Annotated in this window: 52 protein-coding genes, 1 tRNA gene and 2 pseudogenes (2 of these 55 running past the window's edge); 26 read left to right on the forward strand and 29 right to left on the reverse strand. The window is 62.3% G+C overall.

Translation table 11 applies throughout. The features are described 5' to 3' along the window. The 4 genes from ABRP64_RS01905 to purD form a co-directional block, all read right to left on the reverse strand. A protein-coding gene (locus tag ABRP64_RS01905; RefSeq protein ID WP_349865203.1) for a S9 family peptidase crosses the window boundary here: on the reverse strand, positions 1-187 show its start. Its footprint begins 1937 nt before the window's first position; 187 of the gene's 2124 nt are visible here — the first part of the coding sequence; it begins with the start codon at positions 185-187; its stop codon lies off the left edge, out of view. 63 nt (positions 188-250) lie between these two features. Continuing rightward, on the reverse strand, positions 251-1141 hold the full coding sequence (locus ABRP64_RS01910; protein ID WP_349865205.1) for a phosphoribosylaminoimidazolesuccinocarboxamide synthase: 891 nt from the start codon (positions 1139-1141) through the stop codon (positions 251-253). 73 nt (positions 1142-1214) lie between these two features. Next, the gene (gene purB / locus ABRP64_RS01915) at positions 1215-2654 is read right to left on the reverse strand and encodes an adenylosuccinate lyase (protein WP_284770393.1); all 1440 of its coding nucleotides are present in this window, start codon (positions 2652-2654) and stop codon (positions 1215-1217) included. A gap of 33 nt (positions 2655-2687) precedes the next feature. Next, complete coding sequence (gene purD / locus ABRP64_RS01920) at positions 2688-3962, reverse strand: phosphoribosylamine--glycine ligase (RefSeq protein ID WP_349865207.1); 1275 nt, start codon at positions 3960-3962, stop codon at positions 2688-2690. A gap of 34 nt (positions 3963-3996) precedes the next feature. Between purD and ABRP64_RS01925 the strand changes: the two genes are divergently transcribed. Further along, entirely contained in the window at positions 3997-4425 is a 429-nt protein-coding gene (locus ABRP64_RS01925; RefSeq protein WP_284770355.1) for an HIT family protein, read from the forward strand. On the opposite strand, the gene ABRP64_RS01930 is transcribed toward ABRP64_RS01925, so the two are convergent. The 3 genes from ABRP64_RS01930 to ABRP64_RS01940 form a co-directional block, all read right to left on the reverse strand. Next, entirely contained in the window at positions 4422-5936 is a 1515-nt protein-coding gene (locus tag ABRP64_RS01930) for a sensor histidine kinase (RefSeq protein WP_349838477.1), read from the reverse strand. The two genes, ABRP64_RS01925 and ABRP64_RS01930, sit on opposite strands and share 4 nt — an antisense overlap. 14 nt (positions 5937-5950) lie before the next feature. Next, positions 5951-6655: a response regulator transcription factor gene (locus ABRP64_RS01935; RefSeq protein WP_005279568.1), complete on the reverse strand. Its 705-nt coding sequence runs from the start codon at positions 6653-6655 to the stop codon at positions 5951-5953. A 212-nt stretch (positions 6656-6867) separates the two neighbouring features. After that, on the reverse strand, positions 6868-8613 hold the full coding sequence (locus ABRP64_RS01940) for a pyruvate dehydrogenase (RefSeq protein ID WP_284850201.1): 1746 nt from the start codon (positions 8611-8613) through the stop codon (positions 6868-6870). A gap of 160 nt (positions 8614-8773) precedes the next feature. Here ABRP64_RS01940 and ABRP64_RS01945 point away from each other — a divergent pair, with 160 nt between their 5' ends. Then, a complete protein-coding gene (locus tag ABRP64_RS01945; RefSeq protein ID WP_284785182.1) occupies positions 8774-10288 on the forward strand; it encodes an MFS transporter in 1515 nt (504 codons plus the stop codon). A gap of 544 nt (positions 10289-10832) precedes the next feature. Here ABRP64_RS01945 and ABRP64_RS01950 read toward each other — a convergent pair. Further along, complete coding sequence (locus tag ABRP64_RS01950; RefSeq protein ID WP_349865209.1) at positions 10833-11468, reverse strand: DUF3800 domain-containing protein; 636 nt, start codon at positions 11466-11468, stop codon at positions 10833-10835. 89 nt (positions 11469-11557) lie between these two features. Further along, a tRNA-Thr gene (locus ABRP64_RS01955) sits at positions 11558-11630 on the reverse strand. Between the two features lie 152 nt (positions 11631-11782). On the opposite strand from ABRP64_RS01955, the gene thrE reads away from it, so the two are divergent. The 5 genes from thrE (at position 11783) to otsB (ending at position 16704) form a co-directional block, all read left to right on the forward strand. Beyond that, entirely contained in the window at positions 11783-13513 is a 1731-nt protein-coding gene (gene thrE / locus ABRP64_RS01960; protein ID WP_284782676.1) for a threonine/serine exporter ThrE, read from the forward strand. A 62-nt stretch (positions 13514-13575) separates the two neighbouring features. Continuing rightward, positions 13576-13932: a hypothetical protein gene (locus ABRP64_RS01965; RefSeq protein ID WP_284770350.1), complete on the forward strand. Its 357-nt coding sequence runs from the start codon at positions 13576-13578 to the stop codon at positions 13930-13932. A gap of 14 nt (positions 13933-13946) precedes the next feature. Further along, positions 13947-15416: an alpha,alpha-trehalose-phosphate synthase (UDP-forming) gene (locus ABRP64_RS01970; protein WP_284796537.1), complete on the forward strand. Its 1470-nt coding sequence runs from the start codon at positions 13947-13949 to the stop codon at positions 15414-15416. Continuing rightward, on the forward strand, positions 15416-15934 hold the full coding sequence (locus ABRP64_RS01975) for an META domain-containing protein (RefSeq protein ID WP_349865212.1): 519 nt from the start codon (positions 15416-15418) through the stop codon (positions 15932-15934). The genes ABRP64_RS01970 and ABRP64_RS01975 overlap by 1 nt, the downstream gene beginning before the upstream one ends. 11 nt (positions 15935-15945) lie before the next feature. Continuing rightward, complete coding sequence (gene otsB, locus ABRP64_RS01980) at positions 15946-16704, forward strand: trehalose-phosphatase (RefSeq protein WP_284782670.1); 759 nt, start codon at positions 15946-15948, stop codon at positions 16702-16704. On the opposite strand, the gene ABRP64_RS01985 is transcribed toward otsB, so the two are convergent. Further along, positions 16676-17821 carry a LacI family DNA-binding transcriptional regulator gene (locus ABRP64_RS01985; RefSeq protein WP_284782668.1) on the reverse strand — a complete coding sequence of 382 codons (1146 nt, stop codon included), beginning with the start codon at positions 17819-17821 and terminating at the stop codon, positions 16676-16678. The two genes, otsB and ABRP64_RS01985, sit on opposite strands and share 29 nt — an antisense overlap. A 39-nt stretch (positions 17822-17860) precedes the next feature. Here ABRP64_RS01985 and ABRP64_RS01990 point away from each other — a divergent pair, with 39 nt between their 5' ends. The 6 genes from ABRP64_RS01990 (at position 17861) to ABRP64_RS02015 (ending at position 22579) form a co-directional block, all read left to right on the forward strand. Next, positions 17861-18871, forward strand: coding sequence for a metal ABC transporter solute-binding protein, Zn/Mn family (locus ABRP64_RS01990; protein WP_502880501.1), 1011 nt, complete (start codon positions 17861-17863; stop codon positions 18869-18871). After that, positions 18871-19572 (forward strand): metal ABC transporter ATP-binding protein, encoded by a 702-nt coding sequence (locus ABRP64_RS01995; RefSeq protein ID WP_284770344.1) that lies wholly within the window; start codon positions 18871-18873, stop codon positions 19570-19572. Before ABRP64_RS01990 ends, ABRP64_RS01995 begins: the two co-directional genes overlap by 1 nt. After that, complete coding sequence (locus ABRP64_RS02000; RefSeq protein WP_284624692.1) at positions 19565-20464, forward strand: metal ABC transporter permease; 900 nt, start codon at positions 19565-19567, stop codon at positions 20462-20464. Before ABRP64_RS01995 ends, ABRP64_RS02000 begins: the two co-directional genes overlap by 8 nt. Positions 20465-20475: 11 nt before the next feature. Further along, entirely contained in the window at positions 20476-21306 is an 831-nt protein-coding gene (locus tag ABRP64_RS02005) for a CE1 family esterase (protein WP_284782663.1), read from the forward strand. A 68-nt stretch (positions 21307-21374) separates the two neighbouring features. Continuing rightward, the gene (locus tag ABRP64_RS02010; RefSeq protein ID WP_349865218.1) at positions 21375-21647 is read left to right on the forward strand and encodes a hypothetical protein; all 273 of its coding nucleotides are present in this window, start codon (positions 21375-21377) and stop codon (positions 21645-21647) included. Then, positions 21614-22579: an HNH endonuclease signature motif containing protein gene (locus ABRP64_RS02015; protein ID WP_349865220.1), complete on the forward strand. Its 966-nt coding sequence runs from the start codon at positions 21614-21616 to the stop codon at positions 22577-22579. The genes ABRP64_RS02010 and ABRP64_RS02015 overlap by 34 nt, the downstream gene beginning before the upstream one ends. Positions 22580-22748: 169 nt before the next feature. Here ABRP64_RS02015 and rlmB read toward each other — a convergent pair whose 3' ends face one another. The 5 genes from rlmB to ABRP64_RS02040 are packed head-to-tail and all read right to left on the reverse strand — an operon-like array spanning position 22749 to position 27008. Continuing rightward, on the reverse strand, positions 22749-23699 hold the full coding sequence (rlmB, locus tag ABRP64_RS02020) for a 23S rRNA (guanosine(2251)-2'-O)-methyltransferase RlmB (RefSeq protein ID WP_023023899.1): 951 nt from the start codon (positions 23697-23699) through the stop codon (positions 22749-22751). A 60-nt stretch (positions 23700-23759) separates the two neighbouring features. Further along, complete coding sequence (locus tag ABRP64_RS02025; RefSeq protein WP_349865222.1) at positions 23760-25214, reverse strand: cysteine--tRNA ligase; 1455 nt, start codon at positions 25212-25214, stop codon at positions 23760-23762. 31 nt (positions 25215-25245) lie between these two features. After that, positions 25246-25734, reverse strand: coding sequence for a 2-C-methyl-D-erythritol 2,4-cyclodiphosphate synthase (gene ispF, locus ABRP64_RS02030; RefSeq protein WP_126319785.1), 489 nt, complete (start codon positions 25732-25734; stop codon positions 25246-25248). Beyond that, positions 25727-26452: a 2-C-methyl-D-erythritol 4-phosphate cytidylyltransferase gene (gene ispD, locus ABRP64_RS02035; protein WP_284782658.1), complete on the reverse strand. Its 726-nt coding sequence runs from the start codon at positions 26450-26452 to the stop codon at positions 25727-25729. Before ispD ends, ispF begins: the two co-directional genes overlap by 8 nt. Then, positions 26424-27008 carry a CarD family transcriptional regulator gene (locus tag ABRP64_RS02040; protein ID WP_005279544.1) on the reverse strand — a complete coding sequence of 195 codons (585 nt, stop codon included), beginning with the start codon at positions 27006-27008 and terminating at the stop codon, positions 26424-26426. The genes ispD and ABRP64_RS02040 overlap by 29 nt, the downstream gene beginning before the upstream one ends. A gap of 192 nt (positions 27009-27200) precedes the next feature. On the opposite strand from ABRP64_RS02040, the gene ABRP64_RS02045 reads away from it, so the two are divergent. Together ABRP64_RS02045 and radA are read left to right on the forward strand one after the other, a co-directional pair. Continuing rightward, positions 27201-27800, forward strand: a complete 600-nt coding sequence (locus ABRP64_RS02045; RefSeq protein ID WP_284770339.1) for a hypothetical protein — start codon at positions 27201-27203, stop codon at positions 27798-27800. A gap of 84 nt (positions 27801-27884) precedes the next feature. Further along, complete coding sequence (gene radA / locus ABRP64_RS02050) at positions 27885-29249, forward strand: DNA repair protein RadA (RefSeq protein WP_284782656.1); 1365 nt, start codon at positions 27885-27887, stop codon at positions 29247-29249. A 132-nt stretch (positions 29250-29381) separates the two neighbouring features. Here the strand turns inward: radA and ABRP64_RS02055 are convergent, their stop codons facing one another. Together ABRP64_RS02055 and ABRP64_RS02060 are read right to left on the reverse strand one after the other, a co-directional pair. Beyond that, entirely contained in the window at positions 29382-30101 is a 720-nt protein-coding gene (locus tag ABRP64_RS02055; RefSeq protein ID WP_284782655.1) for a hypothetical protein, read from the reverse strand. Between the two features lie 10 nt (positions 30102-30111). Continuing rightward, on the reverse strand, positions 30112-30771 hold the full coding sequence (locus ABRP64_RS02060) for a carbonic anhydrase (RefSeq protein WP_284770336.1): 660 nt from the start codon (positions 30769-30771) through the stop codon (positions 30112-30114). Between the two features lie 35 nt (positions 30772-30806). Between ABRP64_RS02060 and ABRP64_RS02065 the strand changes: the two genes are divergently transcribed. Then, a complete protein-coding gene (locus ABRP64_RS02065) occupies positions 30807-31661 on the forward strand; it encodes an HhH-GPD family protein (RefSeq protein WP_296089072.1) in 855 nt (284 codons plus the stop codon). 72 nt (positions 31662-31733) lie between these two features. On the opposite strand, the gene ABRP64_RS02070 is transcribed toward ABRP64_RS02065, so the two are convergent. Together ABRP64_RS02070 and ABRP64_RS02075 are read right to left on the reverse strand one after the other, a co-directional pair. After that, complete coding sequence (locus ABRP64_RS02070) at positions 31734-31904, reverse strand: DUF4236 domain-containing protein (RefSeq protein ID WP_081443674.1); 171 nt, start codon at positions 31902-31904, stop codon at positions 31734-31736. A gap of 131 nt (positions 31905-32035) precedes the next feature. Further along, the gene (locus tag ABRP64_RS02075; RefSeq protein ID WP_284852292.1) at positions 32036-34870 is read right to left on the reverse strand and encodes an ATP-dependent Clp protease ATP-binding subunit; all 2835 of its coding nucleotides are present in this window, start codon (positions 34868-34870) and stop codon (positions 32036-32038) included. Between the two features lie 216 nt (positions 34871-35086). Between ABRP64_RS02075 and ABRP64_RS02080 the strand changes: the two genes are divergently transcribed. Next, positions 35087-36412, forward strand: a complete 1326-nt coding sequence (locus ABRP64_RS02080; protein WP_349865225.1) for a serine/threonine protein kinase — start codon at positions 35087-35089, stop codon at positions 36410-36412. 82 nt (positions 36413-36494) lie between these two features. Here the strand turns inward: ABRP64_RS02080 and ABRP64_RS02085 are convergent, their stop codons facing one another. Then, positions 36495-37916, reverse strand: coding sequence for an MDR family MFS transporter (locus ABRP64_RS02085; protein WP_349865227.1), 1422 nt, complete (start codon positions 37914-37916; stop codon positions 36495-36497). A gap of 97 nt (positions 37917-38013) precedes the next feature. On the opposite strand from ABRP64_RS02085, the gene ABRP64_RS02090 reads away from it, so the two are divergent. From ABRP64_RS02090 to crtI, 3 genes are read left to right on the forward strand one after another with little or no spacing between them, the layout of a single operon-like run. Next, complete coding sequence (locus tag ABRP64_RS02090) at positions 38014-39450, forward strand: GuaB1 family IMP dehydrogenase-related protein (protein ID WP_284782646.1); 1437 nt, start codon at positions 38014-38016, stop codon at positions 39448-39450. Between the two features lie 30 nt (positions 39451-39480). Further along, positions 39481-40347 carry a phytoene/squalene synthase family protein gene (locus ABRP64_RS02095; protein ID WP_349865229.1) on the forward strand — a complete coding sequence of 289 codons (867 nt, stop codon included), beginning with the start codon at positions 39481-39483 and terminating at the stop codon, positions 40345-40347. A 55-nt stretch (positions 40348-40402) separates the two neighbouring features. Next, a complete protein-coding gene (crtI, locus tag ABRP64_RS02100) occupies positions 40403-41986 on the forward strand; it encodes a phytoene desaturase family protein (RefSeq protein WP_349865231.1) in 1584 nt (527 codons plus the stop codon). A gap of 387 nt (positions 41987-42373) precedes the next feature. Here crtI and lysS read toward each other — a convergent pair whose 3' ends face one another. Beyond that, positions 42374-43951: a lysine--tRNA ligase gene (gene lysS, locus ABRP64_RS02105; protein WP_349865233.1), complete on the reverse strand. Its 1578-nt coding sequence runs from the start codon at positions 43949-43951 to the stop codon at positions 42374-42376. A gap of 190 nt (positions 43952-44141) precedes the next feature. On the opposite strand from lysS, the gene ABRP64_RS02110 reads away from it, so the two are divergent. The 6 genes and pseudogenes from ABRP64_RS02110 to ABRP64_RS02135 all read left to right on the forward strand — a co-directional run bounded on the left by ABRP64_RS02110 (position 44142) and on the right by ABRP64_RS02135 (position 52069). Beyond that, entirely contained in the window at positions 44142-46244 is a 2103-nt protein-coding gene (locus ABRP64_RS02110) for a PhoX family protein (RefSeq protein WP_284770327.1), read from the forward strand. A gap of 227 nt (positions 46245-46471) precedes the next feature. Next, positions 46472-48183 (forward strand): annotated as a pseudogene (locus ABRP64_RS02115) (carbon starvation CstA family protein). Continuing rightward, positions 48167-48424, forward strand: a complete 258-nt coding sequence (locus ABRP64_RS02120) for a cory-CC-star protein (protein ID WP_284782640.1) — start codon at positions 48167-48169, stop codon at positions 48422-48424. Before ABRP64_RS02115 ends, ABRP64_RS02120 begins: the two are co-directional and overlap by 17 nt. After that, positions 48415-49356, forward strand: a complete 942-nt coding sequence (locus ABRP64_RS02125; protein ID WP_349865235.1) for an ArsA family ATPase — start codon at positions 48415-48417, stop codon at positions 49354-49356. Before ABRP64_RS02120 ends, ABRP64_RS02125 begins: the two co-directional genes overlap by 10 nt. Positions 49357-49434: 78 nt before the next feature. Continuing rightward, positions 49435-50754 carry a C1 family peptidase gene (locus tag ABRP64_RS02130; RefSeq protein ID WP_349865237.1) on the forward strand — a complete coding sequence of 440 codons (1320 nt, stop codon included), beginning with the start codon at positions 49435-49437 and terminating at the stop codon, positions 50752-50754. 13 nt (positions 50755-50767) lie between these two features. After that, entirely contained in the window at positions 50768-52069 is a 1302-nt protein-coding gene (locus ABRP64_RS02135) for a C1 family peptidase (RefSeq protein WP_349865239.1), read from the forward strand. A 95-nt stretch (positions 52070-52164) separates the two neighbouring features. Here the strand turns inward: ABRP64_RS02135 and ABRP64_RS02140 are convergent, their stop codons facing one another. The 8 genes and pseudogenes from ABRP64_RS02140 to folP form a co-directional block, all read right to left on the reverse strand. Continuing rightward, complete coding sequence (locus tag ABRP64_RS02140; protein WP_349865241.1) at positions 52165-52776, reverse strand: GNAT family N-acetyltransferase; 612 nt, start codon at positions 52774-52776, stop codon at positions 52165-52167. Next, positions 52776-53681, reverse strand: a complete 906-nt coding sequence (locus ABRP64_RS02145) for a pantoate--beta-alanine ligase (protein WP_349865243.1) — start codon at positions 53679-53681, stop codon at positions 52776-52778. The genes ABRP64_RS02140 and ABRP64_RS02145 overlap by 1 nt, the downstream gene beginning before the upstream one ends. Further along, on the reverse strand, positions 53678-54352 hold the full coding sequence (locus tag ABRP64_RS02150; protein ID WP_349865245.1) for a Rossmann-fold NAD(P)-binding domain-containing protein: 675 nt from the start codon (positions 54350-54352) through the stop codon (positions 53678-53680). The genes ABRP64_RS02145 and ABRP64_RS02150 overlap by 4 nt, the downstream gene beginning before the upstream one ends. Beyond that, on the reverse strand, positions 54353-55438 hold the full coding sequence (locus ABRP64_RS02155) for a DUF6779 domain-containing protein (RefSeq protein WP_349865247.1): 1086 nt from the start codon (positions 55436-55438) through the stop codon (positions 54353-54355). A gap of 5 nt (positions 55439-55443) precedes the next feature. Then, positions 55444-55917: a DUF3180 domain-containing protein gene (locus ABRP64_RS02160; protein ID WP_284770318.1), complete on the reverse strand. Its 474-nt coding sequence runs from the start codon at positions 55915-55917 to the stop codon at positions 55444-55446. Next, on the reverse strand, positions 55914-56399 hold the full coding sequence (gene folK / locus ABRP64_RS02165; protein WP_349865249.1) for a 2-amino-4-hydroxy-6-hydroxymethyldihydropteridine diphosphokinase: 486 nt from the start codon (positions 56397-56399) through the stop codon (positions 55914-55916). The genes ABRP64_RS02160 and folK overlap by 4 nt, the downstream gene beginning before the upstream one ends. 83 nt (positions 56400-56482) lie before the next feature. Continuing rightward, positions 56483-56857 (reverse strand): annotated as a pseudogene (folB, locus tag ABRP64_RS02170) (dihydroneopterin aldolase); the annotation flags it as partial. Positions 56858-56859: 2 nt separating this feature from the next. Next, positions 56860-57671 carry the 3' portion of a dihydropteroate synthase gene (gene folP / locus ABRP64_RS02175; RefSeq protein WP_349865251.1) on the reverse strand. 148 nt of this gene lie beyond the right edge of the window, so the window shows 812 of its 960 coding nt (coding positions 149-960); the start codon falls outside the window, past its right edge; the stop codon is at positions 56860-56862.

The raw sequence follows: 57671 nt of genomic DNA on the forward strand, positions 1-57671 counted from the left end.
CCGTCATCGCATCCAAGTGCCCGGTATGCGCCTCGGTGTAATCATTTTCGGCGTTGAGGTAATCCAGGGTTTCCTGCGATTGCTTATCGCGCATCCACTCGTAATTATCCACGAATTCGCGGCCGTGAAATTCGCGTTTTACGGGGTGGACTGGGGCTACCGGTGCGGTCGTCTTTTCATCGCTCATGCCCTACTACTGTACGCGTCACCGCCGGTTCCCTAGCGGCGGGCAACAGCCGCAGGCAACCAGCTAACGCGGCGCAAGGAAGTCCGCGAAGCGCTCACCCGATAGCTTTTCGTAGGCCTCGATATAGCGCAGACGGGTGGCGGAAACGACGTCATCGGGAAGCGCGGGCGGGGTGGTCTCAGAGGACTTATCCCAGCCGGAGGCATCAGAAGTCAGCCAATCGCGCACGTACTGCTTATCAAAGGAGGGCTGTACCTCGCCTTCCACGTAAGAATCTGCGGGCCAGTAGCGGGAGGAATCGGGGGTGAGGACTTCATCGGCAAGCACGAGCGTGCCATCTGCATCGAGGCCGAACTCGAATTTGGTATCGGCCAAGATAATGCCCTTCTCCTCCGCCAATTGGGCGGCCTTCGCATAAATGCGCAAGGTAGCCGCGCGCAGTTCCTCGGCGCACTCGCGGCCGAGCTTGTCTGCCACGTGTTCGAAAGACACATTCTCATCGTGATCGCCCTGCTCAGCCTTGGTGGCCGGAGTGAAAATGGGTTCGGGCAGGCGGGAGGCCTCCACCAAGCCGACGGGCAGCTCGATGCCGCACACGGCGCCGTCTGCCTGGTATTCCTTTAAGCCGGAGCCGGTGAGGAAACCGCGCGCCACGCACTCGAAGGGCAGCATGTCTAGCTTCTTGACCACCATGGCGCGACCCAAGCACTCTTCCGGAATGCGCTCATCATCGAGCGGTCCGGCGAGGTGGTTGGGATAATCGATGGCATCAAAGAAGAACTTCGAGGTGGCCGTGAGAACCCGGCCCTTGTCCGGGATGGCCGGTTCCAAGGCAAAGTCGTAGGCGGAGATGCGGTCAGAGACCACCATCAGCAGGGTGGTGTCATCCACATCGTAAATATCGCGGACCTTGCCGGAGGCTACATGGGTATAAGAAGAAAGCTCAGGACGCATGGTCCTCATCATAACGCGCGGGTGTGCGCGGGCGTGCGAGGGCGTGCGAGGGCATGTAAGCCCGCGCACAACGCTAAAGAATCTCGCCCGGCGTATAGGCAGCGGCCTTGGGGTGCTCACCCACGAGGGCCTTGATGCGGTGCAGGACCTGAGAGACCTGGGATTCAGCGGCGCCGATGAAGGCGTGCTTATCCTCGAGGACCCTTTCGAGCTCGACCTCGTCCATGGGCAGGCGGTCATCTGCGGCAAGGCGCTGGACCAGGTCTTGGTTGCCACCGTTTTCGCGCATATTCAGCGCCACGGCCACGGCGTTTTCCTTGATGACCTCGTGGGCGGTCTCGCGGCCCACCCCGGCGCGCACCGCGGCCATGAGGATGCGGGTGGTGGCGAGGAAGGGCAGGTAGCGCTCCAGCTCGCGGTCAATCATGGCCGGGAAGGCACCGAATTCATCGAGCACGGTGAGGAAGGTTTCGAATTGGCCGTCGATGGCAAAGAAGGCATCGGGAAGCGCCACGCGTCGCACCACCGAGCAGGAGACATCGCCCTCGTTCCACTGGCTGCCGGCGAGGTCTGCGGCCATGGTGAGGTAGCCGCGCAGGATGACCTGCAGGCCGGTCACGCGTTCGCAGGAGCGGGCGTTCATCTTGTGCGGCATGGCGGACGAGCCGACCTGGCCTTCCTTGAAGCCCTCGGTGACGGTCTCGTTGCCGGCCATCAGGCGGATGGTGGTGGCCAGCGATGCCGGGGCGGTTCCCAGGGAGACGAGGCAGGAGATGGCATCGAAATCCAGCGAGCGCGGGTACACCTGGCCCACGGAGTTGAAGATGCGGCGAAAGCCCAGGTAATCCGCAATATTGGTCTCTAGGGAGGCGAGCTTATCTTCGGAACCGCCCATGAGATCGAGCATGTCCTGCGAGGTACCCATGGGGCCCTTGATGCCGCGCAGCGGGTAGTGCGAAAGCAGGTCTTCCACGCGTTCGATGGCCAGCAGCATTTCATCGCCGGCGGTGGCAAAGCGCTTGCCCAGCGTGGTGGCCTGTGCGGCCACGTTGTGTGAGCGCCCAGCCATGACTAGGGATTGGTACTCGGCGGCGTGACGGCCGATGCGCGAGACCACGGCGATGGCCTTATCCCGGATAATTTCCAGCGAGGTGTGGATCTGCAACTGCTCCACGTTCTCGGTGAGATCGCGGCTGGTCATGCCCTTGTGGATGTGCTCGTAGCCGGCCAGCGCATTGAATTCTTCGATGCGGGCCTTCACATCGTGGCGGGTGACGCGCTCGCGCTCAGCAATGGATTCGAGGTTTACGTCCTCGATAACGGCCTCATACGCGCTAATGGCCTTGGCGGGGATGTCCACGCCCAGGTTCTTCTGGGCGTGCATCACGGCGATCCATAGCTTGCGCTCGAGGATGATTTTATGCTCCGCGCTCCAAATATTGGCAAGCTCCGCAGAAGCATAACGGGAGGACAGGACGTTGGGGATATTCTTCTTCTCAGCCACGTGGCTTATTATTCCATGCCTGCCCTCCCCCGTGGCTACTTGCTAGATAGAAATTTCCCCGGCTGCTGCGCGCTTGCCGATGTCCCTCCGGACAAACCCGCCCGCAAACTCAATGCCCTGGGCGGTGGCGTAGGCATTCTCGCGCGCGGCGTCTAGCGTTTCGCCCTTGCCCAGCACGTTGAGCACGCGGCCACCATTGCTCTGGAATACTCCATTGGAGCGTTTCGTTCCGGCGTGCAGCACGCGCTCTGAATCCTCGAGGCCTTCGCCCGTGATGGCATCGCCCTTGCGGGGCGAGGCGGGGTATCCCTCGGCCGCCATGACCACGGTGATGGCATAGCCATCTTCCCACTGAAGGGGCTCGAGTTCTGCCAGCGTGCCTGTGGCGGTGGCGTTGAGTGCTTGTGCCAGCGGGGACTTTAGGAGTGAGAGCACCGCTTGGGTTTCTGGGTCACCAAAGCGGCAGTTAAATTCCACCACCGCTGGGCCTTCTTCGCCCCAGGCCAGTCCGGCATAGAGCAGGCCGGAATACGGGGTGCCGCGGCGCACCATTTCCTTGGCAACCGGGGTGCATACCTCGTCCACGATGCACTGCACGTCGTCCTTGCCAAGCCACGGCAGCGGTGTGTACGCGCCCATGCCGCCGGTATTGGGGCCCTCGTCATTGTCGTAGGCGCGCTTGTGATCCTGGGCGGGCAAAAGCGGCACGACGGTCTCGCCATCGACAAGGCAGAATAGCGATACCTCGGGCCCGTCCAGGAAAGTTTCCAGCAGCACGGGGTTGCCGGCGCCTAAGACCGCATCCACGTGGGCGCGGGCAGCGGCGCGCTCGCCGGTGACCACGACGCCCTTGCCGCCTGCCAGGCCATCGTCCTTAACCACGAACTGCGGGCCAAAATTATCCAGCGCGGCCTCAATATCGGTATCGCTAGCGCCTGGGCGCAGCTGCTCCGCGCGGGCCGTCTTGACCCCAGCGGCTTCCATGACTTCCTTGGCAAAGGCCTTGGAGCCTTCAATTTGGGCCGCGTCCTTATTCGGCCCGAACACGGCGATGCCTGCTGCGCGCAGTGCATCCGCCACGCCGGCGACCAGCGGCACCTCGGGGCCGATGACCACGAGCTCGGCGGCGATCTCACGGGCCAGTTCCACCATGCGTTCTGGATCATCTACCTGGGAGTATTCCGGGTGCAGGGTAGCCAGCGGTTCCATGGCCGCGCTGCCGGGCGCGACGTGGATCTCCGCAGCCTGTGGATCAGCGTGCAGTCCTTTTACGAGGGCGTGTTCACGGCCGCCCGAACCAATTACGAGAATGCGCATGCCCACCATCATAGCTGGGGGTAGCCTGGCAGCTATGGCTTCTGTATTTAGCAAAATCATCACTGGTGACCTACCCGCCCGCTTTGTCTACCGCGATAAGAGCTGCGTGGCATTTTTATCCATCGAGCCACTGCGCTACGGCCACACTTTGGTCGTTCCCGTCGAGGAAGTAGATAAGTGGACCGACCTGGATCCCCAGACCTGGACGCACCTGAACGAGGTGGCCCTAGAAATCGGTGAGGCCATCAAGAACGCGTACGATACCCCGCGCACCGGCTACGTCATCGCCGGCTTCGATGTGCCGCACACCCACATCCACCTCTTCCCCACCGAGAAGATGGAAGAGTACGACTTTGCCAAGGCTTATGCCGCCGAGGACACCGATGATGCCGCCATGGATGAGGCGGCGGCGCGCATCCGCCAGCACTTGGGCACCAACGAGGACGGCTACCGCGAGGATTAATCCTCCGGTTCCTCCAGCGCGGGCAGGCGCACCGTAAAGGTGGTGCCGTGGCCGAGCGTGGAATCCACGCTGATGCTGCCGCCGTGCTGTTCCACCAAGGAATGCACGATGGCAAGACCCAAGCCGGATCCGCCGGTATCGCGCGTGCGCGAGGAATCCGCGCGGTAGAAGCGCTCGAAGATGTGGGCGGCATCCTCAGAGGACATTCCCTTGCCGTCATCGATGACATCCACGAGGATGTCCTTGTTGTCGCGGCGCAACTGTAGGGTGACCGTGGCATCCTCGCCGCCGTGACGCAGGCCATTGGAAATAAGGTTGAGCAGCACCTGGTGGAGGCGGTCTGCATCGCCATTGACCACGGGAATGGACTGCGCCTTATTGACCACCTTGACCTCGCGCTCGGGGAAGGCTGCGCGCGCAGACGAACCCACAGAGAGGGAAAGCTCCAAAAGGTCCACCGGCCGCAGATCCAAGCGCGTTCCTTCCGCGCGGGTCAGCGCCAGCAGGTCTTCTACCAGCAGCGACATGCGTTTCGATTCCTTATCGATCTTGGAAAAGACCAGATCCACATCGTTTGTCGCCCCAGAGCGGTAGAGCTCCGTGTAGCCGCGCAGGCTGGTCAGCGGGGTGCGCAGCTCGTGGGAGGCATCGCCGACAAAGCGGCGCATCTGTTCCTCTTTTTCCTGCGCGGTAACCACCGAGCGCTGCAGGTGGCCCAGCATAATGTTAAGCGCGGCAGCCAATTGGCCGACCTCCGTGTGCAGCGGCCACTCGGGCACGCGCTTATCCAGGTCACCGGCCGCGATTTCCGATGCCGTCGATTCCACCACCCGCAGCGGCCGCAACGCCCTGCGGATAAACCAGAAGCCGACGCCGGCCATGGCCGCCAAGGCGATCGCCGCAATGGATACCTGCACCATCGCTAGGCCGTGCAGGATCTCCTTTTCATGGGTCATGTCCTTGGCAATGACGGTGATAATGCCATTTGAATCCGCAAAGGCCAGCGCGCGCCACTTGGTGTTATTTTCAATCGAGCCCACCGTCGTGGGGAACCCGCCCAAGGGAACGCCCTCTACATCCGGGGTCGTAGACGTGGGCCCCGAATAGCGAATCGTGCCATCCGGAAGGTAATTGAGCACCACGTATTCCGTGGGCGGGCGCTTGGTGTGATCACCTAAAAAGAAGTCATTGCCCACATCGCGGGCCCAGGAAGACGACGCAGAGCGCAGTTCGCTGTCGACGTTGTTATAGAGCACGTTGCGCATGATCGAGTTCACGGCAAAGGACGAACCCGTCAACCCGAGGCCGGAGATAACCACGAGGAGAACCACCAGCCAGGTGCGCAGGGGCATCGCCTGCGGAATCTGCTTGATGTAGTCGCGCTTGGAGCGCTTCTTTTTCTTTCCCTGCCCCTGCTGCGGTAACTGATCCAGCTGCTCATGCCACTTCTTGGGCGGCTGCTGCGACTGCGCGGGCCTGCCCGAAGCGGGGTTCTCCTGTGAATCTGCCATTACGAAACGTCAGTTTAGGACCGCGGGGTGCGCAGCACATAGCCAACACCGCGCACGGTGTGAATAAGCTGCGTATCGCCGGTATCGATCTTGCGGCGCAGGTAAGAAATATAGGATTCCACGACGTTTCCATCGCCGCCGAAGTCGTAGTGCCAGACGTTATCCAGGATCTTGGACTTAGAGAGCACCACTTCCTTGTTTTGCATGAGGTAGCGCAGGAGGTTGAACTCCGTGGGAGACAGCTCGATGAGCTCACCGCCCTTGGTGACCTCGTGGGTATCGTCATTCAAGGTCAGATCGGCATAGCTCATGGTGGCGTCATTAGAAGACTCCTCGGCGGCACCGCCGCGGCGCATGATCACGCGCAGGCGGGTAATGACCTCTTCGAGGCTAAAGGGCTTGGTGACGTAATCGTCTGCACCGATGGTCAGGCCGTGGATGCGCTGATCCACGCCGTCCTTGGCGGTCAGGTACAGCACTGGGCCGTCTAGGCCTTCCTGGCGCAGCTTGCCCAAGAGCTCGAAGCCGTCCATGCCCGGCATCATGACGTCCAAAATATAGGCATCCGGGTTTACCTCGCGCGCCACGCGCAGCGCCTCGTTACCTGAGTTAGCGCTGTAGACCTCAAAATTTTGGAACTTCAACGATACCGTCAGTAGTTCCACGATATTCGGCTCGTCATCAACGACGAGGACTTTGGCAAGTTTATTGTCTTCCATGCGTCCTGTAGCTCCTATTACTTCCTGTTATCTGCACACCTGCGTGCGTGCAAGCTTCAGTAAGCCATCATGGCAAACCCAGTTTCTAGCCTACTGATAAGTTTCTGGATGAAACCTGTGAAAGCAAAAAGCCACGCTCCCCCTCCCCACCCGGAACGAGATCCGGGGTAGGAAAAGAAAGCGTGGCTAGCAAGCCATAAGTAAGTTACGGCTTAAAAGTCCTGCGGGCGCGGGATATTGCGCAGGTTGGACTTGGCCATGGACAGCATGGAGCCCACGCCGCCGCCGAAGACGGTGCGGGTAGCTGCCTTGGAGAAGCCCAGGAGCTGATCGAAGGTCAGCGTCGGTGGCAGGGAAAGGGCGTTGGGGTCAGTGACGACATCGATAAGCGCAGGGCCGTTATAAGCCAAGGCCTTCTTGATCTGCTTAGGAGCCTGCTTCGGATCCTCGATGCGGAAGGTCTTGATGCCAGCGGCTTCTGCGATCTTGGAAAAGTCCACGGACTCGTGGTCGGTCTCGTGCTCCGGGATGCCGCCCACCAGCATCTCCAGCTTGACCATGCCCAGCGAGGAGTTATTGAACACGAACATCTTGACCGGCAGCTGGTGCAGCTTAACCGTCAGCAGCTCGCCCATGAGCATGGACAATCCGCCGTCGCCAGAGAAGGTGATGACCTGGCGGCCCGGGTTGGCCTGCTGCGCGCCGATGGCCTGCGGCAGGGCGTTTGCCATGGTGCCGTGGCGGAAGGAGCCGATCTGCTCGCGCTTGCCATTCGGGGTGATGTAGCGCGCGCCCCAGACGTTGCACATGCCGGTATCGACGGTGAAGATGGCGTCATCGTCGGCCTCTTGGTCAATGAGGTCCGCGATGTACTCAGGGTGGATCGGGGTGTGCTTTTCCACGTTGGAGGTATATGCCTCGACGACGTGCTCCAGCTTGTCGTAGTGCTTCTTGAGCATCTTGTCCAAGAAGGAGCGGTCCTTCTTCTCCTCCACGTGCGGCAAGATGTTGTCGATGGTGGCGGCAACGTCACCGGTCACGGGGTAGGAGATCTTGGTGCGGCGGCCGATGTGGGAACCGTTGATATCCACCTGCGCCACGTTGCCCTTAGGCAAGAAGTCGTTATATGGGAAGTCCGTGCCAAGGAGGATCAGCAGGTCCGCCTCGTGGGTGGCCTCGTGCGCGGCGCCGTAACCCAGTAGGCCGGACATGCCCACGTCAAACGGGTTATCGTACTGGATGTACATCTTGCCGCCGAGCGCGTGGCCAATGGGTGCCTTAACCTTTTCCGCCAGCTGCAGCACCTGCTCACGGGCATTTTTCGCACCGGCGCCCACGAAGAAAGCGACGGACTCGGCCTCATTGATGGCCTGGGTCAGCGCTGCGGCCTCAGCCGGGTCCGGGTAGACCACGGGGCGGCCGGTGGAGATCTTGGATTCTACGAAGGTGTCATCGTCCACCTCTTCGGTAGAAACGTCGCCAGGGATAACCAGCACGGACACGCCATTGCCGGCCATGGTGGACTGGATGGCGTGGTGGAGTACTACCCCGCCCTGGTCACCGGACATGACCATTTCGCAGTAGCCAGAGCACTCCTGGAAGATCTGCTCCGGGTGGGTTTCCTGGAAGAAGTGGGAGCCAATCTGGCGGGAAGGAATGTGCGATGCCAGGGCCAGCACCTTGGCGCCATTGCGGTTGGCGTCATAAAGGCCCTGGATGAGGTGAGTATTGCCCGGACCACAGGAGGCCGCACACACGGCCAGCTTGCCGGTGGTCAGCGAGTCTGCCTCTGCGGCAAAGGCCGCGGCTTCCTCATTGCGCACGTGGATCCATTCAATGGAGGAGCGGCGCACCGCGTCCACGATCGGGTTGAGGGAGTCTCCCACGAGGCCATAAATGTGCTCGACGCCCTGCTTTTCTAGCGTCTCAACAAGTTGTTCTGCGTAATTGCGTGCCATTTAAACATCATCCTTAACTCTTTAACTGTTCTAGTACCACTGTGCTACTAAACATGCAGGAAAGTCCAGCAATTCCTACATACTCACACCACCGGCCTATCTGTGAGGAAGGCAATACTAACCTGAAATATCACACACTGATTCGCTACGGTTTCTAGCGATGAGCATCGAGTCACCTGATACCGCCACGAAGCCCCCGCACCGCGCGGCAGCGGCGCCCTCCACCCCGGCGCAGCGGTGGTCCTTCTTTGCCGTGGTGTCCTTGGGGCTGCTCATGGTGGGCCTGGATAATTCCATCCTTTATACGGCACTGCCGCAGCTAACGCAGCAGCTGTATGCCACAGACATGCAGCAATTGTGGATCATCAACGCCTATACGCTGGTCTTATCGGGTTTGCTCCTAGGCACCGGCACGTTGGGGGATCGCGTTGGCCACCGCCTGATGTTCCTTATTGGCCTGGCCACCTTTGGCACAGCCTCCCTCCTTGCGGCTTATTCACCCAATGCCTGGCTGCTCATCGCCGGCCGCGCCCTATTGGGCCTAGGCGCTGCCATCATGCTGCCTTCCACCCTGGCGCTTATCCGCCTGACCTTCCCCAACGAAGTAGAGCGCAATAAAGCCATTGGCATCTGGAGTTCCGTCGCCGTCGTGGGCGCTGCCGCCGGGCCCACCGTGGGCGGATTCCTCTTAGAGCATTTCTGGTGGGGCTCGGTCTTTTTGATCAACGTGCCCATCGTGGCCCTCGCCATTATCCTTACCTTCCTCCTTGGCCCGCCCAACCTGCCGAATCCGCATAAGCACTGGGATTTCCTGTCCTCGTTCTATGCGCTTATTACCCTGTCCAGCCTGGTCCTGGCCATTAAAACTGCGGCGGCCACCAAAATCAATGTCATGCTGCTGGTCTGCTCCATTGCCGCTTTCTTGCTCGGCGCCGCAGCCTTTGCACACCGGCAAAGCCGACTTAGTGATCCGCTTTTAACCTTTGACATCTTCCACTCACCCACCTTTACCGGCGGCGTGCTCACCGCCGGCGGCGCCATGTTTGGCCTTACGGGCCTTGAGCTTTTAACCACCCAAAAGCTGCAGCTTGTCGATGCCCTCTCACCCCTCGACGCCGGCCTTTTCATCTCCGCCATGGCGCTTGCGGCCATCCCCACCGCCATTGCGGGCGGCAGCGCCTTGCACCGCGTGGGCTTTTTGCCCATCATCAGCGGCGGTTTCCTCAGCATGTCCGTTGGCATGCTGAGCATCATCTGGGCCGACCGCGCCGATAACCTCGCGATATTTATTACCGGCCTCATCCTCACCGGCTTGGGCGCCGGCTCGTCGATGTCCGTTTCTTCTACCGCCATCATTAATGCCGCCCCCTCCCACCGGGCGGGCATGGCCTCTGGTGTGGAAGCCGTGTCCTACGAGTTCGGCACGCTGCTCTCCATCGCCATTACCGGCTCCCTCATGCCGCTACTGATGACGCACAAGCTTCCCGATGCCCTCGCCCCGCAAGGCACCGACGCCCTCCTATCGCCCGCCACGCACGATACCGCCGCGGCGGCGTATGATTCCGCGTATTTCCTCACCGTCGGCGGGCTTGCCTGCCTGGCCCTAGTCTTCGCAGCACTGACCGCCTGGTGCTTCCGCGACAACCCGAAGTCCGGGGCGCTGTCAGCGCACTAATATTGCTTCGCTAGCCGTTCTATCCGCCCCCAACACGCTACGACTGGGTGCCTTCCGCTAGGTCCCGCTGGAAAAACACGGCACTGACTCTCCCGGTATGCTGCACGCAACTTAGGAATCCCGCTAGTAGGAACCAATGATTCATAGCTCACACTCGACTACGCAATAACCCAAAATTAGAGAGGCCGGTCATCCCATAAGGAGCAGTAGCCGCAGACTTACCATCGGTGCCTAAAATACGAAGAAATGTCGAATTCGAAGGCACTCCTCAAGTCGTTTCAGCTACACGTCATACGGTGACAAATTTACGCCTACATTAAAATCCATTGGAGCACGCGGTAAGCCATGTGCATGAGATAAATTCCGGAAGCAACCCACTTTGCATTATTACCGTTGTCACACTATAGTTAGAGACACCGAGGCCTTTCTACCGAATAGTCACCGTATGGTGTGCGTGCGTCAGCTAGGTAGCTAGGCCGCTTTTCATTTTTTCATTCTCCAAGGCTGAACGTATTTATCTTCAGCTATAGCGTTTCTAACTTCCTTAGTCGTAAAGTCCCAATTTGTGCCCCCCGACTTTTCTCCGAGTTTTCGGCTCGACTAAGCTAAAAAGCTCATTTTTCCCACAGTCAAGTGCTGAACGGCATGCCCCCGCTACCAGATCTGCGACCTGAATACCAACGTTTTCCTTTGAATCAACAAATCGAATCTGATTAGCAGTATTCTCGTATTTCCGATTGCACATACGAAGAAAATAATCTTCATCAGACCGTTCCGTGGAAAAACCTTTAGTATCTTTCCCGTCGATGAAAATCTTTGCATCCGATATCGTACCGTCATGCTCGGAGAGCAACATTCTAATTAGATATGACTTGAGAGCTGCAGGATTCTGACGTAAATGTTTTTTATATATAAAACGCTTATCCGCACTAATTATCCGAATACGACAATCACTTTCCCCAACCACTCTCAAGAGGGCCCCCCTAGCTTCATCAGAGGACTTGTTGAATTTAATTTCACCTTGATAGTTATGGGCTTTTTTCTTTTCAGCTATACCGTTAGACAACCTTTCTAATGAGGCTGGAACATCAAAAATAATGGCTGCAAATACCAAATGAATAGACGACCCTAGGCCAAACTTAAATCCACCACAACCCGAATCATCAATATAGATATTCATTGAACAACTACCCGAAAATTTAAAATCTGTCAGATATCAAACCTTAACAAGAAAACTCCCTCAGTTTGACCATCCTGTTAACGAGGTTGAGCTGGAGACGAGACTTGAACTCGCAACCTACGCATTACAAGTGCGTTGCGCTACCAATTGCGCCACTCCAGCACCGCGGAATTTCTTCCGCTCGTTGCATGGTACCCGAGGACCTCGCCCAAGTGGAAAGCCGGTCCCCCTTGTATGCATTTGCGCCCCACAAGGGTTAAAGTTCAGGCTGAAATTATTACTAGTGTCCCACCGCTTTTTCGAGGGTTATTTTCGTGTCACTACTGTCCGCTATGCGGGAGCACCTGCGCGTATCCGCAGGCCAAGTCGCCATCATTGACGCGGCCAAAGCCGCACCCCCACCATCGCCACTCGCCCCGGTCGATCTGACCGATTCCGCCCAAGTTACGGGCGTGATGGAGATTGCCGCGCGCATCGGCGAGCTGCTCATTAGCGCAGGATCCGCCAACTCGGATGCCCGCGCGCAGGTCCACCTGGCGGCGTCGTCATACGGCCTGCACTACTGCCACGTGGATATTTTGATGAATACCATCACCATCCACACCGCGATCGGCACGGGCGATAAGCGCCAGAACCTCCACGTCTTTCGCGTGGTGCCGGATGTGGGCGTGAACTTTTCCAAGCTTTCGGAAGTAGACCGGCTCATCCGCGATATCCACTCCGGTAAGGTCCCGCCCGCTATGGCGGAAAAGCGCCTGGATGACATCGACCGCATGCCGGCGCCATATAAGCCGTCCACGGTGATGCTCGGCTGGGGCGGCATGGGTGGCCTGATTTCCATGATGCTCGGCGGCGACCTCCTCGTGGGTCTCATTGCCTTCGTGGTCTCCGCGCTGATTATGGGGCTTAATGACTGGTTGGCCAATTACCGCCTGCCGCCCTTTTATCAAAACGTCGTCGGCGGCTTCTTGGCCGTCTTCCCGGCCGCGATTTTGTATAACGTTGCCGCCGCCTTCGGCATTAATATGTCGCCGGCGCAGATTATTGCGTCCGGAATCATCGTGCTGGTGGCGGGGCTGACGCTGGTGCAATCGCTTGTCGATGGCATCACCCGCTCCCCCGTCACCTCTTCCGCGCGCTTTTTCTCTGCGCTGTTATCGACGGGCGCGATCATCGCCGGTGTGGGTGTGGGCATCCAGCTGGCCTCTGCCATGGGCTTTGACCTGCCCCCAATGGGCACCTTGGCGCCGCCGGTTTATCACAAGATTCCCCTTCTGGTGCTGCTCGGCGGCACGGGTTCGGCCGCATTCGCGCTGGCTTGCGGGGCTAACTGGATAGAAATTACCCTCTCGGGGCTTACGGCGGCCGCCGGAATGGTCTTCTACTACTTCGTGGTCGTGCCCTTCGGCGTTGGCCCGGTGATTGCCTCGGGCTTATCCGCCATCGTGGTGGGCCTGGCCGGCGGTTTGATGTCGCGCCGGTGGGGCATCCCGCCGCTCATTACGATGATCGTGGGCTATACGCCCATGCTGCCGGGCCTCATGCTGTACCGCGGCATGTATGCCTCCATCAACGAGCAGATGATTACCGGCTTTACCAACCTTGCCACCGCGCTGGCCATCTCCGGCGCGCTGGCAGCCGGCGTCGTCTTTGGCGAGCGCGTCGCCCGCCGCTTGCGCCGCCCGAAGTACTTCCGCCCGTACTCCGCTTTCAAGCGCATCGGCCGGTTCTCCTTCCACAAGGCAACGAACCTGGCGCGCAAGGCCCCGCGCATCCCGCGCGTGCCGATGTCCCCCTTTGCCCCACGTGTCAACCGCCCCGAATTGCCGCCCACGCTAGGACCAAAGCCACCGCAGCAGGCGCCCACGCAGCAGCACGCGCCGGGGACCACTCCCGCGAAGGATTTGTGGCCGGCGGGTTCCCAGTGGCCGGCCCAGCCGCAGGATGCCGAGCGCACCACCTATACGGTGCCCGGGCAGAAATCGCCCACGCCGGAGGAATCCGGATCCGCCAAGCCCGGCGGGGAGGAACCCGAGGAGCCCTAAACGCCGCCGGTAGCGTACAATATTTAGCCTGATAGCTTTCCCAACATTCAGGAGGACTCGCCGTGCCACCCAAGGTCCAAGACACGCACCCACAGGCAGAACAAGATATTGCCCTGGCAGAGGAAACCGCCCGCGCCGCCCGCCGCGTGGTGGCCACCTACTCCCAAGACTTTTTGGACGGCGTGACCTTGATGTCCATGCTGGGTGTCGAGCCCAAGGGCCTGGTGCACAAGAAGGTATTGGCTGAACAGGCCGATGCCGCGCCGAAGAAATCCACGAAGAAGTCCACCAAGAAGTCGACCTCCAAGGCATCGAAGAAGTCCACTAAGAAGTCGACCAAGAAGACCACCAAGGCGGCCAAAAAGTCCACCAAGAAGTCGACGAAGAAAGCAACAAAGAAGTCGACCAAGAAGTCTTAAGCTAGTCTTGGACTATGAGTGAGCGCGGCAATGACTTCGTAGTAGTGGCAAACCGCCTGCCGGTAGATTTAACCACCGCGTCCGATGGCAGTCAGACGTGGACGGCCTCGCCTGGCGGTCTGGTCACCGCGCTCTCGCCGGTGCTGGAAGCGCACCAGGGCTGCTGGGTGGGGTGGCCCGGCGTCGCCGATGCCGCGCCGGAGCCCTTCCGCACCGAGGCTGGGGTGCTCTTGCACCCGGTCAGGCTTACTGAGGCCGATTTTGAGGCCTTCTACGAGGGCTTTTCCAATGCCACGCTGTGGCCGCTCTACCACGATCTCATCGTCACCCCAACCTATGACCGCGACTGGTGGGATGCCTACCGCGAGGTCAACCTCCGCTTCGCGGACGAGGTAGCCCACGTGGCCGCAGAAGGCGCGACGGTCTGGGTGCAGGACTATCAGCTGCAATTATTGCCGGGCATCCTGCGGCAAATGCGCGCCGATCTCACCATCGGGTTCTTCCTGCACATCCCGTTCCCCTCCCCCGATCTTTTCCGGCAGCTGCCCTGGCGCGAGGAAACGGTGCGCGGCATCCTGGGAGCAGACCTGGTCGGCTTTCACTTGGAGGCCAATGCCCGCAATTTCTTGGAATTAGCCCGCCGCCAGGGCCTCGAGGTGCGCGGGGAGGCCACCACCCGCGATGTCACCGCCCATATCCGCCTCCCCGGCGGCCGCACCGTAGGCGTGGGCGCGTTCCCCATTTCCATCGCCGCGCAGGATTTCGGCCAATTTAGCGACGAGGATAAACGCCACGTGGCTCAATTGCGCAAGGATTTGGGCAGCCCCAAGCGCATCATTTTGGGCGTGGATCGCCTCGATTACACCAAGGGCATCTTACAGCGCCTGACCGCCTTCGAGGAGCTCTTGGAAACCGGCGCCCTGGACCCGGAAGAGGTCACCTTGGTGCAGCTGGCCACACCCTCGCGCGAGCGCCTCGACCACTACAAGGCCACCCGCTCCCAGGTCGAGGAGGCCGTCGGCCGCATCAATGGCCGCTTTTCCCGCATGGGCCACCCCGTGGTGCACTACCAGCACCGCGGCGTGCCCAAGGACGTGCTGCGCTGCTACTACCGCATGGCCGATATCATGCTGGTCACACCCTTTAAGGATGGCATGAACCTCGTGGCCAAGGAGTTCGTGGCCTGTCACGATGACGGTTCCGGCGCCCTGGTGCTCTCGGAATTCGCCGGCGCCGCCGCGGAGCTCGATGAGGCCTACCTGTGCAATCCCTTCGACATCGAGTCCGTCAAACGCGCCCTGCTCAACGCCGTGCGCGCGCTTTCCGATGCCCCCTTCACCATGACCCAGCGCATGCTCACCATGCACGAACAGGTCATGAGCCACGATGTGCGGCTGTGGTCGCAGTCCTTTTTGGGCTGCCTGCGTACTACCCGCACCGACACCACCTCGCACACTCCCGACCCGCACGGAAAGGACTCCTAATGCTTCCTTCCCACCCCCGCGCACGCGCCGCTGCAGCGACCGCGCTGGGCATCGTCACGCTGCTTGCCGCCTGCGGTTCCGAAGACGACGCCCCGCAGCCCGCGGGCGATGACCGGATCGTGGACAAACAGTGGCAGGTCGTCTCCATCAATATCGCGCCCGACGCGGCCTCTACCATCCCGGAGTCGATTCCCCACGCGCCGGAATTTAGCTTTGGCGAATCCACCATGGTGGGCACCACTGGCTGCACCCGCCTTGCGGCCCGGCTGAGCTACACCGCCGATGATGAGCGCGAAAATATCCGCGACGGCAATAAACTCCACTTCGATGAGGTCAAGTACGACGACACCGATGAGGACTGCGAGAGCGGTTCCGTGTGGGCCGATAACCTGCTGCGCAACCTCATTAGCTCGGATAATGATTTTATCTACACCGTCAACAGCAATAACCAGCTCATCCTGGAACTGGATACCGATGAGGTAGATTCGCCCTCCATCAAGCTGGTCTCCCGCGGGTAACATGTGATGCCATGACGCTTTCTACCACCATTAAGGCCTTGGCCGCGGCAGAAGAGCTCGCCGTGGTTTCTGATTTTGACGGCACGCTTTCTCCGTTTGCCACCGCCATTTATGACGTGGAAATCAACGCCGATGCCGCCCGCGCCCTCGACCAATTGGCCCACCTGCCGCGCACCACGGCCGCGGTGCTGTCCGGGCGCCACCTCGAGGGCCTGCAGCGCGTGTGCCCCCTGCGCCACCCCGTCCTCTTCGGCGGCTCCCACGGCGCCGAATCCTCCTGGCAGCAGACCGAGCTCACCCCCGCCATGCGCGATCACCTTGCGCGCAAGGAGGAAGAAATCCGCGGCATCATAGACCGCTTCCCCGGCGCGGAACTCGAGGTCAAGCCCTTCCAGCGCGTGCTGCACCTGCGCTCGCTCGAGCTGGAGAACCCAGAGCAGGGCGCGGCCGCCTACGAGGCGGGCCTGGCGCTCGATACCGCCGGTTTCCCGCGCACCGCAGGCAAGTCCGTCATCGAGTTTTCTGCCACCACCGCCACCAAGGGCACGTGGCTGGAGGCCCTCCGCGAGCGCACCGACGCCACCGCCATGGTTTTCTTGGGCGATGACGTCACCGATGAAGACGGCTTCCGCGCCGTCCACCAGCCGCCGGACGTGGGCGTCAAGGTGGGCGAGGGCGATTCCATCGCCGCCGTGCAGCTTGCCGATGTCGACGCCGTCGCCCACTTCCTCACCGAGCTCGCTACCGCCCGCGCGGCCGCGGTGCAGTAACCGATTTCCCCGGCGCGAACCGCGTCTGCAGCACCCGCCGCGGCACCGTCTCAGCCTCGTCAGCACCTCGTGACGCCGCTTTCGCGCTGGCCGAGCCCGCCGTATCTGTCGCGCCCGCGATGAGTTTTTCCAGCATGTGCCCGGCCGCAGCCCCCTTGGCCTTATTGGGCTGGATGACTGTGGCTAGGTCGAGGCGCCGCGCCGCATCGATGCCGTCAAAGCCTGTCACGGATAAATCCTCTGGCACTCTGAGCCCCCGCTCGCGGGCATAGGCCAGCACGCCGAGCGCCATGGAGTCGGTCGTGCACAGCACGGCCGTAAGCTCCGGGTGCGCCTCGAGCAGGAGCTCGGCGGCGGCGCGGGTGGTATGGGCATCGTTAATGTGCTGCGTGACCACGGGCACGGATTCGGGCGCGATACCCGCCTCGGCGAATACGTCGAGCGCACCCATCACCCGCGAGCGCTGCACGTGCATCTCCGCATCCTGGACTTCCTGCCAGGAAATCGGGCCGTCGTGGCGCTGCAGGCGCAGGCGGATGGCGAGGATGCCGATGTGGCGGTGCCCGGCATCGATAAGCGCACGCGCCGCTGGGGCAATTGCCGCGCGATCATCAATGCCCACGAACGGCAGCTCCGCATCGGTGGGCTGATCGCAGACCACCAGCGGCAGGCCCCTGCCCCGCGCGGCCGCGAGGTAGGCATCGCCCGCGGCGACCGAATAGACCACGAAGCCATCCACCGCGGCCGAACCCACCAGGCTGGTCGCCTCCGCCTCGCCTTCCGGGCCTGCGGGAATCAGCGTCAGCGTGGTCTGCGCGCCTGCCGATGCCTCCGCCATGCCCGCCAAGAAATCCACCGACGCCATGTCCTCGAAGGCATAGGACAGGTGCTCGGTTAGCAGCACGCCTACCGACCCGGCGCGGCGGGTGCGCAGGCTGCGCGCCGTGGGATCGGGACCCGGGTACCCGCGCGCCTTGGCCGCGGCCAAAATGCGCTCCCGCGTCGCCGGCGAGAGCTGGTCAGGGCGGCTATAGGCGTTGGATACGGTTGTGCGCGAAACCCCCAGCTCCGCGGCGAGGGAGGCCAGTGTCTTCCGGGTGGGGCTGCGTTTAACCATGCCTGTTACCTTACCCTGCGCCCCGCCGCTGGATTTTCAATACATATTCAATTGACAATGATTGCCAGCAAACGCACACTGGAGGGTATGCACACGTCACTACGCGCAACAACAGCCCTACTCGCAGCAAGTGGCCTCCTTTTCACCGCCGCGTGCTCCGCAGATTCTGGATCTGGCTCCGGATCCGACTCCGGCGAAAAGAAGCTTTCCATCGTCGCCTCCACATCCATCTGGGCCGATGTTGCCCAGGCGGTGGCCGATACCGCCTCCGGCATCGACATCGAGGTAAAACCCATCGTGGAAGGCAATGACACCGACCCACACCACTTCGAGCCCACCGCGGCCGATGTAGCCAAGGCCAATGACGCCGATATGCTCGTGGTCAACGGCGGCGGCTACGATGCCTGGATTTACCAGACCGTCGCCGATCAGGACAACATCATCTCCGCCCTGCCCCTGACGGACCACGGCAAGCTGGACGAGGACCCCGATGTCATGACCATCGATGCCGCGAAGGCCACCGCCAAGGATGACCCGGACAAGGTCACCAATATCGAGGGCAACGAGCACATCTGGTACGACCCCGCCGCCCTGGAGGAGGTAGCAGGCTCCATCGCGGACCAAATCAACGAGGAATACTCCGACGCCGGCGCCACCACCGAGAAGATCGACTCCCACGTGGATCAGCTGCGCGATAAGCTCAAGGAGCTTCCAGATAGCCTGAATTACGCGCAGACCGAGCCCATCGCCGATTACCTGATGAAGTACACCGACACCAAGGACGTCACCCCCGAGGGCTTCCGCAAGGCCACCATCTCCGAGGGCGAGCCCGCTACTGCCGATGTCGCCGCCTTCATCAAGGCCATTGACGATGGCGAGGTCGATCTCCTCATCTTCAACCCCCAGACCGAAACCGATACCGCCAGCCGCATCAAGTCCGCCGCAGAGGACAATGACGTCGATATCGTAGAAATCGGCGAAACCCCTCCGGACGGTAAGAAGTTCTGGGAATACTACGACGAAGTCACGAGCAAGCTGGGGAAGCACTAGTGCTCGTTGAATTCCATGAGGCCGCAGTAGACCCGCTGTGGTCACAGCTTAACCTCGCCGTGGACCGCGGCGAGTTTATCGCCGTTTTAGGCCCCAATGGCGTGGGCAAGTCCACCCTGCTGGGCACCATCCTCGGCACCCGCACGCTGACCAGCGGCCGCGTCGACGTCAACTGCCGGGTCGGGTTCATCCCCCAGCAGCGCATGTTCCCCGCTGACCTTCCCCTGCGCGCCCGCGACTTGGTCTCGCTCTCCGTGGCGCACGGGGTGTTCCGGCACCGGCACACACCCCGTGGACGGGTGGACGAGTTGTTGGAAGAGGTGGGTGCCACGGGGCTGCGGGACCGGCGCGTCGGCCAGCTTTCCGGCGGCCAGCAACAGCTCATCCGCCAGGCCCAGGCCCTGGCCAATGACCCGGACCTCATTCTTGCCGATGAGCCCCTCCTCTCCCTCGACCCCGCCCGGCAAAACGCCACGGTTAACAAGCTGGACTCGCTGCGCCGCGAGCGCGGGACCTCCATTATCTTTGTCACCCACGGCATCAACCCCGTGCTCGGGGTGACGGATAAGGTCCTCTACATCGCACCCAATGGCCACACCTTCGGCCCGGTGGATGAGGTCATGCGCTCCGAGGTGCTTTCGGAGCTGTACGGTTCCAAGGTCAATGTCTTAAACGTCGACGGGAGGCTCATCGTTGTCTAGCTTCTGGGAAGATACCCAATACCTACTCAGCGTGGACTTCGTGCAGTCCTCGCTCATCGCCTCTGCGTTGCTGGGCATCCTGTCTGGCGTGATGACCTCGCTCATCGTGCTGCGCCAGATGTCCTTTTCCGTCCACGCCACCTCTGAGCTGGCGCTCATGGGTGCCTCCGCGGCGCTGCTTTTCGGCCTCAACCTGGGCTTCGGTGCGGTTGCCGGCGCCATCGTCGCCGCCATCATCCTGGCCATGCTGGGCTTTAAGGGCCAGCAAGATAGCGCCATCGGCGTGGTCATGAGCTTTGGCCTGGGCCTTTCGGTGCTGTTCTTGCACCTCTACCCCGGCAATTCCAATACGGCGATGACGCTTCTGACCGGCCAAATCGTCGGCGTTTCCTCCGCCTCGGTGTGGCTGCTGGCCGCCACCACGGTCATCATCGTCGCCGCCGTCGGTTTCCTCTGGCGGCCCATGCTCTTTGCCTCCGCCGATCCTGATATGGCCCGCGCCGCCGGCGTTCCCACCCGCGCCATCTCTGTCGCCTTTGCCGTCCTCGTCGGCCTCGCCGCGGCGCAGTCGGTGCAAATCGTCGGCTCGCTGCTCGTCATGGCGCTGCTTATCACCCCCGGCGCGGCGGCGGTACAGATCACCTCCTCGCCCCTGCGCGCGGTGCTGTGGTCCACCATCTTCGCCGAGGTCTCCGCCGTGGGCGGTTTCATCCTTTCGCTGGCGCCAGGCCTACCGGTCTCCGTCTTCGTGACCACCATTTCTTTTGTGATCTACCTGGTGTGCCGGTTCATCGGCTGGCGGCAGGGCAAGCGCGCTATCCGCGATGAGGTAGCGGCCAAGCATTTCCACGCCGATAACCGCAGCGCCGCAGAGGCCCACCACGCCGACTAAACTCGGCGGGCATGCATATTCATCGCCGCACCGCGGATGTGGCTGGCCACACCCGCCGCTTCATCGTCATCGAGCCCGAGCACCTCGAGCCCCAGCCGGACTTACTGCTGTTTTTCCACGGCTCCCACCAGTCCGCCAACGTCATCCGCCGCTTTACCAACGGCACGGTGGACGCGCTTGCCGATGCCACCAATACCCTCGTCGTCTACCCCGACGGCATCGGCCACCACTTCAACGACACCCGCGCCGATCTGCCGGTCCGCGCCCGGGAGCTCGGGGTGGACGACGTTGCTTTTAGCACCTTCCTCATCGAGACCATGCAGCGCGAGTACTCCACCGCGCGCACCTTCGCCGCCGGCTATTCCAACGGCGGGCAGATGGTGCTGCGCCTGCTTTACGATGCCCCCTTTACCCTCACCCGTGCCTGCGTCTTCGCCTCCACGCTGGGCGAGGGTTCCAACCACGCGCCCACCCACCCCGATGGCTACCGGCCTACCCCGCTGCTTTTTATCCACGGCACCGAAGATCCGATTGCGCCCTATGATGGTGGGCTAGCCGGCATCGATGGGCAGCAAACCCGCGGGTGTGTGCTTTCTGCTCCCGTCACCGCAGAACACTTCGCACTCGCCAATGGTTGCCGCCCGCCCCGCGAAACCCAGCCCATTCCCGGGATAACGTCCACCTACTACGACGGCGACTTTCCCGTGGAGCTGTGGACCATGGAAGGCCTTGGGCATGTGATTCCCTCTAGCAAAGAAACGCCGCCGAGCATAGGGCCAAATACGGATTCCTTCAATGCTGTGGATAAAGTCCGCGAATTCTTCGGCTTAGGTGACGCTTAAGGGTAGTTGTCCACAGGGAGGTGGGCATCGGCTAGCGCGGGCTTGCGAGGCTCTTTAATCTCTGGGGCATGAACGCGCTGCAGACATTTCTCAGGGGCCTGGCACCCGGCATGGATATCATCGCCGACTGCCACGGCATGTCTGTGCGCGCGCTGATTGCGGCCGGGTGCCCCGATACCACCGCCACCCGCCTGCTCACGCTTGCCGAAACCTACTTCGGCACCACCACCTTTCGCCGCCAACAACGCGAGTCCATCGCCGCGAGTCCATCGCCGCGAGCCGCGCCAATGGGCACAGCCTCACGGCATTGCTTACCATCGAGCGCCACGCCGCCAAGCTGAAGAAAAAGCGCGATGCGTGGGCGCTGCGGCGCGAATTGTGTGGGATGAAGGGAAAGGTCTCGGATATCGATAAGCGGGGCCGCGCCCGCGTCAAAGAGCTCAAGGGCCCCGTGAAGCGCCAGCCCGGCGTGAAGATTTATCGCCGCGCTGACGGCCCCTGGACAATGTCCATTACCGGCCCGTCCGCCGATATCGCCGATATGCACGCCGCGATTGATAAGGACGCCCCGCTTGCCTCTGTGCAGAATATCTTCCACGGCGAGGCCGCCGCCCGCCCCAGCGTGACAACCAATGTCGTGCTTCGCCTCGACGAGCTCGACCGCATCGTCGATTTCGGCTCCGGCTCCCCTTCCGGTTCAAGCTCCAAGCCTGGCTCGAGCTCCAACGCCCGCGCCGGCTCATCCGCAGGCACAAACTCGAAACCCAGCACCGATTCCGGCTCAGCCGCCGGCTCGGGCTCCAACGCCGCTGCTGACCCTAGCGCGAACCTTGGCGCTGACTCTGCCCATGGTTCTGGCTCTGACGGCGATGTCGTGGTCCAGCTGACCAATGGCGCCACAATGACCGGTGCTGATCTGGTGCGACGGGCGTTTACCGAGCACGGCTACGTCACCCTCATTCATCCAGTGGAAGGTCCGGTAAACCTTTACCGCACCTCGCGCTTTGCCTCTGCAAAGCAACGCCTGATGGCAGCGGCCGAAAACCCGGTCTGCCCGTGGCCGGAGTGCCGCTACCCCGCCGATGAATGCCAGGTTCACCACCTCAATGCCTGGAAAAATGGTGGCGAGACCAACCCGCGAAACTTGACCATCGCCTGTCCGTACCACAATGGCGTGAATGACGACGATCCCAACGCCCCGCCATTGCGCGGGCACTTAGCCCGGGTCAACGGAACCATCCGATGGCTGCCGCCCTGGGCAGATAATGGTTAATCGTTGCGGCCCACAACGTTTCGCACTCAGAAGGTTGTGCCCGCAAAGGACCCAGCGTGCCTTTTGACGCTGGGCTTGCACCCGCGCCGGTGATTCTGAGCGCTCGAAACATGACCAGCATGGCCTCCGGCGATAATCCAAGGCGGTGAGCCGGCAGGGTAAGAACGGGTTATTTTGCGGCGGCGCGGCGTTGGCGCGCGAACTCGGATAGCACCGAGCCCGCGGCAACGGAGGCGTTGAGGGATTCAACCCACCCGGTCATGGGAATGGACATAAGGACATCGCAAGTTTCGCTGACCAAGCGCGAAATTCCCTTGCCCTCGGAGCCGATGACGATGACCACGGGGTCCGTGCCGCCTTCATAGGTATCCAACGTGTGATCCCCGCCGGCGTCGAGGCCGACGACTTGGTAGCCGTTTTTCTGGAATTCCTTCACGGTGCGCGTGATATTCGTTGCGCGGGCGACCGGCAAACGGGCAGCGGTACCAGCTGAGGTGCGCCAGGCCACCGCGGTGACAGAAGCCGAACGGCGCTCTGGAATGATCACGCCATCGCCGCCGAAAGCGGCCACGGAACGGATGACGGCACCCAGGTTGCGCGGATCGGTGATGTTATCCAGGATGACGAACATGCCGGGGCGCGGGTTCTCGGCGGCGTTGGCAATCAAATCCTCCACCGCGGCGTACTTGTACGGCGGAATCTGCAAGCCGATGCCCTGGTGCATGCCATTTCCCGTCATGCGGTCCATCTCGTGGCGCTGGACCTCGATGATGGGGATATTGCGGGTATTGCACATGGACACTGCCTCGGAAAGCCGCTTATCATTGCGAGTTCCGGCAGCGATGTAGAGCGTGGTGGCCGGCACCTTGGCGTGCAGACACTCGATGACCGGGTTGCGGCCCACCACCATCTCTGCGGTTTCTTTCTGGTGGCGCCCCGAGTTGCGGCGCTCACGCTCCAGCTTCGCCTTGTGCTTGGCGTGGTAGACGCGGTCCTCGGCCTTCGGGGTGGGGCCCTTGCCTTCTAGGCCCTTGCGGCGCTGGCCGCCGGAGCCTTTGGTAGCGCCCTTCTTATTCGTCTTGCGGATGCCCGCGCCACCGCGGCCATGGGTTCGTGCCATCGTTTCAGTCCTTTCGAGGAAACCGTTCAATAACCAGCGGAAATAACAGCGAAACGCTGCTTAACGCTGGGTCAACGACCACGTGGGGCCGTCTGGGGTATCGGTAATGGTAATGCCGGCGGTAGTGAGGCGGTCACGCACGGCATCGGCAGTAGCGAAGTCTTTTTCTGCGCGGGCCTGCGTGCGCCGTTCCAGTTCTGCCTGGACCAGCGCATCCAGCGCCGCGTCTGCCCCGCTAGCTTCGCCTCCATCTTCCCACTCCAGCGGGTCAAATCCAAGTACGTGCGCCATCCCGCGCACCTGGGCGGCCTTCGCGCGGGCGGCGTCCTCGTCCCCGGCGGCCAGGTCCTTATTACCAGCGCGCACGGTGGTGTGGATGGCGGCCAGCGCCTTGGGCACGGCGATATCGTCATTCATGGCGTCCTCGAAGTCCGGCGTCCAGTCGCCGCGTTCGACGCCTGCAAAGCGCTTGACGAAGTCCTCAATCCGCCGGTAGCCCGCCGCCGCCTCCGTCAGGGCGGATTCGGAGTATTCCAGCACGGAGCGGTAATGCGCAGAGCCCAGGTAGTAGCGCAGCTCCACTGGGCGCACGAGCTCTAGCATATTCGAGATGGAAAGCACGTTGCCGAGCGATTTCGACATCTTCTCGCCGGCCATCGTCACCCAGTGGTTATGCATCCAGTAATTGGCGAACTTATCGCCAGCCGCGTGCGATTGCGCGATCTCGTTTTCGTGGTGCGGGAATTGCAGGTCCAGGCCGCCGCAGTGGATATCGAAATTGGAACCCAGGTAGTACGTCGACATGGCAGAGCACTCCAAGTGCCAGCCCGGGCGGCCGCGCCCCCACGGGGTGGGCCAGCTCGGCTCGCCCGGCTTCGCGGCCTTCCACAGAGCGAAGTCCAGCGGGCTGCGCTTGCCCGCGTTGTCTGACTCGCCTTGTTCCATCTCCTCGACGCGGTTGCCGGACAGCGCGCCGTAGTCGGATCCTTCCGCCTTGGTCCAGGCCTCGACATCAAAGTACACGGAGCCGGCTGCATCGGCGGGGGTCGATGCGCCATCGGTCTGCGCGGTGGTTTCGGAGTCTTGGGCGGGCGCGGGGACAGGGTAGGCAAAGCCGGCATCGATAAGCCGCTGCATGTACTCGACCATCTGGGTGACAAAGCCCGTCGCGCGCGGCTCCACGGACGGTGGGAGCACGCCGAGCAGGTTATAGGCCTTGGTAAACTCGCGCTCGTAGGTAGACACCCACTCCCACCAGGGGCGATTATTCTCGGCGGCCTTGGTAAGGATCTTGTCATCGATATCGGTGACATTGCGCACGAGCGCGACGTCATAGCCTTGCGCGAGCAGCCAGCGGCGCAGGATGTCGAAAGCCACACCGGAGCGCAGGTGGCCGATGTGCGGCTGCGCCTGCGGGGTGGCACCACACAAGTAGATGGAGGCATGGCCGGGGCGAATCGGCTCGAAATCGCGTTGGCTGCGGGTGGCTGTGTCAAAAATGCGCAAAGTACTCACGCCACCCAGTCTAAATCACCCGTGCGCGGGGTTAGTGTTGGCGCCGCCAGACAACGGCCGTTGCTACCGCCGCGCGGCCCTCTTTGCGGCCGGTAAAGCCCAAATGGTCGGTCGTGGTGGCGGAAATAGAAACATCCGCGCCGAGGATTTCCGAAAGCACGGCCTCGGCCTCCTCGCGACGCGGGCCCATCTTCGGCGTCTGGCCAATGAGCTGGGCTGCGGCATTGCCGATGATAAAACCTTCCGATTCCAGCAGCTCGCGGCACTCGCGCAGGAGCTGGGCGCCGGAGACACCATCGTATTCGGGCCGGCCCACCCCCACGAAGGAGCCGAGATCGCCGAGGTGGGAGGCGGAGAGGAGGGCATCGACAAGCGCATGGGCTACAACATCGCCGTCGGAGTGGCCTTCGCAGCCGGGGGCGTCATCGAAAAGCAGCCCGGCAATCCAGCAGGGCTTACCGGCTTCGATCTGGTGGGCATCGGTCGCGATGCCGACGCGGGGGATGATGGGCTCAGTCATGCTGCTCCTCTGCAAGGGCGCGGGCCAGGGTCAGGTCCGTGGGGGTGGTGATTTTGAAGGCGAGGATATCGCCCGGCACGGTCTCCACGCGCTGGCCGTACCATTCCATCAGGCTGGCATCGTCCGTGGCGGTGAAATCCGGCTGCTTGCGCCAATAATCCAGGTTGGCCTGGCGCAGCGCGGCGAGGCGGAACCCCTGCGGGGTCTGCACGGCGCGCAAGCGGGCGCGATCGGGGGTGCCAATGACGGTGTCACCGGCGACCTCCTTGATGGTATCGGTCACGGGAACCACCGGGATAACGGCGGGCGCACCGGCCAAGACGCGCCGCGCCACGCGCTCGACCATCGCGGTGGGGGTGAGCGCGCGGGCGGCATCGTGGATGAGCACCACGGCGTCCTCGTCCGGAATGGCCTGCAGCCCGGCCCAGATGGAATCGGCGCGCTCGCCACGCCCATGCACGAGGCGCACCGGGATATCTGCGCGCACGCGCTTGACGATGCCCCCAGCTTCCCCCTCCATAGCCGGGCTCACCACCGCAATGACCTCGTCCACGAGGCCGGAGTTGGCCATGGTGCGTATGGATCGCTCCAGCAGGGTGCGCCCGTGCAGATCGACGTAGGCCTTGGGCACCTCCGCGCCGAGGCGGGTGCCTTGCCCGGCCGCGGCGATTAAGGCGATAACGCGGGGTTTAGTCTTCGTCGTCGAAGGAGAGGTCATCGAGATCGATGTCGTTGTCGATATCGGTGGTAATGGACTGATCATCGACCAAGCCGGCGGCGCGGTGGCGCTCGATGGTGGCGTCGATTTCTTCCATCATGGTATCGGCCTTTTTGTCATCGACCGGCTGCGCCAGCGCCAGCTCGCCCACCAGGATGGTGCGGGCCTTGCCCAGCATGCGCTTCTCGCCGGCGGACAGGCCGCGGTCCTGGTCGCGGCGCCAGAGATCGCGCACCACTTCTGCCACCTTGTTGATATCGCCGGACGCAAGGCGCTCCTGGTTGGCCTTGTAGCGACGGGACCAGTTGCCGGCCTCTTCCACGTCTTCATCGCGCAGCACGGAGAAGACCTTTTCCAGGCCCTCCTTGCCCACGACATCGCGCACGCCGACGTTATCCGCATTCTTCTTGGGCACGCGGACGACGAGATCGGATTGGTTGATGTGCAGCACGAGGTATTCCAGCTCTTCGCCGCCCATTTCGCGGGTTTCGATATCCTCGATGACCGCCGCGCCGTGGTGCGGGTAGACGACGACCTCGCCGACCTTATATTCCATTGCCACTCCTTATAATCCCGTGAATATGCCGATAACTAAGGCCGCCATTTTATCACGCGCGGCGTGCCTACCACCGGATGCCCCCGATTACCCCCACGGACTACCCGCTAGGTTAGCGAGAAACTGTGTACTTTATATCGAAAGGGACTAGGCTAAAGATTTGATAAGCCCTGAGATCGCAATTGATGGAGGATGCTCAACGTGCAGTCCCTGAAGTCCGCCGCCCGTCGCGGTGCCATTATTTCCGTTACCGCCGTCTCCGCTTTGGCGCTGGCTTCTTGCTCGGCAGGCCACGTCGCCCAGACGGCAGAGAAGGTAGCTGCGGTTGATGGCGCTTCTGCCAGCACCGATGACGAAAAGATTGCCGTCCGTGATGTCACCATCCTGACAGAGCCAGACGGTGGTGCCGCGTTGAAGTTCAACGCCGTCAACCAGGGCTATGAAACCGATGTCATCACCTTGAAGTCCGTGAAGGTCGACGGCCAAACCGTCGAGATGAAGCAGACCCAGCCGCTCAAGCGCGATCACTCCATCGTGGCGGACTCCCAGGAGAACTTGGACGCCACTCCGGATCACGATTCCGAAACCGTGCAGTACGTAGCCACCCACCTGGATAACGATGACTTTGGCTACGCCGGCCACCGCCCGGTTACCTTCGAGTTTTCCAACGGCTCCATCGAGGTCGACGCCACCGTCGCCGCCTCCCAGATGGAGGCCGGTAAGTACGACCGCGACGTGGAATCCCCAGAGGGCTACACCACCGACGCGAACACCGGTAACTCCCACCACTAATAGCCCACCGCACGCGCGCCCCACTCTTTCCGCGGAGTACGGGCGCGTTCGTCGTTTTGGCCGCCACGTTCTAGGCTCTACATCATGGCCAAAAAATCTCGCCCCATCCACACTTGCTCCGAATGCGGTTATGTCTCCCCCAAGTGGCTCGGGCGCTGCCCGGATTGCGGTTCGTGGGGGACGATGGAGGAAAAGGCACCGGTGGTGGCGGGGGCATCGGCAAGCGGTGGGCATAAGGGCGTCGCGCCGACGAGCCCGGTGCAGCCCATCACACAGGTGGGCGCGCAGGCGACGAAGACGGTGCGCACGGGCATCGGCGAACTTGACCGCGTGCTGGGTTCCGGCATCGTGCCGGGATCGGTGGTGCTCATGGCCGGCGAGCCCGGCGTGGGCAAATCCACGCTGCTTCTCGAGGTCGCCTCCCGGTGGGCCCAGCTCGGCCGCACCGTCCTCTACGCCACCGCCGAGGAATCCGCCGGCCAGGTCCGCGCCCGCGCCGAGCGCACCGGGGCGCTGCAAGAATCGCTGTACCTCGCGGCCGAATCCAACCTGGACGCCGTCTTTGGGCATGTCGATGCCGTTAAACCCGGCCTCATCATCGTGGACTCCGTACAGACCATGCATGCAGTGGGGGTAGAAGGCGTGCCCGGCGGCGTCGCGCAATCGCGCGCCGTGACCGCGGCGCTGACCTCCCTGGCGAAATCCACCGGCATCCCCGTGCTGCTGGTGGGGCACGTGACCAAGGACGGAAACGTGGCGGGACCGCGGGTTTTGGAGCATCTTGTCGATGTCGTCTTAAACTTCGAAGGCGACCGCCAGTCCAGCCTCCGCATGCTGCGCGGGATGAAAAACCGCTTCGGCGCGACCGATGAGGTGGGTTGTTTCGAGCAAACCGCCGGGGGTATTCGGGAGGTCGCGGACCCGTCGGGGCTCTTCCTCTCCCACCGCGGCACGACTCCGGATGGCTCCGCGGTAACCGTTGCCATGGACGGCGTGCGGCCCATCCTCGCCGAGGTCCAGGCGCTGACCGTGGACCCCGTGGCGAAGAACCCGCGGCGCGTGGTCACGGGACTCGATGCCAACCGCGTGCCCATGGTGCTCGCCGTATTGCAGGCGCGCGCCGGCCAGCGCACGAACGATAAGGATGCTTATGTGGCCACGGTGGGCGGCATGCGGATTACCGAAACCGCAACCGACCTCGCGGTGGCGCTGGCTACCTGGTCCTCGCTGCACGAGCAGCCGCTGCCGGCGAAGACGGTGGTCATTGGCGAGGTGGGCTTGGCCGGCGAGCTGCGGCCCGTGCCGAATATTGAGCGGCGCCTGCAGGAAGCGGCGCGGCTGGGATACAAGCGGGCGATTATCCCGCGCGGGGAAATCAACCCCGTGGACGGCATGCAGGTGCGGCAAGTCGCAACGCTTGGCGAGGCCCTCGCCGCAGTCCAGCCGTAGTTCAACCGTAACCGGTGATTGGTTCTTGCCAAGCTGTTGCCGAGGGGAGGGCGCTCCGGCGGCGCGGACTCCCGCGCGGGATGCTTCCGCCCGAGCTGGTTCCGCGCGGCCGACTGTAAGGAGGCCGCGCGCTTAGCGGAGGGTGAAGTCCTGCGGCGGGGAGGAATTATCGCCGATAACAGTGTGGGCGAAGTAGGCACCCGGCTCGGCAGTCGGGCGGTCGGTGCACTTGCCCGGTTCGGATGCCTGGCGGGACCATTCGGCCTCGAATTTCAGGTCCTTGCCCGCGGGGAAGGTCTGCTCACCGGTCTGCACGGAGGCGTAGCAATCGGTATCGGACCATACGCGCTGGTTATCGGTCATCTTGTAGACCTCGAAGCGCAGCGAGTTCTCATCTAGGTCGATTTTGCAATCCGCGGCGGTGGGGTTGGTGACGGTCATGAAGAACTTCGGCAGCTCGCCGTCCGGCACGGAGTAGTTGAGCATGGAGGTGCGCACCTCCAAGTCCTCAAGCGAGCAGGTGTCCTTCGCGGCGTGCACGGATTCCTCGGGCTCCTTGCTTTCCGATGCCCCATCCCCTGCTTCCTCCGCCTCGGACTCCGATTCAGAGGCAGACTCGGATTCGGATTCGCTCGTCGAATCCGTGGACGTGGTTGCGGATTCGCTGGTGGTTTCGGCGGAGGTGGTTGCCGCCGAAGACTCTGAGGACGCGGCAACGGAATCGTCGCTATCGCCGCCAAAGGCGGCCACCGCCGCCCAGATCAGCACCACGGCCAGGACGATCACGATGATAAGCGCGGCAACCCGGCGGCGCTTATAGATCTCTTCTGGAAGGGGCTTATTCTGGTTCACGCACTCAATTTTAAGTGGTAGACGCGCCTGGATCCGCTAAGCCGGCACCGCGTGTCAACTCAACGCCGTAGGAGTGCAATGGCTCCACGCGCGATTCTTCGAGGAGATAGCGGGCGCCGACGATGCCGAAGGAGCCATCGTCAAGCTGCTTGCGCACATTAGGGATGCTGGCCACGACCTGGGTGACGGTTTGGAGGGTGTGTTGACGCTCGACATCGGCAAGCGTGGCGTCAGGGCCCGCAGTCCAAGCGGACGTCGCGACCTTCTCGATGATGGGCCGCTGCAGGCCGATGGGCAACTCGCCCCCGCGGACAAAATCCACCGCGGCCGCCACCGCACCGCAGGACTGGTGACCCAAGACCACCAACAGGTTGGGGTGCAGGTGGTCGAGCGCATAGTCCAAGGAAGCCAGCACGGAGGCGTCCAGGATGTGGCCGGCGGTGCGGATGACGAAGGCATCGCCGAAACCGATATTGAAGATGTGCTCGATGGGCGCGCGGGAATCCGAGCAAGCCAGGACCACCACGCGGGGATCCTGGCCCTTGGTGAGCCCGTCGCGCTCATAAATCTTGTTGAGATCCATGATGGTGCCGTCGATGACGCGCTGGTTTCCGGCCTGGAGGGCCTCCCAGACGGCTTGCGGATTATGGGCAACGTTACTTAATGGCATGAACTACATTTTAATGCCCTAGACTGTCCTGCGAGATGGATACGCACGCACTTCTTTCCTGGTTTGACGCCAATGAACGCGATTTGCCCTGGCGGCGCCCCGGTACCTCCGCCTGGGGAGTGCTCCTTTCCGAGGTCATGAGCCAGCAGACCCCCGTCGCCCGCGTCGCCCCCGTGTGGGAGGAATGGATGCGGCGCTGGCCCACCCCCACGGACTTCGCCCAAGCCTCCCGCGCCGAGGTTCTGCGCGCCTGGGGCAAGCTCGGCTACCCGCGGCGCGCGCTGCGGCTCTGGGAGTGCGCGGGGGTAATGGACGAGGTTCCATCAGACGTGGATGAGCTGCTCGCACTGCCTGGAATCGGCGACTACACTGCCCGCGCCGTGGCGTGCTTTCACTTTGGCCAGAACGTGCCGGTGGTCGATACCAACGTGCGCCGCGTCTATGCCCGCGCCGAGGACGGGAATTTCCTCGCCCCGTCGCCCTCCAAGCGCGAGCTCGCCGCTGTGGCCGCCCTCTTGCCCGAGCGCAACGGGCCGCGGTTTTCTGCTGCGCTCATGGAGCTCGGCGCGCTGGTGTGTACGGCGAAAAATCCCGATTGTAAGCGCTGTCCCCTGCGCGCGACGTGTGCCTGGCAGCTCGCCGGGTGCCCCGAGCCTTCCGCCGCGGAACAATCCCGCGCAAAAAAGCGCGTGCAAAAATTTGCCGGGACCGACAGGCAGGTGCGCGGCAAGATTCTAGACGTGCTGCGCGCCGCCGAACACCCGGTGCCGCAGTCTGCTATCGACGTGGTTTGGCCCGATGCCGCGCAACGTTCCCGCGCGCTGGCTTCGCTGCTTGACGATGGCCTCGCCGAGCAAAACTCCGCCGGCCTCTTCCACCTGCCGGTTTAACCACCTGACGGTCTAACCACCTGCCGGTTTAACCTCCCGCCGGGCCTATCAGCGTTGAAGCACAGAGAATCGTTAACGCCAACGGCCGCGGAAGTTGAGCCCGCCAGGGAGGTTGACCCACATGCCGCCGCGAGAATTAAAGGTCACCGGGCCAATCTTCGTGGACATGGAAGCACCGGATCCGGAGATGTTAATCCAGCTATTCTTGCCGGTCTTTTTGCGCGAACGATATTGAAGTCCCATAACCGGCCATTTTAGCAATACCCCCGTGCACCACGCTGGGCACATACGAAAACCACCCAAGGTTCGCAGTGGAACCGAGGGTGGTTATGGAGGCCCGCGCGGGCCGGGGCGGGGCGGGCCGAGCCGATTAGTTACATCGGCTGGCCAGCACCTGCTGGTGGCGGGTTCTTGCCATCGTCGTCGGAGTTACCAGGGCCCGGCGTTTCCGAAGGCACATCCGGGGAAATGACATCCGGCTCGCCGTTGGTGTCGATGCCGTCATTGTCGGAACCGGAACCGCCGTCCTTTGGACCGTTGCCGTCGCCGTTGTCGTCGTTGGAATCGGAATCGGAGTTATCCGAATCGGAACCGTCGGAGGGATCGTTGTCGCGGACGGAGGCATCGGCAAGCGAAGGCTCATCGATGTCATCCGGCAGCGGCTTCGGGCGCGGGGTGAAAGTGAAGGTAGCGCCGGAGTCGTCCTTGGACTCGCCGTCCCAGCCTTCGACGTCGACCGAGATGATCTCGCCGGCGCCAATCTCGCCGAAGAGGATCTTCTCCGAGAGCTGGTCCTCGATATCGCGCTGAATGGTGCGGCGCAACGGACGAGCACCAAGAACCGGGTCGAAGCCGCGCTGGGCCAGGAGGTTCTGGGCCTTATCGGTGAGCTCGATGCCCATATCGCGCTCCTCCAGCTGGGTACCCACGCGGTCAATGAGCAGGTTAACCATCTGCACGATCTGCTCGCGGGTGAGCTGGTGGAAGACCACGACGTCATCGATACGGTTCAGGAACTCGGGGCGGAAGTGCTTCTTCAGCTCGTCGTTGACCTTTGCCTTCATCCGCTCGTACTGGGCGTCCGAATCGTTCTCGCTGGCGCCGGTAAAGCCCAAGCCCACCGGCTTAGAGATGTCCTGGGTACCCAGGTTCGAGGTGAAGATGAGGACGGTGTTCTTGAAGTCGACGACGCGGCCCTGGCCATCGGTAAGCCGGCCATCTTCCAGCACCTGCAGCAAGGTGTTGTAGATCTCCTTGTGGGCCTTTTCGATCTCATCAAAAAGCACCACGGAGAATGGCTTGCGGCGAACCTTCTCGGTCAGCTGGCCGCCCTCTTCGTAGCCAACGTATCCCGGAGGAGCACCGAAGAGGCGGGAGGCGGTGAAGCGGTCGTGGAACTCGCCCATGTCGATCTGGATGAGGTCATCATCTGAACCGAAGAGGAAGTTAGCCAGCGACTTCGACAGCTCAGTCTTACCCACACCGGACGGGCCGGCGAAGATGAAGGAACCGGAAGGACGGCGTGGATCCTTGAGGCCTGCACGGGTGCGGCGGATGGCGCGGGAGACGGACTTGACCGCCTCGTCCTGGCCAATGATGCGCTTGTGCAGCTCTTCTTCCATGTTGAGCAGGCGGGAAGATTCCTTCTCCGTCAGCTTCAGCACGGGGATGCCGGTCCAGTGCGCCAGAACCTCAGCAATTTGGTCCTCGCCCACCTCGGCGATTTCCTCCAGGTCACCGGAGCGCCACTGCTTTTCCTTCTCGGAGCGCTCCTCGCCCAGCTTGCGCTCGTCATCGCGCAGGCCGGCGGCCTTTTCGAAGTCCTGGGCATCGATAGCCGCTTCCTTTTCCCGGCGAACCTCTGCGATGCGGTCATCGACCTCGCGCAGGCCCTTCGGGGCGGTCATGCGCTTGATGCGCATGCGGGCACCGGCCTCATCGAGGAGGTCGACGGCCTTATCCGGCAAGAAGCGGTCATTGATGTAGCGGTCCGCCAGCTGCGCGGCAGCGTGCAGTGCCTCATCGGTGTAGGACACGCGGTGGTGCGCCTCGTACTTATCGCGCAGGCCCTTCAGGATGAGGAAAGTATCATCCAGCGAAGGTTCATCGACCTGCACCGGCTGGAAACGACGCTCCAGCGCGGCATCCTTTTCGATGTGCTTGCGATACTCATCCAGGGTGGTAGCACCGATGGTCTGTAGCTCACCGCGGGCAAGCTTGGGTTTTAGCAGCGAAGCAGCGTCGATGGCACCTTCGGCGGCACCGGCACCGACGAGGGTGTGAATCTCGTCGATGAATAAGATGATGTCACCGCGCTGGTTAATTTCCTTAAGAACCTTCTTTAGGCGTTCCTCAAAGTCACCGCGGTAGCGGGAACCGGCAACCAAAGAACCCAGGTCAAGCGAGTACAGCTGCTTGTCCTTAAGAGTTTCTGGGACCTTGCCGTTGACGATGTCCAGCGCCAAGCCCTCAACCACAGCGGTCTTACCAACGCCGGGCTCACCGATGAGCACCGGGTTGTTCTTGGTGCGGCGGGAGAGTACCTGCATGATGCGCTCAACCTCAGACTCGCGACCAACGACGGGGTCTAGCTTGCCGTCCTTGGCTGCCTGGGTGAGGTTGCGGCCGAACTGGTCCAGCACGAGCGAGTTGGAGCGCTCGCCCGAGCCGCCGGAACCACCGCGTCCGCCGGCACCGGCGCCGGAACCTGCGCCCGCGCCGATGGGGCCTGGGGCTTGGTTCGAGTCGCCGCCGCCTTCTTGCTGGCCGCCCTCGTAGCCGGACAGCAGCTGGATAACCTGCTGACGCACGCGCGGCAGATCAGCGCCGAGCTTCGTCAGCACCTGTGCGGCAACGCCGTCGCCCTCACGGATAAGTCCGAGCAGGAGGAACTCCGTGCCGATGTACTTGTGACCCATCTGCAGGCCCTCGCGCAAGGACAGCTCAAGGACCTTCTTAGCGCGCGGGGTAAAAGGAATGTGGCCGGTGTGCGGCTGGCTGCCCTGGCCGATGATCTCCTCTACCTCACGGCGCACGTCCTCCAAGGAAATGCCCATGGACTCTAGAGCCTTGGCAGCTACACCTTCTCCCTCGTGGATAAGGCCGAGCAGGATGTGCTCGGTTCCGATGTAGTTGTGGTTAAGCATGCGTGCTTCTTCTTGCGCCAAAACGATGACGCGACGAGCACGGTCTGTAAACCTCTCGAACATGACTCCCCTAAACTTTCGCTTCTAATGTGGTACCCACTGTAACGCCGCACGCCCCAAAGGATTTCCTCTTTTTGGCCCCCATCGCCCTATAAACGGCCCAAACCGCCCATACTCGCAGCTCACATGGGTGTACGCCGGTAGCGAACAGGGCCTTTTTGCTCTAGAATCTTCTTCATTCTCCCTGTCGTCTCGTAGATACAAAGGAATAAAATAGCCGTGCCGCACCTTCCCGAATTCTTTGCTTCCCAGCACAACCTGCACGAAAAGGCAGTGCTGGATGAGGGGCCCAACTCCACCCTTTTTGTCGTGGAGGATGGCTCCACGCACGAGGAATTTACGGTGGAGATCTTTGCGGCGGAGGCAAGGGGCATCGTCAAGGCCTCTACCGCCTTGCACGGCCTGCACCACCCCGCGCTCGCCGCCCTGGTGGGCTCTGGCACCACCGCGGATGGCCAGGAGTTCTTGGTCCGCAAGGGCTGTAAGGGCACAGCCTTGCCCGCGCTTGCCGATGCCCCCACCAAACTCCGCGCCCAAGAAATCCTCACCCCCGTGGCCGGAGCGGTGGATTTCCTGATTAGCCGCAACCGCGCGGATTTCGCCGTCCATGGACTCAAGGCCGAGCGCGTTTTCGTGGATGAGGATAAAGAGGTCGCCGTCCTCGCCGCCGCTGGCCCAGGCGGTGCCAGCTCCGCGGAGACAACGGCGGAGAAGTCTGCACAGGAAACCGCCGAGAAAGATTCGGAAAAGGCGAAGAGCGCGACGGGTGCCGATGCGGTCCGCGCCTTCCAAAAACTCGTTACCGCCACGTGTCCTTCTTTTAGGCCGGACAAGGATTTCTCGAGCGCTAAAGAGGTCGTTAAGGCGCTGCGCCCCGAGCGGGATCTCGATACCTCACAATTCCCGCCGGTGCAGGTCGCAGAGCCCGAGTCCCAGCCGCAACAACAGTTCCCGCCACAACCGCAGCAACAGTTCCCACCGCAGAACCAGGCCGGGCCGCAGTATCAACAGCAATACCAGCAGCAGTACCAGCAACAGCCGGTACCGCCGATGAATACGGCCCCGCCAAAGAAGAAGGGCAAGGGCGGGCTCATCGCGCTCATTTCTGTTTTGGCCGTCATCGCGGTGGCCGCCGCGGGCGCGTTGTGGTTCTTCCTGTCCTACCCCAGCTGGGATGACAAGGAAAAGAACCTAGCGGATGCTTATCCGAGCCTGATCGGCTCGCGCAGCGGCCAAGACGGCGCGCTCGGTGCAGAGTGTTCCTCCCGTCCTCCAGAAGATGGACAAGAAGCGAAGATCACCTGCTCGGGCGATGGTTTCAACTACACCGCCGCCTACTACCCCAGTGTGGAAGAACGCGATGCCGTCCTCCCAAACACTGACCCAGTAGAGCTGTCTAACGATAGGTGCACCATCCAAAGCTACGAGGCCTCAACGGATCCGCAGACCTACGTTATGGCCGTGGAAGGCACCCAGTCCATCTTCATGGTGTGGGGCGACGATGCCGAATCCGCGCGGCTAAAGCTACCTTTGTGCGCGCAGTAGGCGCCGGAGGAGAGCTGGCGAGGCTGACCGGTCCGCGCTCTCCCGGCAGGGGTTACTCCGCGCGGCGCTAGTCCGCGCGGCGTTAGTCGGCGGCGGGCACGCGCTTGAGCAGCGGCGCTAGCACGAGCACGAAAAGCGAGAGCACGCCGGCGAAAAGGAAGGCCCAGTGCGCGCCTTGGGCGGTGGCGGCGGCCTCGCTCATGCCCTCGGCTTGGCCGGATTTGGTGCCGCTAGTCAAAAAGGCCACGAGGAAGGCGGTGCCCGCCGCGCCGGCGAGCTGCTGCAGCGTATTCAAAATGGCGGAGCCGTGGGAGTAGAGGTGATCGGGAAGCGAGGACAGCGAGACCGTCATCAGCGGGGTCATCATGAGCGCGATGCCCACGGCGAACAGGACATGCATGCCGATGACCATCCATACCTCGCTATTTTCTGTCAGCAGGGTCATCAGCCAAATGCCGGTAGAAAACATGATGGCGCCGGGAATCAACAGGGGCCGGGGGCCAAGGGCGTCATAAATCCGCCCCACAATCGGGGAAATCCCGCCCTGCAGGAGGCCGCCTGGCATGACCACGAGGCCGGTGACCAGCGAGGATACCGCCAGCGAGGTCTGCAGATAAATGGGCAGAATATTCACCGTACCCAGCAGCAGGGCGAACATGAGCAGCATGGCGATAACCGCGAGGGTGAAATTGCGGACCTTGAACGGGCGCAGGTCCAATAGCGCGCGGTTTACCTTCGCCAACCGGTGTTGGCGCACGGTAAAGGTGATGAGGGCGAGGATGCCGAGGAGGAGCAGGAGGGCATCGGCAAGCGAGCCGCCCTCCACCATCTTTTCGATGGACGAAAGGCCGTAAATGAGCCCGCCGAAGGCCAGGGCGGATAAGAATACCGACGGAATATCGAGCGGGGTATCCCTGCGCTCGCCCACGTTGACCAGACGGAAGTAGCCGGCGATGCTAATGGCGGCGATGAGCGGAACCATGGCCCAGAAGATGACGTGCCAGGTCGCCATGCTCAAAATGAACCCGCCGACGGTGGGGCCTAGGGCCGGCGCGACGGAGATAACCACGGTGATAATGCCCATGATGGTGCCGCGGCGCTGCGGAGGAACGAGCGTCATGGCCACGGTCATAAGGGTGGGAATCATCAGCGCGGTACCGGCAGCCTGCAGCACGCGGCCGGCCAGCAGTAACCCAAAGGCCGGGGCGAGCGCCGCTAGCACCGTGCCCGTCAGGAAGATGCCGGTGGAGGCGCCAAAAATCTGCCGGGTGGTGAATTTATCCATCAGGAACCCAGTGGTGGGAATGACCACGCCCATGGTGAGCAAGAAGCCGGTCAGCAGCCACTGCGCGGAGGTCGCCGGGATGGAGAAATCCGCCATGATGGTGGGCAGCGCCACCGAAAGCGCGGTTTCATTCAGGATCATCACCATCGCGGAGAGCACCAAGATGGTGAGGTTGGCTATGACCTCTGCGGAAATTTTCGGGGCGGGATTCTGAGACACCAAATCAGGATACTGAGTTGGCTTAACCTGCAAAACTTGGGGCGTATGATTTAGATGTCTTCTACCGCACCCTCGATTCACGTTAGGCAATCCCACAGTGCATTTCCTCAATGATTCCCGCCCGCCCTACGAGCTGACCTACTCGGATGTATTTATGGTGCCGAATCACTCGGATGTTGGCTCGCGGCAGGCGGTCGACCTCACCGCGGCCGATGGCACGGGCAATACCATCCCGCTCATCGTGGCGAATATGACCGCGGTGGCCGGCCGCCGCATGGCAGAGACCATCGCCCGGCGCGGCGGCATGGCCATCCTGCCGCAGGATCTCAGCCTGGAGGCCGCGGCGGAGACGATCGCCTCGGTAAAGGCCGCTGACCTGGTCTATGACACCCCAATCACCATCAAGCCGCACCACACGGTGGGCTATGCCAGCAACCTTTTGCACAAGCGCGCCCACGGCGCGGCCATCGTGGTCGACGGCGCGCTGCCGGTGGGCGTCATTACGCCGAAGGACCTGCGCGGGCAGGATAATTTTACCGCCGTGGGCGAGCTCATGACCACGGATTTGGTCACCTTACCGGTGGGCATCGACCCACAGGAGGCCTTTACCCGCCTGCGCGCAACCTCGCGCAAGCTCGCCCCTGTGGTCAACCCGGATGGCACGCTGGCCGGCATTTTGACGCGCAAGGGTGCGTTGCGGGCGACGATGTATAAGCCGGGCATCGACAAGCAGGGGCGCCTGCACATCGGTGCCGCGGTGGGCATTAATGGCGACGTTGAGGGCAGGGCGCGGGCGCTTGCCGATGCCGGCGCTGACGTCCTCGTCATCGATACCGCCCACGGGCATCAAGACAGCATGCTGGCGGCGCTGCGCAAGGTCCGGGACCTGGATTTGGGTTTGCCGATTGCCGCCGGAAACGTGGTCACGGCCGCCGGCGTGCGCGAGTTGGCCGCGGCGGGCGCGGATATTATCAAGGTCGGCGTGGGCCCCGGCGCGATGTGCACCACCCGCATGCAAACCGGCGTGGGGCGCCCGCAATTTTCCGCCGTGCTGGAGTGTGCCGCCGCAGCCCGCGAGGTTGGCGCGCACGTATGGGCCGATGGTGGCGTGCGCGATCCCCGCGACGTGGCCCTGGCGCTGGCCGCGGGCGCGTCCAATGTGATGATTGGCTCCTGGTTCGCCGGCACCTTTGAATCGCCCGGTGACCTGCACAAGGACGCCGATGGCTCGTTCTACAAGGAATCGTTCGGCATGGCCTCGCGCAGGGCGGTGCGCGGGCGCAATTCCGCTACCGAGGCCTTTGAGCGCGCCCGCCGCGAGATGTTTGAAGAGGGCATTTCCACCTCCCGCATCTACCTCGATCCGGAACACGGCGGCGTGGAGTACTTGGTGGACCGCATCATCTCCGGCGTGCGCTCGTCCTGCACCTACGCCGGGGCCGATTCGCTGGCTAGCTTCCACGAGCGCGCCACCGTGGGTGTGCAATCGGCCGCCGGCTTTGCCGAGGGCCAGCCGCGGGCCACCAACCGCTAGGACGCTTTGGGCGCATGCTACTTTTCAAGTATGTTGACTCGCTATGACCAGGCGGCCTCGCGCGCGGCCGCGCAGGTTATGGGGCAGTATTCCACCAGTTTTACCCTGGCCACGCGCCTTTTGCGCGGGCGGGTGCGCGAAGACATCCGCCACCTTTATGCCGTAGTGCGCTTCGCAGACGAGCTTGTCGATGGCACCGCGCACCAAGCCAGCATCGATGCCGCCGCCGCGCTCGATGCCTACGAGACAGCGATCCTAGCGGCGCCGGAGAAAAGGTTGCACACCGATCCCGTCGTGCACTCCTATGCCATTACCGCTAGGCGCTGTGGCTTCCAGCGCGAGCACCTCGTGGCCTTTTTCGATTCCATGCGCGCCGACCTTTCCCAGCGGGAGTATTCCGCCGCGGAACTCGCCGAGTATATCTACGGTTCCGCCGAGGTCATCGGCTTATTGTGCGTGCAGGTCTTCTTGGCGGAAGAAACCGTGTCCGCCGCCGACCGCTCCACGATGGACCGCGGCGCACGCCACTTGGGGGCAGCGTTTCAAAAGATTAACTTCCTGCGGGATTTAGGCGAGGACTCCTCGGTCCTGGGCCGGGCCTATTTTCCACAGGCCGCTGGCGGAGAGCTTTCCGAGGCCGCCAAGTCCGCGCTCATCGCCGATATCCGCCACGATCTCGCTGCCGCCGAAGAATCCATTAACCTCTTGCCGCTATCCGCCCGCTTCGGTGTGCGCGCGGCCGCCGATATCTTTGCCGAGCTCACCAACCGGCTCGCCGCTACCCCCGCCGCGGAGTTAAAAACCACCCGCATATCCGTGCCGAATCGCACCAAGGCGTGGGTGGCCGCCCGTGCGGTGCGAGCGGTGCGTGCGGTGCGTAGGCGCGCGGTGCGGTAATGCACCGCGCGTAGGTAAAGGACCCCGCCGAAGACTGAATCCTAAGGAGAACATCATGCACGCCGTCGTCATCGGGGCCGGCATCGCCGGCCTTGCCACCGCTGCCCTCCTCGGAAAAGAGGGCTATGAAGTTACCGTCGTAGACTCCCTAGACGAGGTCGGCGGGCGCGCGGGCAGCTATGCGGAGGCTGGGTTCCGCTGGGATACCGGACCGTCCTGGTACCTCATGCCGGATGCCTTCGACCACTTCTTTTCCCTCTGCGGTACCTCGACAGAAAAGGAACTGGATCTGGTGGGACTCTCGCCGGATTACCGCGTCTATACCGGCGGCCCCGCCGAATCCGCTACTGGCACCGGCTCGCGCCCTGCCCCCGTGGATGTACATTCCGGGACCGATAACGTGGCCCAACTCTTCGAGTCGCTAGAACCAGGCGCGGGCAGCCAGGTGCGCAGCTATTTGGCAGATGCCAGCGACGCCTACAACGTAGCGCTCGATCACTTTTTGTACACCACATTTTCGGCGCCCTTGAACTTGGTGCATGCAGATATTCGGCATCGGCTAGCGCGGATTGCAGCGCTGCTTACTACTAGCTTGCAAAAGCACGTCAACGGGCAATTTTCGGATACGCGCCTGCGACAGATCCTGAGCTACCCAGCGGTTTTTCTCTCCTCCGAGCCTGCCGCGGCCCCAGCGCTGTATTCCCTTTTAAGCCATACTGACCTGGTGGAAGGTGTGCGCTACCCCCTCGGCGGATTCCACGCGGTGGTGCAGGCCATCTACCGCCAAGCGGAAAAATTCGGCGCCACCTTCCGCTTGGGTGAAGAGGTCACCTCCATCACCACCACCGGCGGGTCCTCCTCCCGCGCCACCGGCGTCCGCACAACGAACGGGCATATCGATGCCGATATTGTGGTCTCGGCTGCTGACCTGCACCACACCGAAAATCAGCTGCTGCCCCGGAAGCTGCGCACCTATCCGGAGCGCTACTGGGCCCGCCGCAATCCGGGGCTGGGTACCGTGGTGGTACTCGCCGGTGTGAAGGGAAAGCTCCCGGAGCTAGCTCACCACACCTTTTTGTTCAGCCAGGACTGGGACCCCGATTTCCGCGCAGTCTTTTCCGCGCCGGAAACGGAACGTCCCCTCGGCGCCTCTGAGTCCATCTACATTTCGAAGGTTTCGGCCACCGACGCGGATGTCGCACCAGAAGGCCACGAGAACTTGTTCTTCCTCATCCCCGTACCCGCTGCAGAAGCCTACGGGCACGGCGATGCCTACCATCCCGAGGCTTCCCCGCGCGTTGCTGCTATTGCCGATGCCGCCCTCGACCAGCTTTCCCGCACCGCCGATATTCCTGACCTCCGCGAGCGAATCACCATCACGCGCAGCCTCGGACCAGCCGATTTTGCCGACCGCTATCACTCCTGGTCAGGTGGAGCTTTGGGGCCAGCACATACGCTATTTCAATCTGCGTTCTTCCGCGGGCGCAATGCCTCGCGCAAGGTGGCCGGCCTCTACTACGCCGGTGCGACCACCGTGCCGGGCGTCGGCGTGCCGATGTGCCTGATTTCTGCAGAAAACATCATCAAACGCCTGCGCGGCGATACCTCCGCTGGGCCGCTTCCCACAGATGATGCCTGAGGCCGCTCGCCGGATCGTTCTCCACTTGCCGCCCACTTCTCGCAGCGCGGCCTCCGATGCGCAACGCCTCCCGTTCGGCCTCGATTGTGGAGCCTCTGATGCGCAACCTCCTTTGTGCAACCTCCGATGCAATAGGTCCTCGGTGATAACTGAGCAAACTCGGCCCTGAGATGTAGCATTTTTCGCTCAGATATCACCGAGGAGGTTGCACTTTTGTGAAACCGATAGAACTAGGCAGAAGTAGGCGTGCGACTCGGCCTGCGAGGCACACGCGGCGGGTGCAATGGGTAAACAAAAAGGCTGCAGCCAAAGGAAGGCTGCAGCCGGTTTCGGGGCGCTAACGGGTGCCTGCGTGGGCGGGCACCGAGTGGGGGCGCCGGGTATGGGCTACTTCTGTTCTGGCTTTACCAGCGGGAAGAGCACGGTCTCGCGAATTCCGAGGCCGGTCAGGGCCATGAGCAGGCGGTCCATGCCCATGCCGGTACCGGCCGTCGGCGGCATGCCCTGTTCCATCGCGGCCAGGAAGTCCTCGTCCAAGACCATGGCTTCCTCATCGCCACCGGCGGCAAGGCGGGCCTGGTCCTCGAAGCGCTCGCGCTGGACGACGGGATCGACAAGCTCCGAGTAGCCGGTGGCCAGCTCGAAGCCGCGCACGTACAGGTCCCACTTTTCGGTCACGCCGGGCTCGGAACGGTGCTGGCGGGTTAGCGGGGAGGTCTCGACCGGGAAGTTCTTCACAAAGATGGGGCCTTCCAGTTGGTCCTCGCACAGGACCTCCCAGATTTCCTCCACCAGTTTGCCGTGGCCCCAGCCTTCGCCCTGCGGCACGTCGAGGCCGATGATCTTGGCAATACCTTTAAGGGTCTCCACGTCGGTGTCGATGGTGACCTCCGGCTGGCCGGGGAACTTGCGCTGCAAGGCCTCGTTCAGGGACGGGTACATCTCGATTTCGGGCCATTGCTCGCCGCCGAAGTCGAAATCGGTGCCATCGGCAAGCGTGACGGTGGTAGAACCAAAGACCTCGCGGGCCACGGACTGGATGGACTCGCGGGTCATGCGGGCGCAATCATTGTAATCGCCCCAGGCGGCGTAGGTCTCCAGCATGGCGAACTCCGGCGAGTGGGAGCGGTCCACGCCCTCATTGCGGAAGTTGCGGTTGATTTCAAAGACGCGGTCGATGCCACCGACGACGGCGCGCTTCAAGTACAGCTCCGGAGCAATGCGCAGGTAGAGGTCAATATCGAGCGCATTGGAGTGGGTGATAAACGGGCGAGCGGCCGCACCACCGTGCAGGGTCTGCAGCATCGGGGTTTCGATCTCTACAAAGTCCTGGCCTTCCAGGTAATTGCGCAGCGCACGCATGACCTTCACGCGCACCATGGCGTTCTTGCGGGCCTCTTCGCGGATAATGAGGTCGTTATAGCGCTGGCGCACGCGGGTATCTTCAGCCATATCCGCGAAGGACACCGGCAGCGGGCGCAGGGACTTGGCCGCCATGGTCCATTCCTCAGCCATGATGGACAGCTCGCCACGGCGGGACGCAACCACGTGGCCGCTAACGGAGATGAAGTCGCCCAAATCCACATCGGACTTCCAGGCATCGAGGCGCTCCTTGCCCACCTTGGCCTGCGAAAGCATGGCCTGCATCTGGGTGCCATCGCCGTCCTGCAAGGTGGCAAAGCACAGCTTGCCGGTATTGCGCATGAAGATAAGGCGGCCGGCAATAGCGTGGGTGACCTCGGTTTCCTCACCAGCGGCCAGGTAGGTCACGCCCTCTTCATTGCCCGGCTCTTCGCCCTCGGCCACTACGCGGAAATCATGGCGCAATTCCTTGAGGGAGATAGTGCGCTCGACGGATACCGGGTAGGCCTCCACGCCGGATTCGAGCAGGCGATCGCGCTTCTCGCGGCGGATGCGCAGCTGCTCAGGGACATCGTTTACTTCATTATTCTTCTGCTCGCTCACGTTAGCCTAGGGTAGTCGATCCCGCCCGCTACCCGCGATTTGGCCCATAGCGCCCCTACCCCGGGAAAGATTTACGCATAGTTCACTTCGCTGTCACCTCAAGGCCAACGCACTGTTACTGGCATCCCCTTATATATATGGCTGACCCCATGTCTTATCAATATTTTCGACCTTCTTTGGAGCAGTAATAATGGCGCTTAAAGGCCGCAACCTTCTCTCTAGTCTCTTCGCATCCTCTCGTTCCAGCTTGACGTGCACCTACAAGTGCGGCAATGCCTGCTTCGGTGAATGTGAGAACAAGTCTGATAACCCATACTTCGGTGACCAGTTCTCCCGCCGTACCGCTCTGCGCGCGGGCAGCTTGTCCGTAGTAACCGTCGGCGGCGGCGCCGCGTTGGCTGCCTGCTCCAACCCGGATGAAGTCTCCAATGAAGCCTCTTCCTCCGAGGCCAAGGGGGGCAAGACTTCCGAGGCCAATGTAGAACTCACCTCCGCAGAGGGTATGAAGTTTGACCCAGTTGAGCCGAACGAAAAGGACGAAGTAGTCATCCCGGATGGCTATAAGCAGTCCGTTCTCATCGCCTGGGGAGACCCGCTGTTCAAGGATGCGCCAGAGTTTGATGATAAGAACCAGACGGCCGAGGCCGCCGAGAAGCAGTTCGGCTTCAATAACGACTTCGCCGGACTTATCGAGCACCCGGATGATGACAATCGCCTTATCTACGTCTGCTCCCACGAGTACACCACCGAGCCGCAGATGTTCCCCAACTACGATGCGGATAACCCCACCGAAGAGCAGGCCAAGATTGGTTGGGCGGGCCACGGCCACTCCATCGTGGAGGTGTCCAAGGTGGGCAATACCGGTGAACTCAAGCGCGAGTTTGGTCCGCTTAACCGCCGCATCACCGCCACGACCGAGTTCACTCTGGTTGGCCCAGCAGCCGGCTCCGAGTTTGTGAAGACCTCCGCCGATAAGACCGGCAAGCAGGTCAAGGGCACCCTGAATAACTGCTCCGGCGGCATCACTCCGTGGAACACCATGCTCTCCGGCGAGGAGAACTTTGACCAGTACTTCGCTCACGCCAACCTGGATGACAAGAAGGCACAGGAATCCCTTGAGCGCTTCGGCATGGAAGATGGCGAATCCGAGCGCAAGTGGGAGCGCTTTGATAAGCGCTTCGACGTCTCCAAGGAACCGAATGAGCCCAACCGCTTCGGCTGGATCGTAGAAATTAACCCACTGGACCCGGAGTCCACCCCGGTCAAGCACACCGCGCTTGGACGCTTCAAACACGAGGCCGGCAATATTCACATCGCTTCCGATGGCACCGTCGTGTGCTACTCCGGCGATGACTCCCGCTTCGAGTACATCTACAAGTTCATCTCCACCAAGAAGTACGAAGAAGGCAACATCGAGCACAACCTCAGCATCTTGGACCACGGCGCCTTGTACGTGGCCAAGATGGAAGGCAACTCCCCAGAAGATGAGATCGACGGTTCCGGCGTACTGCCAGAGGACGGTGCCTTCGACGGCGAAGGTAAGTGGATCAAGCTGCTGACCTCCGATACGGAGAACAACAAATTCGAGTCCCACGTCGATGGCATGTCCGCCGAAGAGGTTGCCGTCTACACCCGCGAGGCCGCCGATAAGGTGGGCGCTACCAAGATGGACCGCCCTGAAGATATGCAGGTCCACCCAGACTCTGAGAAGGTCTACGTGGCCCTGACCAATAACTCCTACCGCGGTGCTACCGGCGAAAACGCCAAGAAGAACAAGGAAGATCCGATGGAGTGGGCTCCCGTCAAGGAAAATAAGAACGGTCTGGTCATGGAGATTGAAGATGACCACGCTGGTGAAAAGTTCACCTGGAATCTCTTCCTGGTCTGTGGCGATCCGAAGGAGGCCAATACCTACTTCGGTGGCTTTGACAAGGAGAAGGTATCCCCAATTTCCTGCCCGGATAACTTGGCCTTTGATAACCACGGCAATATGTGGATTTCCACCGACGGCAACGCGCTCGAGTCCAACGACGGCCTCTACGCCGTAACCACCGAGGGCGATACCCGCGGTGAGCTCAAGTGCTTCCTGACCGTGCCGGCGGGCGCCGAGACCTGCGGCCCCATCGTCACCGATGAGCGCGTGATGGTCAACGTCCAGCACCCAGGCGAAACCGATGACGCCACCTTTGAAAAGCAAACCTCCCACTGGCCAGAGGGGGGCACGTCCACCCCACGCCCAGCAGTGGTTGTGGTGTGGAAGAAGGACGGAAATATCGGCGTCGATAAGAATTAAACGCCACTCGGTTTAAGCACCCACCGCGCGGCCCTCGTTCCTCTCGGAGCAGGGGCCGTGCTTTTCGTCTATCCACTGCGACTGAACTAAGAGGTGTACTCCGACCCGCCTGCCAAATATAAATCTGCCCACCGGTCTCCCCCACAAGCAAATAGATACGTGAGTTATGGCATACTGTCCGCACGTGTGAGACACGCCACCTTCCCGCCTATGAGGAGACACACACTATGAACTCTCTTGTCCTCGCCATTGTCGGCATCGCGATGATGGCCGCCGGCTACCTGCTCTATTCCAAGTTCCTGGGCAAGAGCATCTTCCGGTTATCTGAGAACTACACCACCCCAGCGCACCGCCTCAAAGACGGCGTGGATTATGTTCCCACCAATAAATATGTGCTGTGGGGCCACCACTTCACCTCCGTGGCGGGTGCGGCACCGATTATCGGCCCGGCAGTGGCCGTCATTTGGGGCTGGCTCCCGGCATTCCTGTGGGTCACGTTAGGCACCTTCTTCATCGCCGGCATGCACGACTTGGGTGCGCTGTGGGCCTCGCAGCGACACAAGGGTCAGTCGATTGGTACGTTGTCGGGGCGCTACATCGGCAAGCGCGGGCGCAACCTCTTCCTCATCGTGATCTTCTTGCTGCTGCTCATGGTCAATGCCGCGTTCGCCGTGGTGATTTCGAACCTGCTTATTTCCACGCCCTCGGCGGTCATTCCTACGTGGGGTGCCATTGCCGTCGCGCTGCTGATTGGCCAGGCCATCTACCGCCTGAACTGGAACCTGCCGCTGGTCTCCCTCGTGGGCGTGGTGGCGCTGTACTCGCTGATGGTTTTGGGCGACCGCTTCCCGGTCGTGTTGCCGGAGACGGTCCTGGGCATTCCCGCCAACGGCGTGTGGATCATCCTGCTATTTATCTACGCCTTCATCGCCTCGCTGCTGCCGGTGTGGGTGCTGCTCCAGCCGCGCGATTACATCAATGGCCTGCAGCTTTTCGTGGGGCTTATTATCTTGTACGGCTCCTTCCTCATCACCCGTCCGGAGCTCGCCGCCCCAGCCGTGCGCGAAAACGTTCCTGACGGCACCCCGGGGTTTTCCCGCTGCTTTTTGTCACCATCGCCTGCGGCGCCATCTCTGGCTTCCACGGCATCGTGGCCTCGGGTACCTCGTCTAAGCAGATTGATAAGGAAACCGATGTCCGCTTCGTGGGCTACTTCGGTGCTGTGGGCGAGGGTCTGCTGGCGCTCGGCACCATCATCGCCACCACCGCTGGCTTTAAGACCCTGGCGAATTGGGAGGAAATCTACGCCGAGTGGAACGCCGGCGGCGTCAATGCCTTCGTGCAAGGCGGCGGCGCGCTGATGAACGAGGGCCTGGGCATTCCCACCTCGCTGTCTGCCACCATCCTGGCGACGATGGCCGTGCTCTTCGCCGCCACCACCATGGACTCCGGCGTGCGCCTGCAGCGCATCGTGGTCCAGGAAATTGGCGAGATCATGGGTATCCGCATCACGGCCCTAGTCTCTACCATCATCGCGGTGGGCCTGGCCTTCGGCCTGACCTTCTCTGCGGGCGCGGACGGCTCCGGCGGCATGACCATCTGGCCGCTCTTCGGTACCACCAACCAGCTCATGGCCAGCCTGTCCTTGGCCATCGTCGTGGTCATCCTCACCCACCTGCGCCGGCCCACCCTGCCGGTTATCATCCCGCTCATCTTCGTCACCATCATGTCTCTGTGGGCAGCGCTGCTGCAGCTCAAGTCCCTGTTCGCGGATCAGAACTGGCTGCTCTTCGGCATGGACGTCGTCATCGTCATCGCCTCCATCTGGGTCATCGTGGAGTCGATCGGCGCTATCTCCAACGCACGCAAGGAACCGCCGCTGGAGTGGACCGACGACGATTCCGACGCTCCCCTTCCCCAGCATGCTCGACAAGCTTAAGGCCTTCGGTGCGGGGCTCAACGAGTTCTACCAAGCCCCGTACCGCGCCGTCTTTGCCAAGGCCCAGCAGCAAGAAGATGACCTATTTATGATGCTGGTGGCCTCGGAGGCGCTCGGCATCCCCAACCCCGCCAGCTACTACACGCTGGAGCTATTGCCGCTGGTTTACGAAGATTTCCACGCCTGGCACACGCGCATGGGCATGGATAAATCACCCGTGGAGAATATTCAATGCTGCTAGAAACCGCGCCCATCATGTTCTTTGGTGGCAAGGGCGGCGTGGGCAAGACCACCCTCGCCACGGCCACGGCCCTGTCCCTTTCCCAGGACCATAACGTGCTATTGGTCTCCACGGATCCGGCGCACAACCTGGGACATATCTTTGATGCCACGCTTTCCGATGCCCCCACTCACCTCACCCCATCCCTCTCCGCCATCGAGCTCGATCCGGCACGAGCCACCGAGGAACACCTCGCGACCGTGGGTGCCTCGATGCGCCGGTTCATGCCGGAGCACCTGCACGGCGAGGTAAAAAAGCACTTAGACTTGGCCCGCCAATCCCCCGGCACGCAGGAGGCGGCGCTCTTGGAGCGCATGGCCACCTTGGTCGCAAACGCTAACGAGTATGACTACCTCATCTTCGATACCGCCCCGTCCGGTCACACCTCCCGGCTGATGGCCCTGCCAGAAATCATGGCTTCCTATACCGATGGGCTGCTTGCCCGGCGCGAGAAGTCCGATAAATTCGGCTCATTGGTGCGCGGGATGTCCGCGGAATCCGGCGCCGATAACGATCCAGTGGACCGGCGCAATCAGGAAATCCGCGCCACGCTCTTCCAGCGCCGCGAGCGCTTCGAGCACCTGCGCACTGCGCTGACCTCAAAGAAGACCGTGTTCCACATCGTGCTCACCGCCGAGCGCCTGCCCGTCTTGGAATCTTCCGAGTTCCACGCGGATCTCACCGGCAATGGCGTGCGGGTTGGCTCCATGCTGGTCAACCGCCGCACGCCCGCGGTCCAAGGCGAGTTCTTGGCCTCCCGGCGCGCCGCCGAGGACGAGGCCCTGGCGCTCTTGCACGATAAGCTTCCCGATACCCCGGTCCACGAGATCCCCTGGCTCCCAGAAGAGGTGGGAAGCCCCGAAGCCGTGGCGCGGCTGGCGGAGCATCTATAGCGATCTGGAGCGATCTCTAACGGCCCATCCAGCACCCAGCGACCTCGAGTGAGATCGGAGTCTGCTAAAACGGTGAATATGACTTTGCTCACCAATGACTTCCTGTCCCAATTGCGCGAGGAGGCTGCGGCGGACTCCCAGCTGCGCATCGCGCGCAATGCCATTACCAGCGTAGGGGTGGCCAAGGCGGCCCTCGACCGCGACCGCATTACCGCCCTCTACCCCACCACCGAGGTAAAACTCGATAGCCTCGGCGTCACCGACCAGATGCGATCCGGACGCTGCTGGATGTTTGCCGCGCTCAACGTGTTCCGCCACCGCGCGGCCAAGGAGCTCAATATCGATGACTTTGAGTTTTCCTTTACCTACCTGCAGTACTTCGACAAACTAGAGCGCGCCAACTTCGCGCTCAACCAGCTGTTGGATCTCACCGAGGATGGCACCGACTGGGATGACCGCGACGTGGCTACTTCCCTCGAGCTCACAGGCGAAGACGGCGGCTGGTGGTCATTTTTCACCAACCTCGTGGACAAGTACGGCGCCGTCCCGGCCGAGGTCATGCCGGAGGTGCACTCGTCCGGCCACACCGACCAGATGAACCGCGATATCGCCACCATCATCCGCCGCGCCGCGCACCGTGCGGTGGAAGGCGAGGGGGATCGCGGGGGCATTATCAAGCAAGCCCGCACCGATATCCAACGCGTGCTCGCCATTCACCTGGGCACCCCGCCCGAGGAATTTACGTGGAGCTACCGCACCAAGGACGAGCAATTCTTCCGCGTGCACTCCACCCCGCGCGAGTTTGCGGATAAGTACCTGCCGAAGTTGGACGAGTACGTCGTGCTTGCCGATGACCCCCGTACCACCAACGACAAGCACCGCTACTACACCAGCGCTGGAGTAAATAACCTCGCCGGTGGACAGGCCGCCGGTTACCTCAACGTTGATGTGGACGAACTGCGCGCCGCTGCACGCGCCAGCATCGAAGCCGGCGAACCGGTGTGGTTTAGCTGCGATGTCTCCCGCCAGTTCTCCTTCCAGAACGCCGTGTGGGACGAAGGCCTCGTTGATACCGATGGCCTCTACGGCATCGATTCCACCATGAGCAAGGAGGAGCGCTTTACCTCCGGCGAATCTGCGCCCACCCACGCGATGGCGCTGACCGGAGTTGATGGTGCACCCCGTGCATGGCGCGTGGAGAACTCCTGGGGCACCAAGCCACCGGGCAAAGACGACGCCGACGAGGTACCCGGCAAGGGCTTTGCCACGATGTCGGATGAATGGTTCGGCGAAAACGTCTTCCACATCGCCGTGCGCAAGAAATTCCTCACTTCCGAGCAGCAACAAGCACTAGAGACCAAGCCCGTTGAGCTTCCCTTCTGGGACCGGATGAACTAAGGAGCATCGAAAAATGAATGAGATTAATCCACAGGAAGTTCACACCACCAACGCCACCCTCACCAGCGAGCCGGCCATCAGGGCGGCGCGGAATGCGGTGGCGCAGGAGGGCATCGATAAGCTGAGCGTCGACCGCGACCTCGTGCGCGAGCTCACCACGGCGACCAGCCACAAGCTCGATAAGTGGGGCGCGGCCAACCAGAAGGCTTCTGGCCGCTGCTGGATTTTTGCGGGCCTGAATTCCCTGCGCGGTGACATCATGGACCGCACCAACATCAAGGATTTCGAGCTTTCGCAGACCTACCTGTACTTCTACGACAAGCTGGAAAAGGCCAATTGGTTCCTCACCGCGGTAGACGAGCTCAAGGAGCGCGATATTACGGACCGCACCTTGACCAAGCTCATGGATGACCCTATTGGCGATGGCGGCCAGTGGTCCATGTTCGTCTCGCTGGTGGAAAAGTACGGCGTGGTGCCCAAGTACGCCATGCCAGAGACCGCATCCTCTGAGTCCAGCGCCATGCTCAACCGCAACCTGCAGACCGTCCTGCGCCGCGCCTCCCACCAGATCCGCGCGGGCAAGTCTGGGGCACAGGAGCAGGCGCTTGCCGATGTCTACCGCATCCTCACCGCCAACCTCGGCCTCCCGCCCACAGAGTTCCAGTGGCAGTACCGCGATAAGGACGATAACTTCCACCGCGAGGGCACCTATACCCCGCAGGACTTCGCCCGCGAGTACCTCCCCAAGGACCTGGGCGAGTATGTCTGCGTGGTCAATGACCCGCGCAATTCCTACGGTGAGCTCTACACCGTGGACTACCTAGGCAACGTCGCCGGTGAAAAGGTCACCTACCTCAACGCCCCGGTTGAGGTATTGCGCGATGCCACCCGCTCTGCCATCGAGGATGGCCAGCCCGTCTGGTTCGGCTGCGATACCAGCCAGCAATCCGATGCCGATAGCGGCGTCTGGGCCAAGCGCCTGCACGATTATGAGGGGCTGTATGGGGTGGAAATGGGCATCGAAAAGCCAGACCGCCTCCGCCTGCACGAGTCCTTGATGACGCATGCGATGGTCTTTACCGGCGCAGATGTTGCCGAGTCCGGCGAGGTCACCCGCTGGCGCGTGGAGAATTCCTGGGGCACCGAGAAGGGCGATAAGGGCTTTTGGACCATGGCCGATGACTGGTTTGACGAGTACGTCTTCGAAATCGCCGTCCACCCGTCCCGCCTGCCTGGGCAATACCAGGAAGCGCTCAAGTCCACCGAGATCACCACCCTGCCGGCGTGGGATCCGATGGGCGCGCTGGCGAACTAACGTGGCGCGGCGCCGGGAGGACCCGCGCCGCGTGATGTGGCGTTCGTTTGCGTGGCGTGACGCTGCGTTCGTTTGCGTAGCGTGAAGCTACCGCATCACGCTACGTGGCGGACGTACAGCATGCAGGTAAGGTCGCGGTCCTTATCGATGGAGATTTCCTTCTCCCCCACCCGCTCAAAACCGCGGGAATCGTAGAACTGATAGGTGCAGCCATCGTCGGTGTAGAGGTAAATATCCTTGCCGGGGTGGCGCTCCTCAAAGGCCTCGAGGAGCGCGGTGCCCACACCCTTCACACCCGAGTTTGGGTCAGCGACGAGGAAGCCGATTTCACCATCCACGGTGTTTTCGGCCAAGTAGCTTAACAACATGTCCTCGTTCGCGGCATCGTAGTCACCGCGGTGACCGCCAGGGCGCAGGCTGTTGAAGAGATCCACGGCCTTGACATAGGCCTTGCGCCACCACGGATACGGCAGCGCTGGTTCGCCTTTAATCGATGCCAAAATCACGCCGAGGAAACGCCCATCATCGGCATAGGCTGCCAAGATATCGGTGGCTTGGGCGCGCTCTAAATCCCAAAAATAACGGCCATAGGCACGCTCGAAGCGCGGGTTCTTCACAAACCAATGCAGGTGCATGCCTTCGATGGCAAACTCAATCGCCTTGGGTCCATCGCGCGGATCAAGGTCGCGGATGTGGATTTCGGTCATTAGTCCTCCGGGGATTGGTTTTGCTCGCGCTGCTTTTCTCGCTCGAGCTCGGCCTTAGCCTCGTGCTCTTCAATATTAGTGAAACCAATCCCCAACGGCAGGCCAACGTTGTCAATTACTCTGACTCCGCCAATGGTGGCAGCGACCAGCAGGCGGGCATCGCCCTCGGCAGGGGGTTCGCCCAGATCGCGGCCGCGCAATTCTAAGTATTCCGGTTCTACTCCGGCGGCTTCTAGGACACCTGCGGCAACCTCGCGGACCTTTTCCGCGCCCGCCTCTGCGGCGTGTGCCCCAGCGGTAAGCGCGGCGGACAGGGCGGCTACGTCCTCGCGCTTATCTTCAGGCACGCGCGTATTGCGCAGGCTCATCACTACGCCATCGGGCATGCGCACGACGGGAACGCCCTGCACACGAACCCCCAGGTGCAAGTCCTGCACCGCATGATGAATGGCCAAGAGCAGCTCGTAGTCCTTCTCACCGATAAGCACATCGGTGGGCGATAGCGCCATCATCAGCGTGAGGTAAAGGGTGAGTTCGCCGGATAGGTCTGGTTCTAAGCCTGCTGGGGAGCCTGCGGCGTCGCGTTCAACGGCGACGCCGCGAGCCGCGATAGTAATCCGGCGGCCATGCGGCCAGAGCTTCTCGGGAGTGTAATCCCAGATGACGTCCACGCCCTCGGCGCGCAGGAGATCCACATCCTCGGCGCGAGGTTCTTGGAGAGCCACGACGGTCACCGCGCCGCGGATGCGGCGTGCCGCGCGAACCAGCGCGATATGCCCTGCATGCACGCCGGTGGTCAGTGGTACGAAGGCCACGGGGCGACCGGTCTTGCGCAGGGCGCTTCCCACCATGCGGATGCGATCGACCTCGCTGACAACGGTGGCTTGTCCCATCTTCAAGCTCATCGGGATTCCTCCTGCAAGGCCCACATTTCTAATTCGGTGCGGTCTTCTACTTCGCCTAAGCGCCGAGCGGTTTCTAAGTAGTGGCGGCGCATTCCGGGATCCGTGGCGCCGCGGTAGGCCGCAATGATGTCCTCTGAATCGATGTCGAATTCGGACGGTGGAATCTCATCGAACTCGGCAAAGAAATTGGCTTCAACGGCAGCTGCTAGGTGCAGGCGGCTAAGCATTTCTATGTAGTAGGAGCGGGCGGCGAAGGCGGGACGCTCGGCATCGGAAAGCGGCACTGCCTGTGCCCGGAATTCGCTCAATACGAAGTCAGCAATGTTCTCGCCCAGCTCATCCAGCGTGGATACTGCCCAGCGCCCGCCCGCCATGGGGGCGACGGCCGCCACGATGCAACCGTGAGTCTCCAGCGGATCAAGGCCTTGCACGCCCCGGGACAGGCAGGTGTGGAAAGCGATAAGCCCCTTGTGCACGTGGTCCTCGACAAGCTCTACGGCAGCATCCAACCGTGTCTCACCCACCGCTAGAATCAGCGCCTGGAAGGAGCCAAGCTCGGCCGGATCATCAAGCATCTCCACGGTATGGCCGGCGCGCTCCATGGCAGTGGCCAGGGAAATCCCGGCGAGGCTGCGCCCGAAAAGGGCAACGCGCATGCGCGGTGGACGCATTTATTTATCCTTCTTCATCTGTGCCAAAAGCTCCGAGACGGACACGGAACCATCGCGCTGTTCATCGCTGCGGCGGCGACCACGGGTCTGCTGCTGGCGGCGCGTGGCCGCTTGCTTCTGCTCAGCAGCCACGTGGTGTCCCGAGCCCTTGTATTCCTCGCGCGCATCCTTGCCGGTGGTCTGCTGCGGGATGTTCTGGGTCACCGCATCGGAAGCCTGCTCAGCTGCGGTATCAGCCTCTGGCTTGCGGTGGCTACCGCGGGCGCTAGAGTGCGCCGCGCTGCCGGTTCCCGCGTGCTGGGAGCCGTGGCGCTTGATGTCGGAGTCTCCGCCCGAATCCCAGCGCACGGCCTGGAAGCTGCCGGTATCGAAGGAAACGTCCTTTGGCTTCTGGTCCGCGCTGGCTGGCGTGGGGGCATCGGCAAGCTGCTCGGCGTGGGCGGGCTTAGCGGCGTTATCGGTCCGGGAAGAGCTACGCTGCGCGCGGGTGTGTTGGCTGATGATGTCATTGAGCGGGTTCGAGTCCGCATGCGCGCCGGAGGGTTGATTGCCCAAGCGGCCAGCGATGGCATCGGCAGACGGCGCACCGGAAGACGCCTGCTCAAAGTCGACGTTTTCTTCCCTGCGGTGGGACGCCGCGGCGGTCTGTGCCTCCAGCTCCATGATGCGGCGCGCCTCCGCGTGCAAGGCGGCGGGCTCGTAGGTGAACTCGTGGCCGGACAAGTCCTCAATCTGCTTCCGGATAGAGGCCAGCTCGGTGCGAATCTCATCGAGGATCTGCTGATCCGGCAGCTCCTTGCCTTCGGCTGCGCGGGCCTGCTTGAGCTCCGCGCGGTGGGCGCGCTCCTGCAGCTCCAGCTTGGTCACGGATTCCTCGGCCTGGCGGCGGTAGCGCATCACCAAGAAAAAGCCCACCACCGCGGCCCACAAGGCGGCGATGAGCGCAATCTTGAGCGCCGCTGCCGAGCCGGATATGAGCATGACGATGCTGGCGATAACGGCCAAGATGACGAGGGCGATAATCCCAATTTGTCCCCAATCCGGCGAGGACGACGAGTTTTTGGAAGAAGAGCGCGGCTGAGTCATGTTCCCTAATGTACCGCTTGAAGCCCGTCCGGTGGCGGCGGGGTCTCGCAGTGTCGCTCCAATCGCAGGCCAGCCGCGGACATGACGATGCCGCCAATCGCGGATGCGAGCACTCCCACCAGATCATCGGAAGCCGCGACAAGGGTGCCCGCATTCGGGATGACGTAGACCGCCACCCCTGCATAGAGCCCGCCGACGATCGCACCCGTCCACGCCGAGGCCTTGCCCACCAGCATAAACTGCGCGATGGTCATGGGATTAAGCTGCGAGTTATCCAACCCGATGCCGTGATCCTCATCGGTGGCCTTATCTACCTTCCAGGTAAGCCCCAAACACACCACCACCATGAGCCACAGCGTGGCTGAGACCGTGACTGGGATGGCCATCATGGAGCCATAAAAGCGCGTGGTGAGGATGGCCGCCGCGGCGGCCATGAATACCCCTACGCCGATAAGCGCACCGAACGAGGTTCGTTTCATAACTCCTCCATCAGGCCCAAGCGGTGGATATCGGCGGTCTCCTGCGGGTTCAATGCGGCAACCAGCGCGGAGACATCCTGTCCCTTCAACTTAGCAGCGCCATCGGCGGCTAACCAGGGAATAAGCACGAATGCGCGCTCGTGGGCAAAGGGGTGTGGGACGGTAAGTTCCGGATCGGAGGAGCTGTAGCCCTCAATATCGACGATGTCCACATCCAGGGTGCGTGGGCCCCAGTGGCGCACGCGCACGCGCTCTGCGGCTTCCTCCAGCTTCTGGCCGCGCCGTAAGAGCTCCACCGGGCTCTCTTGGACGTCCACGATGAGCACTGCATTCAAAAATTCATCCTGGTCCGTTACTCCCCACGGCGGGGTGGCATAGACGGGCGAGGCCGCCACGATGTCCTCACGGAACTCCGTAAACACCGTCCGCAAAAGCTCCACGCGGTCATCCATATTGGAGCCGATGGATAGTACCGCGCGCATTACTTACTCCCGGGGTTCGTGCCGGGGCGCTGCGCGTCGGCTCCCTTCGGAGTCCCCTCCTGCGAGGCGGGCCGTGGGGCACCGGTGCGCGCGTGCTTGCGGGAGCGGCGGGCGACGACGGCGACATCGGCAAAAGTGCGCGGTATCGGCGCCTTGGGCTTGTGCACGGTTACTTCCACCGCGTGCAGGTCTGCAAAAGAGGCCATGATGGTATCGGCCACCTCGCTGGCGACGGTCTCAATGAGGTCGCGGGAGGGGCCTTCGACGATGCTGGCGGCGACATCGGCAAGCTCTGCGTAATTGATGGTTTTGGTCAGATCATCGTGAGCTGCGGCCTCAGCAAACTCGGACCAGCAGGTGATATCGACGATGAAGGGCTGGCCGGTGCGCTTCTCCTCCTCAAAGACGCCGTGGTAGCCAAAGCATTCCAGGCCGGTTAATTCGATGCGATCTGCCATGGTTAATTCCTTTCCGTACCCATCGCGGTAGAGGTCACTGAGCCAGTGCCGGTGGCGGCATTGCGGTAGCTGCCGGTGGCATTGGCGCCGCCCACATAGGACTTGCCGGCGTTCCACGCGGCGGCCACGTCGACGGCATCGCGGGATACGCCCACCTCGTGCACACGCACGCCCCACGCACCCATCTGGGCGGAGATGGCGGTCACGGCGGCGGTGGCGGGATCAGCAAGCAGCGGGCTGGCCTCTACCCCGCGGTCTTCCCGGATGGCGGCGAGGAAGCGCTTGCGCGAGGCGCCCACCAAGATGGGGAACTCGCCATCTAGAAACTCGGGAAGGGCATTAAGTAGCGCCCAGTTATCCTGCGGGCTCTTGGCAAAGCCGAGGCCCGGATCCAGCACGATATTTTCCTTTTTCACGCCCGCATCCAGGGCGTTATTGCTCAGGCGGGCGAGGGTCTCGTGCACATCGCGGACCACATCGCCGCCGTGATCCGCCGTGCCCGCCGCGGATCCGAACGCGCCTTCCTGCAGCGTGCGCCAGTGCATGAGGCAGACGGGCACGCCGGCATCGGCCATGGCGGCATACATTTCAGGATCGGCGAGGCCGCCAGAGACATCATTAATCATGTCCACCCCAGCCGCGGCCGCAGCGGTGGCAACCGAGGCGCGCATCGTATCCACCGAGGTGCGAATGCCCTGCTCGTGCAGCGCCCGGATGACCGGGACCACGCGGTCGGCTTCTTCCTGCGCCTCCACACGCACCGCGCCCGGGCGGGTGGATTCGCCGCCCACATCGATCATGTCCGCGCCCTGTT

The organism is Corynebacterium sp. KPL4015, from assembly GCF_040225725.1.
In the GTDB taxonomy this organism is placed as follows: domain Bacteria; phylum Actinomycetota; class Actinomycetes; order Mycobacteriales; family Mycobacteriaceae; genus Corynebacterium; species Corynebacterium rhinophilum.

Coding starts and splice junctions, on each gene's coding strand:
- ABRP64_RS01910 (WP_349865205.1), bottom strand. CDS start 1,141: ATGCGTCCTGAGCTTTCTTCTTATACCCATGTAGCCTCCGGCAAGGTC.
- purD (WP_349865207.1), bottom strand. CDS start 3,962: ATGCGCATTCTCGTAATTGGTTCGGGCGGCCGTGAACACGCCCTCGTA.
- ABRP64_RS01925 (WP_284770355.1), top strand. CDS start 3,997: ATGGCTTCTGTATTTAGCAAAATCATCACTGGTGACCTACCCGCCCGC.
- ABRP64_RS01930 (WP_349838477.1), bottom strand. CDS start 5,936: ATGGCAGATTCACAGGAGAACCCCGCTTCGGGCAGGCCCGCGCAGTCG.
- ABRP64_RS01935 (WP_005279568.1), bottom strand. CDS start 6,655: ATGGAAGACAATAAACTTGCCAAAGTCCTCGTCGTTGATGACGAGCCG.
- ABRP64_RS01940 (WP_284850201.1), bottom strand. CDS start 8,613: ATGGCACGCAATTACGCAGAACAACTTGTTGAGACGCTAGAAAAGCAG.
- ABRP64_RS01945 (WP_284785182.1), top strand. CDS start 8,774: ATGAGCATCGAGTCACCTGATACCGCCACGAAGCCCCCGCACCGCGCG.
- ABRP64_RS01950 (WP_349865209.1), bottom strand. CDS start 11,468: ATGAATATCTATATTGATGATTCGGGTTGTGGTGGATTTAAGTTTGGC.
- ABRP64_RS01970 (WP_284796537.1), top strand. CDS start 13,947: ATGAGTGAGCGCGGCAATGACTTCGTAGTAGTGGCAAACCGCCTGCCG.
- ABRP64_RS01975 (WP_349865212.1), top strand. CDS start 15,416: ATGCTTCCTTCCCACCCCCGCGCACGCGCCGCTGCAGCGACCGCGCTG.
- otsB (WP_284782670.1), top strand. CDS start 15,946: ATGACGCTTTCTACCACCATTAAGGCCTTGGCCGCGGCAGAAGAGCTC.
- ABRP64_RS01985 (WP_284782668.1), bottom strand. CDS start 17,821: ATGGTTAAACGCAGCCCCACCCGGAAGACACTGGCCTCCCTCGCCGCG.
- ABRP64_RS02005 (WP_284782663.1), top strand. CDS start 20,476: ATGCATATTCATCGCCGCACCGCGGATGTGGCTGGCCACACCCGCCGC.
- ABRP64_RS02010 (WP_349865218.1), top strand. CDS start 21,375: ATGAACGCGCTGCAGACATTTCTCAGGGGCCTGGCACCCGGCATGGAT.
- rlmB (WP_023023899.1), bottom strand. CDS start 23,699: ATGGCACGAACCCATGGCCGCGGTGGCGCGGGCATCCGCAAGACGAAT.
- ispF (WP_126319785.1), bottom strand. CDS start 25,734: ATGACTGAGCCCATCATCCCCCGCGTCGGCATCGCGACCGATGCCCAC.
- ispD (WP_284782658.1), bottom strand. CDS start 26,452: ATGACCTCTCCTTCGACGACGAAGACTAAACCCCGCGTTATCGCCTTA.
- ABRP64_RS02040 (WP_005279544.1), bottom strand. CDS start 27,008: ATGGAATATAAGGTCGGCGAGGTCGTCGTCTACCCGCACCACGGCGCG.
- ABRP64_RS02045 (WP_284770339.1), top strand. CDS start 27,201: ATGCTCAACGTGCAGTCCCTGAAGTCCGCCGCCCGTCGCGGTGCCATT.
- radA (WP_284782656.1), top strand. CDS start 27,885: ATGGCCAAAAAATCTCGCCCCATCCACACTTGCTCCGAATGCGGTTAT.
- ABRP64_RS02060 (WP_284770336.1), bottom strand. CDS start 30,771: ATGCCATTAAGTAACGTTGCCCATAATCCGCAAGCCGTCTGGGAGGCC.
- ABRP64_RS02065 (WP_296089072.1), top strand. CDS start 30,807: ATGGATACGCACGCACTTCTTTCCTGGTTTGACGCCAATGAACGCGAT.
- ABRP64_RS02070 (WP_081443674.1), bottom strand. CDS start 31,904: ATGGGACTTCAATATCGTTCGCGCAAAAAGACCGGCAAGAATAGCTGG.
- ABRP64_RS02075 (WP_284852292.1), bottom strand. CDS start 34,870: ATGTTCGAGAGGTTTACAGACCGTGCTCGTCGCGTCATCGTTTTGGCG.
- ABRP64_RS02095 (WP_349865229.1), top strand. CDS start 39,481: ATGTTGACTCGCTATGACCAGGCGGCCTCGCGCGCGGCCGCGCAGGTT.
- crtI (WP_349865231.1), top strand. CDS start 40,403: ATGCACGCCGTCGTCATCGGGGCCGGCATCGCCGGCCTTGCCACCGCT.
- ABRP64_RS02110 (WP_284770327.1), top strand. CDS start 44,142: ATGGCGCTTAAAGGCCGCAACCTTCTCTCTAGTCTCTTCGCATCCTCT.
- ABRP64_RS02120 (WP_284782640.1), top strand. CDS start 48,167: ATGCTCGACAAGCTTAAGGCCTTCGGTGCGGGGCTCAACGAGTTCTAC.
- ABRP64_RS02125 (WP_349865235.1), top strand. CDS start 48,415: ATGCTGCTAGAAACCGCGCCCATCATGTTCTTTGGTGGCAAGGGCGGC.
- ABRP64_RS02130 (WP_349865237.1), top strand. CDS start 49,435: ATGACTTTGCTCACCAATGACTTCCTGTCCCAATTGCGCGAGGAGGCT.
- ABRP64_RS02135 (WP_349865239.1), top strand. CDS start 50,768: ATGAATGAGATTAATCCACAGGAAGTTCACACCACCAACGCCACCCTC.
- ABRP64_RS02140 (WP_349865241.1), bottom strand. CDS start 52,776: ATGACCGAAATCCACATCCGCGACCTTGATCCGCGCGATGGACCCAAG.
- ABRP64_RS02145 (WP_349865243.1), bottom strand. CDS start 53,681: ATGAGCTTGAAGATGGGACAAGCCACCGTTGTCAGCGAGGTCGATCGC.
- ABRP64_RS02150 (WP_349865245.1), bottom strand. CDS start 54,352: ATGCGTCCACCGCGCATGCGCGTTGCCCTTTTCGGGCGCAGCCTCGCC.
- ABRP64_RS02155 (WP_349865247.1), bottom strand. CDS start 55,438: ATGACTCAGCCGCGCTCTTCTTCCAAAAACTCGTCGTCCTCGCCGGAT.
- ABRP64_RS02160 (WP_284770318.1), bottom strand. CDS start 55,917: ATGAAACGAACCTCGTTCGGTGCGCTTATCGGCGTAGGGGTATTCATG.
- folK (WP_349865249.1), bottom strand. CDS start 56,399: ATGCGCGCGGTACTATCCATCGGCTCCAATATGGATGACCGCGTGGAG.